At 61.8% G+C, this 56,967-nt stretch carries 50 protein-coding genes (1 of these 50 only partly in view); 15 read left to right on the top strand and 35 right to left on the bottom strand.

Features of this window, described 5'->3' with window-relative positions; translation table 11 throughout:
* The 6 genes in view from LDZ28_RS14335 to LDZ28_RS14310 are tightly spaced (at most 36 nt apart) and all read right to left on the bottom strand, a layout consistent with a single transcriptional unit that may run on beyond the window.
* Positions 1–1,104: the 5' portion of an electron transfer flavoprotein subunit alpha/FixB family protein gene (locus LDZ28_RS14335; protein WP_244829043.1), read on the bottom strand. The gene continues 57 nt to the left of window position 1, outside the view; the window shows 1,104 of its 1,161 coding nt (coding positions 1–1,104); its start codon is at positions 1,102–1,104; its stop codon lies off the left edge, out of view.
* Between the two features lie 4 nt (positions 1,105–1,108).
* Entirely contained in the window at positions 1,109–3,022 is a 1,914-nt protein-coding gene (locus LDZ28_RS14330) for a (Fe-S)-binding protein (RefSeq protein WP_244829042.1), read from the bottom strand.
* A gap of 15 nt (positions 3,023–3,037) precedes the next feature.
* Positions 3,038–5,101 (bottom strand): NADH:flavin oxidoreductase, encoded by a 2,064-nt coding sequence (locus tag LDZ28_RS14325; RefSeq protein ID WP_244829041.1) that lies wholly within the window; start codon positions 5,099–5,101, stop codon positions 3,038–3,040.
* Positions 5,102–5,137: 36 nt separating this feature from the next.
* Complete coding sequence (locus tag LDZ28_RS14320; RefSeq protein WP_244829040.1) at positions 5,138–5,677, bottom strand: DUF5943 domain-containing protein; 540 nt, start codon at positions 5,675–5,677, stop codon at positions 5,138–5,140.
* Between the two features lie 25 nt (positions 5,678–5,702).
* Positions 5,703–6,674 carry a dipeptidase gene (locus LDZ28_RS14315; RefSeq protein ID WP_244829039.1) on the bottom strand — a complete coding sequence of 324 codons (972 nt, stop codon included), beginning with the start codon at positions 6,672–6,674 and terminating at the stop codon, positions 5,703–5,705.
* A 19-nt stretch (positions 6,675–6,693) separates the two neighbouring features.
* On the bottom strand, positions 6,694–7,968 hold the full coding sequence (locus LDZ28_RS14310) for a serine hydroxymethyltransferase (RefSeq protein ID WP_244829038.1): 1,275 nt from the start codon (positions 7,966–7,968) through the stop codon (positions 6,694–6,696).
* Positions 7,969–8,415: 447 nt separating this feature from the next.
* Here LDZ28_RS14310 and LDZ28_RS14305 point away from each other — a divergent pair, with 447 nt between their 5' ends.
* Positions 8,416–9,417, top strand: coding sequence for a GlxA family transcriptional regulator (locus LDZ28_RS14305; protein WP_244829037.1), 1,002 nt, complete (start codon positions 8,416–8,418; stop codon positions 9,415–9,417).
* 65 nt (positions 9,418–9,482) lie between these two features.
* On the opposite strand, the gene fdhA is transcribed toward LDZ28_RS14305, so the two are convergent.
* Positions 9,483–10,679, bottom strand: coding sequence for a formaldehyde dehydrogenase, glutathione-independent (fdhA, locus tag LDZ28_RS14300; RefSeq protein ID WP_244829036.1), 1,197 nt, complete (start codon positions 10,677–10,679; stop codon positions 9,483–9,485).
* A gap of 216 nt (positions 10,680–10,895) precedes the next feature.
* Here fdhA and betI point away from each other — a divergent pair, with 216 nt between their 5' ends.
* The 5 genes from betI to LDZ28_RS14275 all read left to right on the top strand — a co-directional run bounded on the left by betI (position 10,896) and on the right by LDZ28_RS14275 (position 16,358).
* Entirely contained in the window at positions 10,896–11,483 is a 588-nt protein-coding gene (gene betI, locus LDZ28_RS14295) for a transcriptional regulator BetI (RefSeq protein WP_244829035.1), read from the top strand.
* Between the two features lie 27 nt (positions 11,484–11,510).
* Positions 11,511–12,971 carry a betaine-aldehyde dehydrogenase gene (gene betB, locus LDZ28_RS14290; protein ID WP_244829034.1) on the top strand — a complete coding sequence of 487 codons (1,461 nt, stop codon included), beginning with the start codon at positions 11,511–11,513 and terminating at the stop codon, positions 12,969–12,971.
* Between the two features lie 10 nt (positions 12,972–12,981).
* Positions 12,982–14,724, top strand: coding sequence for a choline dehydrogenase (gene betA / locus LDZ28_RS14285; protein ID WP_244829033.1), 1,743 nt, complete (start codon positions 12,982–12,984; stop codon positions 14,722–14,724).
* Between the two features lie 275 nt (positions 14,725–14,999).
* Complete coding sequence (locus LDZ28_RS14280) at positions 15,000–15,137, top strand: hypothetical protein (protein WP_244829032.1); 138 nt, start codon at positions 15,000–15,002, stop codon at positions 15,135–15,137.
* 33 nt (positions 15,138–15,170) lie between these two features.
* Complete coding sequence (locus tag LDZ28_RS14275; protein WP_244829031.1) at positions 15,171–16,358, top strand: porin; 1,188 nt, start codon at positions 15,171–15,173, stop codon at positions 16,356–16,358.
* A gap of 16 nt (positions 16,359–16,374) precedes the next feature.
* Here the strand turns inward: LDZ28_RS14275 and LDZ28_RS14270 are convergent, their stop codons facing one another.
* From LDZ28_RS14270 to LDZ28_RS14230, 9 genes are all read right to left on the bottom strand, one after another.
* On the bottom strand, positions 16,375–17,964 hold the full coding sequence (locus tag LDZ28_RS14270; RefSeq protein ID WP_244829030.1) for a glycerol-3-phosphate dehydrogenase/oxidase: 1,590 nt from the start codon (positions 17,962–17,964) through the stop codon (positions 16,375–16,377).
* 198 nt (positions 17,965–18,162) lie between these two features.
* Complete coding sequence (locus LDZ28_RS14265; protein ID WP_244829029.1) at positions 18,163–19,581, bottom strand: MFS transporter; 1,419 nt, start codon at positions 19,579–19,581, stop codon at positions 18,163–18,165.
* 126 nt (positions 19,582–19,707) lie between these two features.
* Positions 19,708–19,971 carry a hypothetical protein gene (locus LDZ28_RS14260; RefSeq protein ID WP_244829028.1) on the bottom strand — a complete coding sequence of 88 codons (264 nt, stop codon included), beginning with the start codon at positions 19,969–19,971 and terminating at the stop codon, positions 19,708–19,710.
* A gap of 11 nt (positions 19,972–19,982) precedes the next feature.
* Entirely contained in the window at positions 19,983–20,417 is a 435-nt protein-coding gene (locus tag LDZ28_RS14255; protein ID WP_244829027.1) for a dihydroneopterin aldolase, read from the bottom strand.
* Positions 20,414–21,067, bottom strand: coding sequence for a sarcosine oxidase subunit gamma (locus LDZ28_RS14250; RefSeq protein ID WP_244829026.1), 654 nt, complete (start codon positions 21,065–21,067; stop codon positions 20,414–20,416). Before LDZ28_RS14250 ends, LDZ28_RS14255 begins: the two co-directional genes overlap by 4 nt.
* Positions 21,057–24,059, bottom strand: a complete 3,003-nt coding sequence (locus LDZ28_RS14245; RefSeq protein ID WP_244829025.1) for a sarcosine oxidase subunit alpha family protein — start codon at positions 24,057–24,059, stop codon at positions 21,057–21,059. Before LDZ28_RS14245 ends, LDZ28_RS14250 begins: the two co-directional genes overlap by 11 nt.
* Positions 24,056–24,358: a sarcosine oxidase subunit delta gene (locus tag LDZ28_RS14240; protein WP_244829024.1), complete on the bottom strand. Its 303-nt coding sequence runs from the start codon at positions 24,356–24,358 to the stop codon at positions 24,056–24,058. Before LDZ28_RS14240 ends, LDZ28_RS14245 begins: the two co-directional genes overlap by 4 nt.
* A 23-nt stretch (positions 24,359–24,381) precedes the next feature.
* On the bottom strand, positions 24,382–25,626 hold the full coding sequence (locus LDZ28_RS14235) for a sarcosine oxidase subunit beta family protein (RefSeq protein ID WP_244829023.1): 1,245 nt from the start codon (positions 25,624–25,626) through the stop codon (positions 24,382–24,384).
* Positions 25,627–25,657: 31 nt separating this feature from the next.
* Positions 25,658–27,052, bottom strand: coding sequence for an L-serine ammonia-lyase (locus tag LDZ28_RS14230; protein WP_244829022.1), 1,395 nt, complete (start codon positions 27,050–27,052; stop codon positions 25,658–25,660).
* Positions 27,053–27,446: 394 nt separating this feature from the next.
* On the opposite strand from LDZ28_RS14230, the gene LDZ28_RS14225 reads away from it, so the two are divergent.
* The 3 genes from LDZ28_RS14225 (at position 27,447) to LDZ28_RS14215 (ending at position 29,776) form a co-directional block, all read left to right on the top strand.
* The gene (locus LDZ28_RS14225) at positions 27,447–27,761 is read left to right on the top strand and encodes a hypothetical protein (RefSeq protein ID WP_244829021.1); all 315 of its coding nucleotides are present in this window, start codon (positions 27,447–27,449) and stop codon (positions 27,759–27,761) included.
* 113 nt (positions 27,762–27,874) lie between these two features.
* Entirely contained in the window at positions 27,875–28,963 is a 1,089-nt protein-coding gene (locus LDZ28_RS14220; protein WP_244829020.1) for a GlxA family transcriptional regulator, read from the top strand.
* A gap of 48 nt (positions 28,964–29,011) precedes the next feature.
* Positions 29,012–29,776: a class II aldolase/adducin family protein gene (locus LDZ28_RS14215; RefSeq protein ID WP_244829019.1), complete on the top strand. Its 765-nt coding sequence runs from the start codon at positions 29,012–29,014 to the stop codon at positions 29,774–29,776.
* Between the two features lie 3 nt (positions 29,777–29,779).
* Here the strand turns inward: LDZ28_RS14215 and LDZ28_RS14210 are convergent, their stop codons facing one another.
* The 7 genes from LDZ28_RS14210 to LDZ28_RS14180 form a co-directional block, all read right to left on the bottom strand.
* Positions 29,780–30,715, bottom strand: coding sequence for a choline ABC transporter substrate-binding protein (locus LDZ28_RS14210; protein WP_244829018.1), 936 nt, complete (start codon positions 30,713–30,715; stop codon positions 29,780–29,782).
* 91 nt (positions 30,716–30,806) lie between these two features.
* A complete protein-coding gene (locus tag LDZ28_RS14205; protein ID WP_244829017.1) occupies positions 30,807–31,799 on the bottom strand; it encodes a GlxA family transcriptional regulator in 993 nt (330 codons plus the stop codon).
* A 7-nt stretch (positions 31,800–31,806) separates the two neighbouring features.
* Complete coding sequence (choW, locus tag LDZ28_RS14200; protein ID WP_244829016.1) at positions 31,807–32,709, bottom strand: choline ABC transporter permease subunit; 903 nt, start codon at positions 32,707–32,709, stop codon at positions 31,807–31,809.
* A complete protein-coding gene (locus tag LDZ28_RS14195) occupies positions 32,702–33,880 on the bottom strand; it encodes a glycine betaine/L-proline ABC transporter ATP-binding protein (RefSeq protein WP_244829015.1) in 1,179 nt (392 codons plus the stop codon). Before LDZ28_RS14195 ends, choW begins: the two co-directional genes overlap by 8 nt.
* A gap of 424 nt (positions 33,881–34,304) precedes the next feature.
* A complete protein-coding gene (locus LDZ28_RS14190) occupies positions 34,305–34,457 on the bottom strand; it encodes a hypothetical protein (protein ID WP_244829014.1) in 153 nt (50 codons plus the stop codon).
* Between the two features lie 262 nt (positions 34,458–34,719).
* Positions 34,720–35,646, bottom strand: coding sequence for a hypothetical protein (locus LDZ28_RS14185; protein WP_244829013.1), 927 nt, complete (start codon positions 35,644–35,646; stop codon positions 34,720–34,722).
* Between the two features lie 146 nt (positions 35,647–35,792).
* Positions 35,793–36,476 carry an MgtC/SapB family protein gene (locus LDZ28_RS14180; protein ID WP_244829012.1) on the bottom strand — a complete coding sequence of 228 codons (684 nt, stop codon included), beginning with the start codon at positions 36,474–36,476 and terminating at the stop codon, positions 35,793–35,795.
* Between the two features lie 122 nt (positions 36,477–36,598).
* Here LDZ28_RS14180 and LDZ28_RS14175 point away from each other — a divergent pair, with 122 nt between their 5' ends.
* Positions 36,599–37,678 carry an AGE family epimerase/isomerase gene (locus tag LDZ28_RS14175; protein ID WP_244829011.1) on the top strand — a complete coding sequence of 360 codons (1,080 nt, stop codon included), beginning with the start codon at positions 36,599–36,601 and terminating at the stop codon, positions 37,676–37,678.
* 131 nt (positions 37,679–37,809) lie between these two features.
* Here the strand turns inward: LDZ28_RS14175 and LDZ28_RS14170 are convergent, their stop codons facing one another.
* The gene (locus LDZ28_RS14170) at positions 37,810–39,351 is read right to left on the bottom strand and encodes a methyl-accepting chemotaxis protein (RefSeq protein WP_244829010.1); all 1,542 of its coding nucleotides are present in this window, start codon (positions 39,349–39,351) and stop codon (positions 37,810–37,812) included.
* Positions 39,352–39,607: 256 nt separating this feature from the next.
* Between LDZ28_RS14170 and LDZ28_RS14165 the strand changes: the two genes are divergently transcribed.
* Entirely contained in the window at positions 39,608–40,045 is a 438-nt protein-coding gene (locus tag LDZ28_RS14165) for a PaaI family thioesterase (RefSeq protein WP_244829009.1), read from the top strand.
* 72 nt (positions 40,046–40,117) lie between these two features.
* Here LDZ28_RS14165 and LDZ28_RS14160 read toward each other — a convergent pair whose 3' ends face one another.
* The 9 genes from LDZ28_RS14160 to LDZ28_RS14120 form a co-directional block, all read right to left on the bottom strand.
* The gene (locus LDZ28_RS14160) at positions 40,118–40,963 is read right to left on the bottom strand and encodes an ureidoglycolate lyase (protein ID WP_244829008.1); all 846 of its coding nucleotides are present in this window, start codon (positions 40,961–40,963) and stop codon (positions 40,118–40,120) included.
* 53 nt (positions 40,964–41,016) lie between these two features.
* The gene (locus LDZ28_RS14155) at positions 41,017–41,760 is read right to left on the bottom strand and encodes an SDR family oxidoreductase (RefSeq protein WP_244829007.1); all 744 of its coding nucleotides are present in this window, start codon (positions 41,758–41,760) and stop codon (positions 41,017–41,019) included.
* Positions 41,761–41,812: 52 nt separating this feature from the next.
* The gene (locus LDZ28_RS14150; RefSeq protein ID WP_244829006.1) at positions 41,813–42,646 is read right to left on the bottom strand and encodes an amidohydrolase; all 834 of its coding nucleotides are present in this window, start codon (positions 42,644–42,646) and stop codon (positions 41,813–41,815) included.
* A complete protein-coding gene (locus tag LDZ28_RS14145; protein WP_244829005.1) occupies positions 42,643–43,692 on the bottom strand; it encodes an aldo/keto reductase in 1,050 nt (349 codons plus the stop codon). Before LDZ28_RS14145 ends, LDZ28_RS14150 begins: the two co-directional genes overlap by 4 nt.
* A 22-nt stretch (positions 43,693–43,714) precedes the next feature.
* On the bottom strand, positions 43,715–45,007 hold the full coding sequence (locus LDZ28_RS14140) for a UxaA family hydrolase (RefSeq protein WP_244829004.1): 1,293 nt from the start codon (positions 45,005–45,007) through the stop codon (positions 43,715–43,717).
* 5 nt (positions 45,008–45,012) lie between these two features.
* On the bottom strand, positions 45,013–45,342 hold the full coding sequence (locus LDZ28_RS14135; RefSeq protein WP_244829003.1) for a UxaA family hydrolase: 330 nt from the start codon (positions 45,340–45,342) through the stop codon (positions 45,013–45,015).
* A 142-nt stretch (positions 45,343–45,484) separates the two neighbouring features.
* The gene (locus LDZ28_RS14130) at positions 45,485–46,507 is read right to left on the bottom strand and encodes an ABC transporter permease (RefSeq protein ID WP_244829002.1); all 1,023 of its coding nucleotides are present in this window, start codon (positions 46,505–46,507) and stop codon (positions 45,485–45,487) included.
* Positions 46,497–48,002: a sugar ABC transporter ATP-binding protein gene (locus tag LDZ28_RS14125; RefSeq protein ID WP_244829001.1), complete on the bottom strand. Its 1,506-nt coding sequence runs from the start codon at positions 48,000–48,002 to the stop codon at positions 46,497–46,499. Before LDZ28_RS14125 ends, LDZ28_RS14130 begins: the two co-directional genes overlap by 11 nt.
* Positions 47,999–49,030 carry a sugar ABC transporter substrate-binding protein gene (locus tag LDZ28_RS14120; RefSeq protein WP_244829000.1) on the bottom strand — a complete coding sequence of 344 codons (1,032 nt, stop codon included), beginning with the start codon at positions 49,028–49,030 and terminating at the stop codon, positions 47,999–48,001. Before LDZ28_RS14120 ends, LDZ28_RS14125 begins: the two co-directional genes overlap by 4 nt.
* A 203-nt stretch (positions 49,031–49,233) precedes the next feature.
* Between LDZ28_RS14120 and LDZ28_RS14115 the strand changes: the two genes are divergently transcribed.
* Positions 49,234–50,022 carry an IclR family transcriptional regulator gene (locus LDZ28_RS14115; protein WP_244828999.1) on the top strand — a complete coding sequence of 263 codons (789 nt, stop codon included), beginning with the start codon at positions 49,234–49,236 and terminating at the stop codon, positions 50,020–50,022.
* Between the two features lie 88 nt (positions 50,023–50,110).
* Positions 50,111–50,656, top strand: a complete 546-nt coding sequence (locus LDZ28_RS14110; RefSeq protein ID WP_244828998.1) for a hypothetical protein — start codon at positions 50,111–50,113, stop codon at positions 50,654–50,656.
* Here the strand turns inward: LDZ28_RS14110 and LDZ28_RS14105 are convergent.
* A complete protein-coding gene (locus LDZ28_RS14105) occupies positions 50,653–53,070 on the bottom strand; it encodes a bifunctional acetate--CoA ligase family protein/GNAT family N-acetyltransferase (RefSeq protein ID WP_244828997.1) in 2,418 nt (805 codons plus the stop codon). The two genes, LDZ28_RS14110 and LDZ28_RS14105, sit on opposite strands and share 4 nt — an antisense overlap.
* A 757-nt stretch (positions 53,071–53,827) precedes the next feature.
* On the opposite strand from LDZ28_RS14105, the gene parA reads away from it, so the two are divergent.
* Positions 53,828–54,490 (top strand): ParA family partition ATPase, encoded by a 663-nt coding sequence (gene parA / locus LDZ28_RS14100; RefSeq protein WP_244828996.1) that lies wholly within the window; start codon positions 53,828–53,830, stop codon positions 54,488–54,490.
* A 24-nt stretch (positions 54,491–54,514) separates the two neighbouring features.
* The gene (locus tag LDZ28_RS14095) at positions 54,515–55,576 is read left to right on the top strand and encodes a ParB/RepB/Spo0J family partition protein (RefSeq protein WP_244828995.1); all 1,062 of its coding nucleotides are present in this window, start codon (positions 54,515–54,517) and stop codon (positions 55,574–55,576) included.
* 26 nt (positions 55,577–55,602) lie between these two features.
* Here the strand turns inward: LDZ28_RS14095 and LDZ28_RS14090 are convergent, their stop codons facing one another.
* Entirely contained in the window at positions 55,603–56,967 is a 1,365-nt protein-coding gene (locus LDZ28_RS14090; RefSeq protein WP_244828994.1) for a replication initiation protein, read from the bottom strand.

Genomic DNA, 56,967 nt, shown 5'->3' with positions numbered 1-56,967 from the left:
ACGCGATGCACGCGCGGCCGACGCCGCGTCCGTCAGCGCCTTGATGGTCTCTTGCGTATCCGCGACGATGGTCAAATTCGCACGCTTGGCAATGGGCGCGCTCGCATCGAGATTGACCGCGATGACATGCCGGCAATCCTTGATGCCTTGCAGGTGCTGCACCGCGCCCGAGATGCCGAACGCGATATACACGCTAGCTTCCACCGTCTTGCCCGTGGCGCCGATCTGCTTGTCGCGCGAGAACTTGCCGTCGTCGACGGCCACCCGGCTCGCGCCGATAGCCGCGCCCAAGGTGCTTGCCAACGCTTCGAATGCGGGCACGTCCGTCACGCCGTTGCCCGCCGAGATGATGAAGTCCGCTTCTTCGAGCGCGACTTGGGCCGCGTCCATTTCCTCGATGCCGAGATCGACATACGCGCTCGGCATCGTCGCGGGCACGACGTCTTCGCTATTCACGCGCGCGCCTGCGCCGACGTAAGGCAGCTTGGCATCGACCGCATTCGGTGCGAGCAAGATCACATCGGGTAGCGCACGCAATGCCACCGCGCGGCCAGCATGTGCATACGCAGCGACGTGCTGAAGGTCGAGTTCCACCACGTGTGTGGCGATACTCGCACCGGCGCGCGCCGCGTAACGCCGGCCGAGATCGCCGTCGCCGGTTGCGTTGTCGGGCATGAAGACATGCACGGGCGTGAAGGCCGCGACGCAGGCAGCGAGCGCGCGCAGTTCTTCATCCGGTGCGAAATGGCGGCGATCGAAGCCGGGCAGCTCGATATAACGATCCGCGCCGAGCGACGCCGCATCGTCACTGAACGCGCCGAACGCGATCAACACGACTTCGGTTTCATCGTCCGCGAGCAAGGCGGCGGCGGCCAGTGCCTGACGGCCGTGATCGTCGAGCGCGCCGCGATCCGTATGCGCCGCCACCAGCACCGCGCGACGCGACACTTTCGCCGTGCGGCGCGGCTTCGCTGCATCATGGTGTGTTGCAACGAAGTCATGCAGCGCGCCGCTGCCAATCTCGCCGAGCGTGATGCGCTTGAGCCCCGCGCTCGTGACGATAAACGGCCTGCGCGGATCGATTCGTTTGATGTTGTCGTTCATCGTGTTACTCCAGCGCCGCAGCGACCAGCTCCGCCACGTCGAGCACTTCGGGACGCGCGCCGACCACGCCTTCGAGCATCGCGGTGCAATTCGGGCAACCCACGGCGACCACTTCCGCGCCTATCGTGCGGGCATCGGCAATGCGGATATCGGGAATGCGCTGCTTGCCGGGAATGTCGGTCAGGGGCGCGCCGCCGCCACCGCCGCAGCACCGTCCGCGCATGCCGTTACGCTCCATTTCCACCACCTTGACGCCGATGGACTTCAGCAGCTTGCGCGGCGCTTCGGTCTCGCCGTTATAGCGGCCGAGATAGCACGGATCGTGATACGTGATCTTCTTGTCGGCGAGCACGGTCGCGGCCTTCGGCGAGAGCTTGCCGTTCGCGACGAGTTCAGCCATCAACGCCGTGTGATGCTGCACTTCATAGAAGCCGCCAAGCGCGCGATACTCGTTGCGCAAGCTATGCAGCACATGCGGGTCCGCCGTCACGATGCGCCGGAACGAATACTGCGAAAGTGTGCCTATGAGCTTCTTCGCACATGCCTGAAAGGTGGCTTCGTCGCCGAGACGACGCGCCGTATCGCCGGTGTCCGTTTCAACGCCGCCGAGCACCGCGTAATCCAAGCCTGCCTTGTTCAGCACCTTCGCCAACGCACGCAGCGTGCGTTGATAACGCATGTCGAACGCGCCTTCGCCCGCGATCAACAAGACATCGACGGGACGACCCGGTTGCGCGACCTGCACTTGCAGATCCACCGACCAGTCGTAACGCGCGCCGATGTCAAACCCGTTCGCGCTGCCCGTTTCACGCAGATTCGCAAGCGTGATCGGACCTTTCCCCGGGACGTTGCCTTCCACGAGCGTCTGATTGCGGCGCATATCGACGATGGCATCGACGTGTTCGATCAGCATCGGGCACTCTTGCACGCAGGCGCGGCACGTGGTGCAGGACCAGATGGTATCGGCTTCGATCATCGTGGAGATGAGCGGCTTGCCCGGTGCGCCCGAATGCCTGCCGACCGGAATGCCGGGGGTCGGGCTGCCGGCGTAGAGCGCATCCGAACCGCCGACCATGCCGACGACGAGATCCTGAATCAGCTTCTTCGGATTGAGCGGTTGTCCCGATGCGAACGCGGGGCACGCCGCTTCGCATTTGCCGCATTGCACGCAGGCATCGAAACTCAGCAACTGGTTCCAGCGAAACTGGATGGGCTTGCTCACGCCATATTCCTGCGCATCGAGTACGGGCACTTTGAGCGCGGTGGGCGGCACGATATCGTGCTCGTTTTTCGCTGCAAAGCGCTCCTGACGCGGATGAAACGCGAGATGCAGCAAGCCCGCCATCGCATGCTTCATCGGGCCGCCTTGCGCCGCGCCGAAGGTCATCGTGTATGCGCCCGCCGCGATCAGCAATGCAACGATGATCGCGAGTGCACCCGACATCCACGAAGCCGGCAACAGCATGAACAATGCAAGACCAAGCGCGAATGAACCGAGCAGCAAAGGCAGGCTGTCCCACGGTCCGCGTGACAAACGCGCGGGCACTTCCTTCGCGCCGTGTCTGCGACGGTACACGAACACCGCGCCCACCAGCATGACGATAGCCGCGAGGAAGATCAGCTTGTCGAGCCACGGCGAATAGATGGCGAGGCCGTAGTTGAGGAATACGAGCGCCATCGCGAGAATGGCGCCGCCAGCGGTTGCAACGTGCGTCTTCGCGATATACGGATCACGCGCGACCACATGATGCAAGTCCACGAAGTAACGCTTCGGGATGGTCAGCAGGTTAGCCCAGCCATAAGCACCGGCAGTCGTGGCGCGTCCTTCTCGCCAATAGGCCGCGCGCTTCACCACGGCGAAGGCGAGACCCGCCACCGATACCCACAGCAAGACGGTGATGACAAACACGGGGTTCATCGTCTAAAGCCCTCGTCAGAAGTCTTTGCAAAGACGCAGCGCGTCGTAGATCGCGCCGTGGATGTTGTGCATGGAGATGCAGTCGCCGACGCGGAACAAGAGGAAACGCCCGTTTCCAAGCTCTTCCGAAAGACACGGCTGCGCTTCCGATGCAAAGAGCTTGTGCACATCCACCTGCCCGCGATTGAGCGATTCGGGTTTCAGCTTCCAGTACAGGGAATCGTTGGGCGTGCTGCCGTTCTCGATCACGACCTGATCCACCGCGCGCTCTTCCTGCTCTTCCGTGTACTCGTTGCGGAGCACGGCAATCTTCTTCCCGTCTTCCTCGTACACCTCGTCGAGCCAGTAGTTCGGCGTATGGATCACTCCTTGCGCGTAGAGCCTTCTATAAAAGATGGGGAACGTGGTGCCGCCGACGTCATCGGCGACCTTCACGTCCGGCGTCACGATCTCGACATTGCCGCCACGGCTCGAGATGAAGTCCGCGACGCCCGCGCCCGCATGCGTGCTCACGCCGTCATAAACGAGCACGTTCTTGCCCGGCTCGACCTTGCCCGAGAGAATGTCCCAGGCGCTCACCGCGAGACCTCGTTCGACGCCCCATGCAGGCACTTGATCCGTGAACGACGAGCCGCCCGTCGCGAGCACGACGATGTCCGGCTTTTCGGCCGTGATGGCCTTGTCGTCGGCGGCGACACCCAGACGACGATCCACGCCGAGCCGCTTCGTTTCCATGTCGAACCAGCGCACGATGCCCGCCATCTGCTCGCGCTGCGGCGCCTTCGCGGCAAGCATGATCTGGCCGCCGACGTAATCGTTCTTCTCGAACAGCACGACATCGTGACCGCGCGACTTCGCCACGCGCGCCGCTTCGAGTCCTGCAGGCCCTGCGCCGACCACCACGACTTTGCGCTTCGGCCCGCGCGTCTTTTCGATGACATGCGGCATGGTCGCTTCACGCGATGTCGCCGCGTTCTGCACGCACAACACATCGAGTCCGTTGTACTGCCGGTCGATGCAGTAGTTCGCGCCGACGCACTGCTTGATCTCGTCCTCGCGGCCATCGCGAATCTTGATCACCATATGCGGGTCCGCAATCTGCGCACGCGTCATGCCGACCAGATCGACCATGCCGTTGGCGAGCAGACGTTCCGCCTGACCCGCATCGCGAATGCTTTGCGCATGCATGATCGGCAGCTTCACGACCGACTTGATGCCCGCCGCGAGATGCACGAAAGGCTCGGGCGGCAGCGCCATCGGCGGCATGCAGTTGGCGAGCGTGTTATGCGTATCCGCGCCCGAACCGATCACGCCGATGTAATCGATGAGGCCCGTTTCAGCCATCGCTTGAGCGATCTCTTTCAATTGTTCGTGATCGAGACCGTCTTCATGGAATTCGTCGCCGCACATGCGCAAGCCAATTGCGAAGTCGGCGCCCACGGCTTCGCGCACGGCCTGCAGCACTTCCTTACCGAAGCGCAGACGGTTTTCGAGCGAACCGCCCCATTCGTCCGTGCGAAAGTTGGTGCGCGGACTCCAGAACTGATCGATCAGGTGCTGATGCGCCGCCGAGATCTCGACGCCATCCATGCCCGCATCCTTCACGCGCTTCGCGGCCGCCGCGAAATCCTGAATGATGCGCTTGATCTCTTCCACTTCGATGATCTTCGCGTTGCCGCGATGCACCGGCTCCCGCACGCCCGAAGGCGACATCAGATGCGGCCAGCTCTCGCCGTGCCACGCCGAACGTCGGCCCATGTGCGTTGCCTGGATCATGATCTTCGCGCCATGCCGATGCATCGCTTCGGCCAGCCGCGAGAGCGGGTCGATGACCTTGTCGGTCGACAGGTTCACCGACTTCCACCAGCCTTGCGGGCTGTCGATCGACACCGGGCTCGAACCTCCGCAAACGGCTAGCGCCACGCCGCCCTTCGCCTTCTCTTCGTAATAGCGGATATACCGGTCGCCGGGCAGACCGCCGGGCTCGGCATAGACCTCGGCATGCGCGGTACTGACGATACGGTTACGCAAGGTCAGCTTGTTCAGCGTGAGTGGCTTGAAAAGGTTCGGGTAACGCATTGCGGGCGACCTCGGAAAGGTTTTGCTTTGAAGCCTTTATTTCGATGCGAGCGGCGACACTTCGAACACACAATGCTCGCAGCCTTCCGCGGCGCATTGCGTTTCGACCGAGTGCGAACGCGGCCCCTTCTTCGTGCTGTCGGGTGCGGTGTCGTTGACCCAGTCCAGCGCGCCGGCGAACCATCCGGCGAACATGTAGCAAAGCTTGCCGTGCTTGCCCGGTTGCGCGAGCACGAAGGACGAGTGACTCAGATGCACGCGCGCCATGGCGCTCTGCGGGTCGGATTCGACGATATCGAAGAGACCCCAGCCGCGTTGCGACAGGCGCTTCAGGTAATGCTCGAACACCGCCATGCCCGCTATGCCGTGCTTTTCCGCCTCCTTGTCGCACCAGTGATAAGCGGACTTGTAGCCCGCCTTGTAGAGAATCGCGGCGTACGCTTCGCGGCCGAGCGCTTCTTCCACGGCCACGTGGTTGTTGGTGAAGAAGTGGCGCGGCACATACAGCATGGGCAGCGCGTCGGTAGTCCAGACGCCCGTCTCTTGGTCGACGTCGATAGGCAGTTGCGGTTGCATCGCGGGTTCCCTGTTCTTGTTGGAGTCAGACGTTCCAGACTTCGCCGAAGAAGCGCATCCAGTTCTCGCCCATCACCTTCTTGATACGCGTCTCGCCCCAGCCCGCTTTTTCCATCGCGGCCGTGAGGTTCGGGAACTCGCCGATCGTGCGAATGCCTTCCGGATTCACGACCTTGCCGAAGTTCGTCAGACGGCGATAACGGCCCTTGTCGTGCGTGATCCAGTCGAAGAACTCGGTGCTGTAGCCTTGCGTGAAGTCCGTGCCGATGCCCACCTTGTCTTCGCCGATCACGTTGATCACGTAGTCGATGGCTTCGAGATAATCGTCGACGGTCGCGTCCGGGCCTTTCTTCAGGAACGGCGAGAACATGGTCACGCCGACGAAGCCGTTGGCATCCGCGATCTCTCTCAGCTGATCGTCGGTCTTGTTGCGCGGATGGTCCTTGAGTCCCGAGGGACAGCAGTGCGAGTACGTGACAGGCTTCTTCGAGCAGGCGATGGCATCGGAAGAAGTCTTCGCGCCCACGTGGGAAAGATCGACCATGATGCCGACGCGATTCATCTCGTGGATCACTTCCTTGCCATAACCCGAGAGACCGCCGTCCGGTTCATAGCAACCCGTGCCAACCAGGTTCTGCGTGTTGTAGCAGAGCTGCACCACGTTCACGCCGAGCTCCTTGAACACTTCGATATAGCCGAGGTTGTCCTCGAACGCATACGAGTTCTGGAAGCCGAAGATGATGCCTGTCTTGTTTTCCTTCTTCGCGCGCAGAATGTCGTCGGTCGTGCGCACGAGCGTGAGAATCTCGCTGTACTCGCGAATCTGTTGCTTCATCTCGGCGATGTTGTCGATCGTCTTCTGGAAGTCTTCCCAGACCGAAACCGTGCAGTTCACCGCGGTGACGTTACCTTTGCGCATGTCCTCGAACACGGAGCGCTCGAACTTGGAGATGTTCAGGCCGTCGATGATGATGCTGTTGTCGTGCAGAGTGCTCATCGTTGATAACTCCGTGTGCTTAGTAGATGGGGAAGCGTTCGCACAGCGCGAAGATCTCGCGGCGCACGCGTTGTTCGGTTTGCGGATCGCCTTCCGGATGCTCGCGCAGCGATTCGAAGACTTCGAGAATCAGGCGGCCGGTTTCGCGGAACTCGTTGACGCCGAAGCCGCGCGTCGTGCCTGCCGGCGTGCCCAAGCGAATGCCCGAGGTGACGGTCGGCTTTTCGGTATCGAAGGGAATGCCGTTCTTGTTGCAGGTGATGCCCGCGCGTTCCAGCGCGTGCTCGACCTGATTGCCCTTGAGGCCTTTCGGGCGCAGATCGACGAGCAGCAGATGGTTGTCCGTGCCGCCGGTGACGAGATCGACGCCGCCTTCCTTGAGCACTTCGCCGAGCGCTTGCGCATTTGCGAGCACGTTGTCGATATACGTCTTGAAGTCCGGCCGCAGCGCTTCGCCGAAGGCCACCGCCTTGCCTGCTATCACATGCATCAGCGGGCCGCCTTGCAGGCCGGGGAACACGGCCGAGTTGATCTTCTTGGCGATGTCTTCGTCGTTCGTGAGGATGAAACCGCCGCGCGGACCGCGCAAGGTCTTGTGCGTGGTGGACGTGACTACGTGCGCATGATCCACGGGGTTATCGTGACGCCCCGCCGCGATGATGCCCGCGATATGCGCCATATCGACCATGAGCTTCGCATCGACGCTATCGGCGATCTTGCGCAGACGCGCGAAGTCCAGCTTGCGCGGATACGCCGAGAATCCCGCGATCAGCAATGACGGCTTGTGTTGCTTCGCGAGTTCCTCGATCTGCTCGTAATCGATCAGCATGGTGTCGCGGTTCACACCGTATTGCACCGCGTTGAACCACTTGCCCGAAAGCGCGGGCTTCGCGCCATGCGTGAGGTGACCGCCCGCATCGAGCGACATGCCGAGAATGGTGTCGCCGGGTTTGGCGAGCGCAAGCATCACGGCGCCGTTGGCCTGCGCGCCCGAATGCGGCTGCACGTTGGCGAACTTCGCGTTGAAGAGTTGCTTGATGCGATCGATGGCGAGCGCCTCGACTTCATCGACGAATTCACAGCCGCCGTAATAGCGCTTGCCCGGATACCCTTCCGCGTACTTGTTCGTGAGCACCGAGCCTTGCGCTTCCAGTACGGCGCGCGACACGATGTTTTCCGACGCGATCAGTTCGATTTGCGATTGCTGGCGCTCCAGTTCTTTCAGGATCGCGCCGCGCACCGAAGCGTCGCTGGATGCAAGCGGGGCTTCGAAGAAGGGATTCGAGTTCGACATTGGCAGGTCCGTGGGTCAAGTGTGACGGTCGTTCGACGGCGGTGCGGGTGGCTCTTCGGATACTTTTCCGTTTGCCGTCGCGGCCGTAATCGTTGCGTCTATTCTTGACTTTCGTCCTGCCGGTCAATTTACGAATTTAGACGTGTTCTTGGCCTTTTCCGACATGCGCGTCTTTTTTCGACAAGTGGCGCGATGGATTTCGGTGTAGCGATTTATTCGGTGCGCCGCTGCACTGCCGCGGAACGCCCGTGCGCTTCGAAGGTGCGCGCCCTTGCTTGTGAAGGGTCGGCGAGGAAATCGCGTCTATATGAAGCATGCACGATGCCTCGCGAGGCTCAGGGTTTAGCCTGATGGCATGGTAGTTGCAAACGAAACCAAAATGCAAAAAGTGGCAAAGCGCCGCATCTGACGGCGTCAAACAATAGATTCGAAGGAATCATTCCTCACATGTCCCCCGATCGCACGGCGTCGCTGTCGCACTTCGCTTTCATGCCGCTTCCCAACTTCACCATGATCGCTTTCACCAACGCGATCGAAGTCCTGCGCATGGCGAACTATCTGACGGGGCAGCCGTTGTATCGCTGGTCGATCGTGAGTCCCGATGGCGGTCCCGTCACCGCGAGCAACGGCTTGTCCGTCGATACAGGTCCGGTGGAATGCGTGGGACAACCCGATATCGTGTTCGTGGTCGGCGGCATCGATGTGCAGCGCGCGACCACGCCCGCACATCTCGCCGCGCTGCGCCGCTTCGCCCGCATGGGCAGCGTGCTCGGCAGCCTCTGCACCGGCACTTATGCACTGGCTCGTGCGGGCTTACTCGCGGGCTATGCGTGCGCCATCCACTGGGAGAACATGTCGGCGCTCAAGGAAGAGTTTCCCGACACGCGCTTCCTGAAGGAACTGTTCGTGATCGACCGCGATCGCGTCACGTGTACCGGTGGCGTCGCGCCGCTCGACATGATGCTTAATCTCATCGCATCCCGCGTGGGTACGGCGCGCGTGACGCAGATCGCCGAGCAATTCATCGTCGAACATGTACGCGATACGAGCGCGCAGCAGCGCATGCCGCTCGTTGCACGACTCGGATCGGCCAACAAGTCGCTCTTCGAAGTGATCTCGCTCATGGAGAACAACATCGAGGAGCCGCTGTCGCGCGAGGAACTGGCGCGCCTTGCCGGCATGTCGCAACGGCAATTGCAGCGGCTCTTTCGCGAGCATCTCGGCATGACGCCGACGCACTACTATCTCACGCTGCGTCTGCGGCGCGCGCGCGAACTGCTGCTGCAAACCGATATGTCGATCATGCATATCACCATGGCTTGCGGCTTCCAGTCGGCGTGCCACTTCTCGAAGAGTTATCGCGATGCCTTCGGAACCGCGCCCACGCGCGAACGCCGCAAGCAAGCGCCTTCACTTGCGGCGGTTGCACCTTCGGCGCTGGTTGCCTGATACCGGTTCGAACAAAAAGAGCCGTTGGCTTGCAACAGCCAACGGCTCTCTTCATTCCCGGCTGATTACGCCGCTTTCAACAATCCGTGCGGATCGAGCACGAACTTCCTCGGCGCGCCGCCATCGAACTTTCTGTAGCCTTCGGGCGCTTCATCGAGCGAAATCACGGACACGTTGACGATATCCGCAATCGGCAAACGATCCCACAAGATGGCCTGCATCAGATTGCGGTTGTACTTCATCACGGGCGTCTGTCCCGTGTGGAACGAATGCGACTTCGCCCAGCCAAGGCCGAAGCGAATGCTGAGACTGCCCTTGCGCGCGGCGGCATCGGCGGCGCCGGGGTCATCGGTGACATAGAGGCCGGGAATGCCGATCGCGCCCGCTGCCTTCGTGATCTCCATCAGCGAATTGAGCACGGTGGCCGGTGCTTCCTCGCCGCTGCCGCTGCCGTGACCGTGTGCCTCGAAGCCCACGCAATCGACCGCGCAATCCACTTCCGGCTTGCCGAGAATCTGCTCGATCTGCTCGCCGAGCGTCGCGTCCTTCGAGAGATCGATGGTCTCGAAACCCATCTTGCGCGCGTGCGCCAAGCGCTCTTCGTTCATGTCGCCGACGATGGTGCACGCCGCGCCCAAGATGCGCGCCGATGCCGCCGCCGCCATTCCAACCGGTCCCGCGCCCGCGATATAAACCGTCGCGCCCGGTTTCACGCCCGCCATCACCGCGCCGTGATAACCCGTCGGCAAGATGTCGGAGAGACACGTGAGGTCGCGTATCTTCGACATGGCCTGTGCCTTGTCCGGAAACTTCAGCAGATTGAAATCGGCATACGGCACCATCACGTATTCCGCCTGGCCGCCTATCCAGCCGCCCATATCGACATAACCATACGCGCCGCCAGCACGCGACGGGTTCACGTTCAGACACACGCCCGTATGTTGCGCCTTGCAGGTCGGGCAGCGCCCGCATGCCACGTTGAACGGCACCGAAACGAGATCGCCAATGGCAAGCGTCTCCACATCGCGGCCGATTTCGATCACTTCGCCCGTGATCTCGTGCCCGAGCACGAGGCCGACTTCCGCCGTCGTGCGGCCGCGCACCATATGCTGATCCGAGCCGCAGATATTGGTACTGACTACGCGAAGAATGACGCCGTGGCCGATGTCGCGCCCGCGTGGATCGACCATCTTCGGATAGTCGATGGACTGCACTTCCACCTTGCCCTGCCCCAGATATACGACGCCGCGATTGCTGCTCATTGATCGTCTCCATGTCTCGTGGACGGCTCGCGCGATGCACCGTCACGGTTCATCGCGCCCGTTCGTCGAGCGTAGCGCCGCTAGTCGCGCACGACCGATCTCCAATGCGACGCGGGTTTGACTCAAACCGACATGACGTTCCTCGGCGGTTTTTATTGATTGACCGTTCAATATAAAACCGCCTAACATCGAATCGAACTGACAGCCGAAGCGACCATGCCCAAACTCGGAATGCGCGAGATTCGTCGCGCGCAACTCATCGACGCGACCTTGCAGACCATCGACGAAGCGGGCCTCGGCGGTGCGACGCTCGCCTCGGTGGCGCAGCGCGCGAGTACATCGACGGGAATCGTCAGTCACTATTTCGGCGACAAGGACGGGCTGCTCGAAGCCACCATGCGTCATGTGCTGCGCAATCTCTGGCAGGCCACGTCGCGTCGCCGCAAGGCCGCGAAAGCCGAGCCGCGTGCGAAGTTGCGCGCAGTGGTCGCCGCGAATTTCGATGTCGAACAGGTGAACGGCCCCGCCATGAAGACATGGCTCGCGTTCTGGTCCGAGAGCATGCACAAGCCCGAGTTGCGGCGTTTGCAGCGTGTCAACACGCGGCGACTCTATTCGAATCTATGCGCGGACTTCTCGCGCGCCTTGACGAAGCCTGCCGCGCGCCGTGCGGCCAGCGGTCTTGCCGCGCTTATCGACGGTCTCTGGCTGCGCGGCGCGCTTGCAGGCGAACCGTTCGATACGAAGTCGGCGTTGCGCCTCGCATACGACTACATCGACCTGGTGCTCGAAGCGCGCGGCTAAAACCCTCCATCCTCAAAGGAGCACGACATGGAAGAGCAACGCCTTTACATCGGCGGCGCATACGTCGATGCCACGAGCGGCGAAACCTTCGTCACGCTCGATCCCGCCACCGGTGAATCCATCGCGCACGTGCAGCAGGCGTCGCAAGCGGATGTCGATCGCGCCGTGCACGCAGCACACGAAGGGCAACGCGAATGGGCCGCGATGACCGCGATGCAGCGCTCTCGCATCCTGCGACGCACCGTCGACCTGCTACGCGCGCACAACGACGAACTCGCCGCGCTCGAAACGCGCGACACCGGCAAGCCGATTGCGGAGACGCGCGCCGTGGATATCGTCACCGGCGCGGATGTGATCGAGTATTACGCGGGACTCGCGACGGCCATCGAAGGCACGCAAATACCGCTGCGCGAATCGTCGTTCGTCTATACGCGACGCGAGCCGCTTGGCGTGTGCGCGGGCATCGGCGCATGGAATTATCCGATACAGATAGCTTGCTGGAAGTCTGCGCCCGCGCTCGCGGCCGGCAACGCGATGATCTTCAAGCCAAGCGAGATCACGCCACTCACCGCGCTGAAGCTCGCGGAGATTTATACCGAAGCGGGCGTGCCCGCCGGAGTCTTCAATGTGGTTCAAGGCGATGGCCGCGTGGGCGCCATGCTCGCGGAACATGCGGGTATCGAGAAGATATCGTTCACGGGCGGGGTGCAAACCGGCAAGAAGGTCATGGCGCATGCGGGCGGCTCGACGCTCAAGGAAGTGACGATGGAACTGGGTGGCAAGTCGCCGCTCATCGTATTTCACGACGCCAATCTCGAACGCGCCGCCGACATTGCCATGAGCGCGAACTTCTTTAGCTCGGGACAGGTATGCACGAACGGCACGCGCGTGTTCGTCGAGCGCGGCGTGATCGAACGCTTCGAAGCGCTGGTGCTGGAGCGCGTAAAGCGTATTCGCATTGGCGCGCCGGATGATCCGCGCACCAACTTCGGCCCGCTTGCAAGCGCGGCGCAACTGCATAAAGTGCTCGGCTTTATCGAAAGCGGCAAGCGCGAAGGCGCGCGACTCATCGCCGGCGGCGCGCGCATGAGCGATGGTGCATTCGCGCGCGGCCAGTATGTCGCACCGACCGTGTTTGCCGATTGCCGCGACGACATGCGTATCGTGCGCGAGGAAATCTTCGGACCGGTGATGAGCATTCTTGCCTTCGACGACGAAGACGAAGTCATCGCGCGCGCGAACGATACCGAATACGGGCTTGCGGCGGGCGTGGTCACGGAGAACATATCGCGTGCGCATCGCGTGATTCATCGGTTGCAAGCGGGTATCTGCTGGATCAACACATGGGGCGAATCGCCCGCGGAAATGCCCGTGGGCGGCTACAAGCAATCGGGCGTGGGGCGCGAAAACGGCATCGTGACGCTCAATGCCTACACGCGCATCAAGTCCGTGCAGGTCGAGCTCGGGCCTTATCAGCCCGTGTTTTAAGGAGCTTTCGATGAGCGCGATGGAATACGACTACATCATCGTGGGCGCGGGATCGGCGGGCAACGTGCTTGCCTCGCGTCTCACCGAAGACGAGGACGTGACGGTGCTGCTGCTCGAAGCGGGCGGCCCGGATTATCGCTTCGACTTTCGCACGCAGATGCCGGCGGCGCTTGCTTATCCGCTGCAAGGGCGGCGCTACAACTGGGCGTATGAAACCGAGCCCGAACCGCATATGAACGATCGTCGCATGGAATGCGGACGCGGCAAGGGACTCGGCGGATCGTCGCTCATCAACGGCATGTGCTACATACGCGGCAATGCGCTCGACTACGACAACTGGGCCACGCGGCCGGGTCTTGCAAACTGGAGCTATCTCGACTGTCTGCCGTATTTCCGCAAAGCGGAGACACGCGATATCGGTGCGAACGAGTATCACGGTGGCGACGGTCCCGTTCATGTCACGACCAGCAAACCCGGCAACAATCCACTCTTCGCGGCGATGGTCGAAGCAGGCGTGCAGGCGGGTTATCCGCGTACGGACGATCTCAACGGCTATCGGCAAGAAGGCTTTGGACCGATGGATCGTACCGTCACGCCGAACGGAAGGCGCGCGAGCACGGCGCGTGGTTATCTGGATCACGCGAAGCATCGCGGCAATCTCACGATAGTTACGCATGCAACTACTGACCGTGTGTTGTTCGCGGGCAAGCGCGCGACTGGCGTGGCTTTTCTGCATGGCGCGCAACGCGTGCGCGCGCATGCGCGGCGTGAAGTGCTCATATGCAGCGGCGCCATTGCTTCGCCGCAATTGCTGCAGCGTTCCGGGGTCGGACGTTCGAGTTGGCTCAGGGAACTCGAGATTCCCGTGGTGCACGATCTGCCGGGAGTCGGTGAGAATCTGCAGGATCACCTCGAGATGTACATGCAATACGAATGCAAGGAGCCGGTCTCGCTTTATCCCGCGCTGCAACTGCGTAATCAGCCTGCTATCGGGCTCGAATGGCTTCTGAAGGGCACGGGCATAGGCGCGAGCAATCAGTTCGAGGCGGGCGGTTTCATCCGCACGCGCGATGACGATCCGTGGCCGAACATCCAGTATCACTTTCTGCCGGTGGCGATCAATTACAACGGTTCGAACGCCATCGAGATGCATGGGTTTCAGGCGCATGTCGGGTCGATGCGATCGCCCAGCCGTGGACGCGTCAAGCTCACGTCACGCGACCCGCACGCGCATCCGGGCATCCTCTTCAACTACATGGCCGATCCGCTCGACTGGCGCGAGTTCCGCGATGCGCTTCGCATCACGCGCGAAATCATGCAGCAGCCGGCGCTCAGCAAGTATCGCGGACGCGAGTTGAATCCCGGCGCAGAGCGCATGAGCGACCGGGATCTGGATGCCTTCATCCGCGCGAAAGCGGAGACCGCATATCACCCGTCGTGCTCGTGCAAGATGGGTTACGACGATATGGCCGTGGTCGATGCCGAAGGACGCGTGCACGGCATGGAAGGCTTGCGCGTAGTGGATGCGTCGATCATGCCGCAGATCACGACGGGCAATCTCAACGCGCCGACCATCATGCTCGCGGAAAAGATCGCGGATCGCATTCGCGGGCGCGAAGCCTTGCCACGCGTCGAGACGCCGTACTTCGTGGCGAACGGCAAGCGCGCGCGTGACAGCGGCTGGTTGCAGAAGGAACTGGTCGAGCGTGCGAAAAGTGACGTGACGAGCGACTCCGCCACCTCGCGCATCTGAGCATTTCCAGAGAAACCTCCTCCGAGCCGAACTCTTCGGCTCGATAACCGGCGGCGACCTTTGCATCCGACGCATGGTTTTCCCTAGTGCCTCGTCTTCATCTCAATTATTACGATCGCAGCCCATTCGTATTCCGAAGCGTTCCCGTCGCCGTACCGAATGGAAATAAATGTGACGGCTAAAGCGAAGGGCGTCGCGGCGAACAAGGCCGCTGGCGCGTGCGAATACACAGCGACCACGAAACGTTGCGAATCGCCGTCGAACGAGCAGGTAACATGCCGCGCTCGCAGAACGAAGTGCGCATCAGCGTGCCCGCTTCCGACGCGCGCCGTGCTTCATGCACGAATGGCACGGTGATCAGTGAGCGCACCGAACAGGGTTGGCTACATCTGACCTTGAACATCAACATTTGATCAACACTTTTAAACTGAAGGACCGAAGTAGCAATGCAAGTCTCAAAGCTTCAATCCACGCGCGCGCTTGCCATCGCGTGTCTGCCGCTCGCAGCGGCGGTCGTGTCCGCATCGGCGGCAGCGCAGAGCAGCGTCACGTTGTACGGCGTAGTCGATAACGCCTTCGCCTATGCCAGCAATCAGCGCGGCTCGTCGAACGTGTATATGTCGCAAGGCAGTTTGCAGGCGAGCAAGTTTGGCCTGCTGGGCGCGGAAGATCTCGGCGGCGGCACAAAAGCGGTGTTTCGTCTGGAGAGCGGCTTCAATTCCCTGAACGGCGCAGCGGCAAGCTCCGCGGGCATGTTCAATCGACAAGCCTATGCCGGTCTCTCCAACGACCGTTACGGCACGCTGACGCTCGGGCGGCAATACACGCCCTACTTCAATCTCGTCGGCGCGCTCGGCCCGACCAGCGCGCTCACGGGCGCGACCGGCGCACATCCCGGCGATGTCGATGCGCTCGACACCACACTGCGCTTCAATAACTCGGTCTCGTATGTCTCGCCGAACATCGCGGGTCTGACGCTCGCCGCACAAGCCGGGCTCGGCGGCGAAGCCGGCAGCATTGCGAGCGGCTCCAACCTCAGCGCGGCGTTGCGCTACGACTTCAAGCCCGTCTCGATCGCAGCGGGTTATGTGCACCTTAAAGACGTCGCGACGAGCAGCGCCATCGGCAGCTTCGCCAACAATTCGCCGGTCAACAACGGCTACGCCACGTCGGGCGGCGTGCAGATGATCGCCGCTGCCGCGCGCTACACGCTCAAGGACCTGATGGTGGGTCTGAACTATTCGAACGTGCAATACGCACCGGGCGCGCACTCATTGTTCTCGGACGAAGCCGTGTTCAACTCGTACGGCGCGATTGCGTCGTATCGTTTCACGCCTGCTTTCGCCGCAGCGGCGGGCTACAGCTACACACGGGCCAGCAAGTCGAACGGCGTGAATGACCCGGCGCGTTATCAACAGATTTCGCTGGAGCAGACTTATGCTTTGTCCGCGCGCACCACGTTCTACGCGTTGCAGGCTTATCAGCACGCAAGCGGTCAGTCTTTGATCGCGAATGGCGCGGGCCGTGTGAGAATTTCGGATGCAGTCGCGGTGGTCGGCGATTCGCAGAACACCACGCCGTCGTCCGGGCCGTCGCAGTTCATCGCGATGATCGGCATGCGGCACGCGTTCTGACGCTTACTTCAGCGCATCAACGCAAGGTCCAGTTTCGGGCGAAGGCTTCGAAACTGGCGACTTGCGCGGACTCCCAGGCAGCGTCGCGGCCGAGTTCCTGAGCCATGATGCGCGCCACTTCGGGCGCCGCCGCACGTGCTGCGGCGGCATCCAGAAAGAGCGCGCGATTACGGCGCGCAAGCACGTCTTCGACCGAACGCGCCAGCTCCGCGCGCACCGCGAAACGCGCTTGCGCTTCGGTCAGGCCGCCTGCTTCGACGAGCAACGTGTCCGCGCCCGGCAATCGTTCGATGATCCCCGCATCCGAACCGTAGTACCCGCTTTGCACGCCCGTTGCGCCATGCAAGGGCAACGAGCGCGTGCGGCATGGCGCAGCCGCCAACAGACCGTTTGCAATGGCCAGATCGACCACTTGTTCCGCCATCAGTCGATACGTCGTCCACTTGCCGCCCGTCACCGTGATCATTCCGGTGGAACTCGATTCGATCGTATGCTCGCGCGACAGCGCCGCCGTCGACGCGCCGCTATCGCCCTTCACGAGCGGACGCAGGCCGGCCCACACGCTCAAGACATCGTCGCGCGTCGGTTTGAGGGAGAGATAATCTGCCGCCGAACTCAGGATGAAGTCGATCTCCGCGTCGCTTGCACGCGGTTCGAGCGGCACGTCGCTCTGCGGTGTATCCGTCGTGCCGACGATAGTCTGCCCATGCCACGGCACCACGAACAGCACACGGCCGTCTTTCGTCTTCGGCACAAGAATGGCGTTATCGCTTTTGAGGAAGCGGCCAGGCAACGTGAGATGCACGCCCTGACTCGGCGCCACGATGGGACGCGCGCGGGGATCGTCCATCGCGCGAATGGCATCCACCCAGACGCCGGTTGCGTTGACCACGCAGCGGGCGCGCACGGAGAAGGCATCGCCCGTTTCGGTGTCTTCGAAGGCAATCCGATGCGTCTTGTCCGCGCGATCCACCTCGATACCGCGCACTGCCGCATTGTTCAGTGCGATGCCGCCGAGATCGAAAACCGTGCGCGCGAGTGCAATGGCGAGGCGCGCGTCGTCGAACTGGCCGTCATAGTAGAGCGTGCCGCCACGGAGCGCGCGGCCCTGCAGATTGCCGGCGAGCATGGGCGCCTTGTCGTGCGTTTCGCGCAGACCGAGACCACGACTCGGCGCGAGATTCAATGCGCCCGCAAGCCAGTCGTAGACCTTCAGGCCGGCGCCGTAGAACAGCTTGTCGGTTAAGCGGTAAGCGGGCACGACGAAACCCAGCGCGTTCACCAGATGCGGCGCATTGCGTGCAAGCAGGCCTCGTTCATGCAAAGCCTCGCGCACGAGCGGGATGTTGCCTTGCGCGAGATAACGCACGCCGCCGTGCACGAGCTTGGTCGCCTTACTCGACGTGCCCTTCGCGAAGTCCCGCGCTTCGAGCAGCAAGGTGCGATAGCCGCGCGACGCGGCATCGACAGCCGTGCCTAGACCGCTCGCGCCGCCGCCGATCACCACGATATCCCAGCACGCGGTCCGGTCGATTTCGCGCAGGAGCGTCGCGCGATCGGGCGGCGTGATCGCCTGCATGTCAGGCTGCGCGGGATGCTTGTTCATCGGGGAAATCCCGCGCGCGAGGTCGATCGAACAACATGGCGCGGGACTGATTGCCGCTTGGTTTCGGGCAAGAATAAACGTGTCATACGCTGGCTTTGTCCCGTCTCTCGCCGATTTTCGTTTTGAAGTGAGATGTTCGTTTTTTTACATCGTACCATCGGCCTTCGGGATCATCGGTGTGGGCCGCGCCGCGATCCCTTACTCCCGAGCCGAAACCAGCACCCCGCTCCCTTCCACCACCTCCGCCTCCGAAACCAGCGTCTCCAGCGCGAGCCCGCGCGTCTCGATCCCAAGAATCCAAACCGCCGACGCCGCCACCACAAAACAGGCGGCGCCCAGCGAAAAGACTCCGCCTTGTCCGAATACCGGCAACACGACGCCAACGACATAAGGCCCGATCAACGACCCGACACGCCCGATCGCCGATGCAAACCCCGACCCCGTCGCGCGCGCGCCGGTCCCATACAACTCGGGCGTATAGGTATAAAGCACGGCCCACATCGCGAAGAGGAAGAACTGCATGGCAAGTCCCGCGCAGATCAGGAGCGTCGGCGTTTCGGCATGCAACGCGGTCTGGCCATACAAGTACGCCATCAACCCGCTACCCAAAAGCGATGCAATGCAAGTCGGCTTGCGTCCCCACCGTTCCACGAGCCACGCCGCACACAAGAAACCCGGCACGCCGCCAAGCGAGATCAGCACCGTATAAAGCACGGACTTCGTCACGGCAAAACCGGCCTGTTGCATCAACGCGCCGAGCCACGACGTCAATCCATAGAAGCCAAGCAACGCAAAGAACCAAAGCGCCCAAACCATGATCGTGCGACGCCTGTATGCCGCACTCCAGATCTCACGAAACGCTCCAGAGCCCTTCCTGACAGGCGGTTCCGCCAGCATCGAAGGCGCAGGCAACGCACGCAAGCCGCTAGCCCTCATGACCTTCGCCTCGACTTCATCGAGCACGCGATCCGCTTCTTCGATACGTCCGTGATGTTCGAGCCATCGCGGCGACTCGGGCACCACGCGCCGCACGATCAGCACGAACACCGCGGGTATCGCGAGCAACGCAAACTCGGTGCGCCAGCCAAACTGCGGCAACACGAAGTACGACACCACGCCCGACGCGATGAATCCCAGCGGCCAGAAGCCATCCATCAACGCAATCAGTCTGCCGCGTGAAGCCGTCGGCACGAACTCGGAGAGCAACGTCTGCGCGATAGGAAACTCCATTCCCATGCCGATACCAAGCAGCACGCGATAGAAGATCAACGCATCGACGGAATGCGCCGTCGAGCACAGGTACGACGCCAGTCCCCACAGCACCATGCTCCACTGGAACACGGGCCGGCGTCCGAAGCGGTCCGCAAGCAAGCCCGCGACGGCCGCGCCGAGCACCATGCCGAAGAAGCTTGCGCTTGCAACGAGGCCCGCAGTCGCGGTCGACAAACCGAACTCCGTCTTGATCGAACCGAGCACGAAGGTCATCGTGCCGAGGTCCACCGAATCGAAGAAAAACGCAACGGCAATGATGATGAAAATGGTGCGGTGATACCCGGAGAACGGCAGGCGTTCTAGCCGTGCAGCAGCGCTCGCGCGCGATTGCGTGGCGGTGGACATGTCATCCCTCTCTCGAAGCGGCGCTAACCGCGTGGACGTGGCGTACGGAAGTCAAAGCGTTTTCAGTAGACGCCGACATAAATCCGCAACATAGAAGATTCGCGTCATCGGGATGGAACGTACGCGTCATGCGTCATAGCGTGCGCGCGCCGCCGCGGCAATACGCATGAGCGCATCCACGCTGAGCCTTGCAGCGATGGCCTTCACGTACTCGTGGTGACGCGCATCGAGCGGCGCGTCGAGATACTGCGCATGCAGATAGCGAATCAACGCAATCCGCCGATGCTTCAACGCAATGCTGCGTTCGAGAAGCGCGAGGGCCGCGTTCGCATCGCGCTCCTTGACCGCGCGCTCGGAAAGCAACGCCGCCGTGTCGCGCGATGAAGTCATCGTCGTGAAGGTCAGGAAGCTTGAAGCGCGGCTGCGTTCTGTGCGCGCCACGCGTCGAAATCGGCACGACGCCAGTCGAGTTCCAACGCAAGACGGCGCGTGCCGTCGCGAATCTTGGGCTTATGCAACGCGAGCGTGAGACCGTCGAGCGCGGGCCATTCATCGAAGGAGAACGCGGCGATTTCCATCGCGAGCGTTTCGAGCAAACGCGTATGCGGCTTCGTTTCGAGAAACGCACTCACGCGATCGCACCACGCTTCGTAATCGATAAGACCATCCGTCGATTCATGCGGCGTGCTTCGATAGCGCAGGCTTGCATCGATAGCAACCGGCTGCGGCGCACGATGCTCATGTTCGTACAAGCCGACGCGCGTCGTCACCATCAGTTCATCGACGACGACGCGCCAGCCCTGTCCGCCCATGGCAAGCGGTTCGAACGGCTTCATGCGAGCAAGGGCTCGGCGGCATCGAGCATGATCTTCACGAAGTAGTCCGCGAAGCTGCGGCGGATGATCAGTTCGAAGCGGTCACCGCCCAACGGCACGAGCGTGAGCGAAGCCTTGAAGTAATGACTCTGCGCGCACTGCCCTTCGCCGAATACTTTCGGATGCAGGTCGAGCGGGCATCCGCGTGAAAGGACATCGCGCGTGCGCGGGCCATCGATTTCGAGCACCGTATAGCCACTGCCGATATCCACAGCTGCCGCGAACGCGCCCTTGAACGCGTCGCGCAACTTCGCTTCGAGCGGCGCGGGGCGTGCGGCATCGTGCGCGGTCAGTGAGCGCACGAGCCATTCATCGGGGCCGAGCCACAGCATGTCGTAGCCATTGCCGCGCGCGGTGGTGTTCGGTTTGTCGGGTGGCGCGCAGCCAATCACGCTTTGCACGGCCTGCACGAAGGCCGCATCGCGCGTATCGCCACGCATGTTGACGAGTTGGAGAAACGGCCGCTCGGAAAGACGAAACGCTTTCTGCGAGCCCGCCTGATGCGCCTTCAGCAACGCATCCGCGCCGACGAGCGGTGACTCCTGCCACACCCCTTGTCCAACCGTGACGCGATCGACGACCGTCGAGGAACCTCTGGTTTCATTCCACATGCTGACGTGCTCCTTCGCTATCGTAGAACACCGAACTGGTGATTTTTGCGTTGATCTGCTTGCCGCTCGAAAGCGGAATGGTGACCGCCTCGCCGATCTTGTCGAGACCGCCCTTCACCACGGCAAGCGCAATCGAGCGCTTCAAAATAGGGCTGAAATAGCTCGATGTGACATGACCGAGCATTGGCGCCGAGTCGCCCTGGAACGGACCCGCGACGATCTGCGAGCCTTCCGGAATGACAAACGAAGGATCGTCCGAGAGCAGACCGACGAACTGCTTGCGTCCCGGCTTGGCGGTGTCCGAACGCGTGAGCGAACGCTTGCCGATGAAGTCCTTCGACTTCGCGACTAGCCCGCCCATGCCGAGGTCGTAAGGCGTCATCGAGCCATCCGTATCCTGGCCCACGATGATGTAGCCCTTCTCCGCGCGCAACACGTGCATGGTTTCGGTGCCGTAGGGCGTGATGTCGAATTCCGCGCCCGCTTCCATGATGGCTTCCCACACCGCGCGTCCGACATTGGCCGGCACGTTCACTTCATACGCGAGTTCGCCCGAGAAGCTGATGCGCATCACGCGCGCCGATGCACCCGCCACCGTGCCCTCGCGATAGCTCATGAACGGGAACGCGGCGTTCGCGAAGTCGATGTCGTGACACACCTTCTGCAGCACCTTGCGGCTGTTCGGTCCGACGACCGCGAACGTGGCCCAGTGATCCGTCACGGAGGCAAGCCGCACGCGCATGTCGGGCCATTCGGTTTGCAGCCAGCGTTCGAGCCACGTGAGTACGCGCGCCGCGCCGCCCGTGGTGGTCGTCATCATGTAATGCTGGTCGGCCAGGCGCACGGTCACGCCGTCGTCGAAAATCATGCCGTTTTCGTCGAGCATGAGACCGTAGCGGCACTTGCCGACTTCGAGCTTGCTCCACGGATTCGTATAGACCCAGTTCAGCAACTGAGCCGCATCCGGGCCTTGAATGTCGATCTTGCCGAGCGTCGATGCATCGAGAATGCCGACGCTTTCGCGCACTGCGAGCGATTCGCGCGCGACTGCCGCGTGCATGTCCTCGCCCGCCTTCGGGTAGTACCAGGGACGCTTCCAGTTGCCGACATCCTCGAACGCGGCGCCGTTCTGAACGTGCCATTCGTGAACCGCCGTCTTGCGCACCGGATCGAGAAACTCGCCCAGTTCGCGGCCCGCGAACGTGCCGAAGGAAACCGGCGTGTAGTTCGGGCGGAAGGTCGTCGTGCCGGTCTCGGGAATCGTCTTGTTCAGAGCTTGCGCGAGAATCGCCATGCCGTTGATGTTGCCGAGCTTGCCTTGATCGGTGCCGAAACCCATCGCCGTATAACGCTTCACGTGCTCGACCGATTCGAAGCCTTCACGCGCCGCGAGAAAGATGTCGGCGGCGGAGACGTCGTTTTGGAAGTCGATGAACTGCTTGGGGCCGCGCGTCGCGAGTTCGCGTCCACCGACGAGCCACAACGGCAACAACGGCGCTTCCGTGATCTCGGCCACTTGCACCGGATTCGGCCGCGCGACGATAAGCCCTGCCGCGCGCGCTGCGTCGGCGCCCGCATCGAGTGCGAAGCGGATGCCGCGCGCCAGCGAGAACTCGCCCGCGCACGCGCCCACGCTGCTTTCCAGTTGCATGGCCTTGCCGGGGACGAAGCAGGCTTTATCCTCGTGCCAGTGCGCCTTGCCGCCCGATTGCGCGAAGAGATGCAACACGGGACTCCAGCCGCCCGACATCGCCACGAGTTCGCATTGCAGGTCGGACTGCTTCGCGCCGACTTGCCCCTTCGCATAAGCTGCGACTTCTACTGACGACACGCGCAGCTTGCCGTGCGCCGCCGTGATGACCGCATTGTTGATGACGCGCACGCCATAGCGACGCGCGGCAGCAGGCAACGCGCCTTTCGTTTCCGCCGGGCGCGGATCGACGACCGTGACGTCCGCGCCGGCCGCCTTCAGATCGAGCGCGCATTGATACGCGTCATCGTTGTTGGTGAACACGACCGCGCGACGTCCCGGCAACACCGCATAGCGATGCAGATACGTCGATATGGCGGAGGCCATCATCACGCCCGGCAAATCGTTGTTGCCGAACACGATAGGCCGCTCGTGCGCGCCCGTCGCGAGAATCACGCGCTTGGCGCGCACCTTCCACAGCAGTTCACGCGTGCCCTTGCGCAACGACACCGGCAGATGCTCGGTCAGACGCTGCGTGATGGTCACGAGGTTGTGATCCTGATAGCCGAACGCCGTGCTGCGCGAAAGTACCTTCACGTCGGGCATTTTGCGCAGTTCGGCTTCGATCTTCTGCACCCATTGCAGCGCGGGCTTGCCATCGATCTCCGCGCGGCACGAGAGCAACGAGCCGCCGAGTTCGCTTTGATCGTCGACGAGAATCACGCGCGCGCCCGACAAACCCGCCGCATGCGCCGCCGCGAGTCCCGAAGGACCGCCGCCGACCACGAGCACGTCGCAATGCGCGAAGCACTTGTCGTAACGATCCGCGTCGCGTTGCTCGGGCGCCTTGCCGAGACCCGCTGCATCGCGAATCACTTCTTCGTACTTCGGCCAGAATTTGCGCGGCCACATGAAGGTCTTGTAGTAGAAGCCCGCTGGAATGAAGCGCGCGATCTTCTGATTCACGGCCATGCGATCGTTCTCGATGCTCGGCTTCGCATTCACACTCGTCGCGACGAGTCCCTGATACAGCTCGATTTCGGTGGCACGCGCATTGGGCACCGTGTACGCGCCGGTTTCCAACTGCACGACGGCATTCGGCTCTTCCACACCTGCCGTGACGATGCCGCGGGGCCGGTGATACTTCCAGCTACGCGCAACGAAATGCTGGCCGTTGGCGAGCAGCGCGGAGGCGAGCGTATCGCCTTGAAAACCCTGATACGTCTTGCCGTTGAAGGTGAACGTCAACGCAATCGCGCGGTTGATGCGTCCACCCGCGTCGAGTCGGTCTTTCTGGCTCATTTCGACGTGCCTCCGTTATTCGTGTCCATCACGGCAAGCGGACGGTCGAACGTCTCGTAGCCCTGAATCTCGTATGAAACCGTATCGCGTTGCGCCTTGAACCAGCGGCGGCAGCCTTGCGCATGCATCCATTGCTCGCGATGCTTGCCGCGCGAGTTCTTGCGCATGAAGAGGTAATCGCCCCATTCCTTGTCGGTGAGCTTGTCCGTTTCGAGCGGGCGCGCGATATCCGCTTCGCCGCCGCAGGAAAATTCGCTTTCGGCGCGCGGGCCGCACCAGGGGCATTCGATCAGCAACATGTTCCTAACTCCCTAAAGTGCGATTAGTGCGCCACGGCAGCCGCGCCGTGTTCGTCGATCAGATGACCCGTATAGAAGCGCTCCAGCGAGAACGGCGCATTCAGCGCATGCGGCTCGTCTTTCGCGATGGTGTGCGCGTACGCCCAGCCCGAGCCCGGCGTCGCCTTGAAGCCGCCCGTGCCCCAGCCGCAATTGAAATAGAGGCCCTTTACATCCGTCTTGCTGATGATCGGGCAAGCATCCGGCGAGACATCGACAATGCCGCCCCACTGGCGATTCATGCGCACACGCGAGAACACCGGGAACATTTCGACGATAGCCTCCAGCGTGCCTTCGATAATCTGAAAACTGCCGCGCTGCCCGAAGCCCGTGTATTGATCGACGCCCGCGCCGATCACGAGATCGCCCTTGTCGGACTGGCTGATGTAAGCGTGCACCGCGTTCGACATGACGACCGTGTTGACTACCGGCTTGATGGGCTCGGACACGAGCGCCTGCAGCGGATGGCTTTCGAGCGGCAGACGCACGCCGGCCATATCCGCAAGCGATGTCGTATTGCCCGCCGCGACCACCGCGACCTTCTTCGCCTTGATGAAACCCTTGGTGGTATCGACGCCTGTGACTTGGCTGCCGTCGCGCCGAATTCCCGTGACCTGACAGTTCTGGATGATGTCCACGCCCGCCTGATCCGCGCCGCGCGCAAAGCCCCACGCCACGGCATCGTGACGCGCGACGCCGCCGCGCCGTTGAATCGACGCACCCAGCACCGGATAGCGGCTATTGAGATTGATAGTCGGCTCGATTTCCTTGATCTGCGCGGGCGTGAGGAACTCGGCATCGACGCCATTGAGACGGTTGGCGTTCACGCGGCGTTCGGTATCGCGCACGTCCTGCAGCGTATGCGCGAGATTCATCACGCCGCGCTGGCTGAACATGACGTTGTAGTTGAGGTCTTGCGAAAGGCCTTCCCACAGCTTCATTGCCTTTTCGTATAAAGCCGCAGATTCGTCCCACAGATAGTTCGAGCGCACGATCGTCGTGTTGCGCGCGGTATTGCCGCCGCCTATCCATCCCTTCTCCAGGATCGCGACATTCGTGATGCCGTGTTCCTTCGCCAGGTAATACGCCGTCGCAAGACCATGCCCGCCGCCGCCGACGATCACCACGTCGTATTCGCGCTTGGGCTCGGGGCTTCGCCACTGGCGCTCCCAGTTCTCGTGATACGACATGCCGTTGCGCAAGAGGCTGAAGATCGAATAGCGGGTCATGGTGTTTCCTTTCCTTCGTGACGTACTGAATTCAGCATTCGATGACGTTGACGGCCAGTCCGCCGCGCGACGTCTCCTTGTATTTCGTTTTCATATCGGCGCCGGTTTCGCGCATGGTCTTGATGACCGAATCGAGCGAGACGTAATGCTGGCCGTCGCCCTTCATCGCCATGCGCGCGGCGTTGATGGCCTTGATCGCGCCCATCGCGTTGCGCTCGATGCAGGGAATCTGCACGAGGCCGCCCACCGGGTCGCAGGTCATGCCAAGGTTATGTTCCATGCCGATTTCGGCGGCGTTTTCGACTTGCGCGGGCGTGCCGCCCATGACCGATGCCAGCGCGGCAGCGGCCATCGAGCAGGCCACGCCCACTTCGCCCTGGCAGCCCACTTCGGCACCCGAGATCGAAGCCGTTTCCTTGTAGATGATGCCGATGGCGGCTGCCGTAAGAAGAAAGCGCACGATGCCATCGTCGTTCGAGCCGTGCATGAACCTCACGTAGTAGTGCAGCACGGCGGGGATCACGCCCGCTGCGCCATTGGTCGGCGCGGTGACGACGCGGCCGCCCGCCGCGTTCTCTTCGTTGACGGCCATTGCATAGAGGTTGACCCAGTCGAGCATCGAAAGCGGATCGCGCAACGACTCTTCGGAACGAAAGCGCAGTTGCGACGAAAGATCCGCCGCGCGACGCTTGACGTGCATCGGTCCCGGCAACTCGCCGCGCTCTTTGCAGCCGCGCTCGACGCATGCCGCCATCACGCGCCACACGGCGAGCATGCCCTCGCGCACTTCCTGTTCGCTGCGATTCGCGCATTCGTTTTGCAACGTGATCTCGGCGATAGACAGACCTGTCTCCTTGCACACGCGCATGAGATCGTCGCCGGTGCGAAACGGATACGGCACGCTGCCGCCCGCGCGCAGTCCGTTGACGCGATCGCCTTCGCGATTCACGACGAAACCGCCGCCGACCGAGAAGTATTCTTTCTCGACGAGCAGCTGGCCGTTCTCGTCGAACGCCTGAAAGCGCATGCCGTTCGGATGCACGATGCTCGATCCCGGCGCACCCGGCATCAGCTTGCGATAAAAGCCGATGTGTTCGCGCTCTTCGAATGCGACCGCATGCTTGCCGAGCAACATCAGGCGCTTCGTCTCGCGAATTTCTCTGAGGCGCGGCGCGATCAGGTCGGGATCGATAAGATCGGGCAGATTGCCTTCCAGGCCGAGCAGCACGGCCTTGTCGGTGCCGTGGCCCTTGCCGGTGGCGCCGAGCGAGCCGAACAGTTCAGCGCGCACCCGCGTGACGAAGCCAAGCAGACTCGCGTCCTCGATATGCGAGGCGAAGCGGCACGCCGCGATCATCGGCCCGACGGTATGCGAGCTGGAAGGACCGATGCCGATCTTGAACAGATCGAAAACGCTGACGTTCATGTGCATTCCTGGTTGGATCATGGGCCGCTTGCCCACCTTTCGCGACTGTGCTCATTGCACCAAACCGCAAATCCGTCCGATAGAACAAAAGCGGCATCGAAATGGGATGGCGGCGTCAGCGCGCGGGAACGCTCGCCCCAATGACGGATTTACCAAGGTTCATGACGTTTGATCGAAAGTCGCCGCATGAGTCCGCCACTCGAACGCGGCGGTAGCAGAGCATTTCGAGGTTGGCGCGTTTTTGCGCAGCTTCGTTGCAGATCGCGGGATTTTTGAGACTGATCCTACGGGCCGAAAGAGGACGTCTCGGTATATTCCCTAAGTCCGTGAGCGGCCACCCTTCAAGGCTTGACGCGTCGCTCGTTTCTCTGTTGTTCCTTCGTCTTCTGTATCCATGCAAAGCTCTGCTCTTCCCGATCAGTTCTTCAAATCCTGGACTCTTGCTTTCATTGTCGGCGCCGCGGTGGTCGGCTTGCTTCAGGCCATCGACATCATTTCTCCCGAACACGTTCTCACGCGCGAAGCGCCCACCTGGGCCGCGTTGATGGTCGCGTGTTGCGTCGATCCCGCCTTGCGTTACTTCGGCGTATTGAAGGCCGAAGTCGAACAGCGCTGGGCCGACTACACCGTCGCAAGCCTACTCGGTCGAACCACCGGCGCGCTCGTCGGCTCGGCGTTCGCCTGGGCCATCGCCGTGCTGGGCAACTAGTTTTCTTTCAGGGCCGCCGTATCGCGGCCCTTCTCATTTCTGACCATGCGCCCGTGCTCCACGCACGAGTGATATGCTCGCGGCATACTTCCAGGCCGCCGCACTTCACGCGCATGAACCCCGCAGAATCGCTTCCGCCGCTTTCCATCGACGGTCAATCCAAATCGCGTATTCGCTTCGGCATCGTGCTGTTGCCGAACTTCACGCTGACCGCGTTCTCCGGTTTCGTCGATCTCTTGCGCCTTTCCGCCGATGAAGGCGATTTCAGCCGCCCCGTGCGCTGTTCGTGGAGCGTGATCGGCGAGACGCTCGCACCCGTGCGCGCAAGCTGCGGCATCCAGATCACGCCGTGGGAGACTTTCGACCAGGCCGAGCACTTCGATTACGTCGTCGTGGTCGGCGGTCTCTTGCACTCGGGGCCCTCCGCAAGCGATGCCACCTTGCAGTTCATCCGCCGCGCCGCCGCACTCGATGCAACCATCGTCGGCATGTGCACGGGCGTTTTCTCGCTCATGCGTGCGGGCGTGCTGGAAGGGCATCGAATCTGCGTAAGCTGGTTTCACTACTGGGATTTCGTCGAACGCTTTCCGCACGTGGATGAGCAGGCGCTCGTGGCGGACCGGCTCTTCGTGATCGACAGGCGGCGCATTACGTGTTCGGGCGGACGCGCATCCATCGATGTCGCGGCCGCCATCCTGCTGCGTCACTTCGAGACCGCGACGGTGCAAAAGGCATTGCGCATTCTCCTCGTCGACGACATGCAGAAGGGCAACGCGCCGCAGCCGCATCCGCCGGGACTTGCGCCGGCGACGCATCCCAAGGTCAAGCGCGCCATTCTGCTGATGGAACAGCACGTGGGACGCTCGCTCACGCTCGACGAACTCGCGCACAAGCTTGACCTTTCCACGCGTCAACTCGAACGTCTGTTCAAGGCGGAAACCGGCAAGGCGCCGCAAGCCTACGCAAAGCAAGTGCGTTTGCGCACGGCGGCGTGGCTGCTCACGAGTTCGGACAAGACGGTAGCGGATATTGCATCGAGTTGCGGCTTTTCCGATGCCTCGCATCTCGGCCGCGAATTCCGCAAGCAATACGGTCTTCCGCCGATGATGTATCGTGAACAAGGCGGCTCTGGCAACGCCGAAGAAGAGAATCAGACGCTAGACTACGACGAGACTTTCCCGGGCCGCGCACAGGCGATCTAACACGATCTATCCACGTTATCCGCGGCTTACAACCCAAGGAGGAACGGCATGGAGAACCACGGTTATTCGAAGGAAGAATGGGCGCTGCGTTGCGATCTGGCGGCGCTCTACCGCGTGATTGCGCATTTTCGCTGGACCGACATGATCTTCACGCACATCAGTGCGCGCGTGCCGGGGCCGGACCATCACTTCCTCATCAACAAATACGGCGTGCTCTTCGACGAGATGCGCGCGTCGGACCTCGTGTTGATCGATAGCGAAGGACGCGCGGTGGATCCGGCGGCGCGGGATTATCCGGAGCGGTTTCTCGTCAATCCGGCGGGCTTCACCATTCACTCGGCCATTCATATGGCGCGTCACGATGTCGTGTGCGTCGTGCATACGCATACGGCGGCGGGCGCGGCGGTATCGGCGCAAAAACAGGGGCTTTTGCCGATCAGCCAGCATGCGCTCAAGTACTACGGGCACATTGCTTACCATGACTATGAAGGCATTGCGCTCGATCTCGCGGAACGTGACCGGCTCGTCAACGATCTCGGCCTGCATAACGCGATGATCTTGCGCAATCACGGGCTGCTCACTTGCGGCCCGTCGATTCCCTCGGCGTTTCAAGAGATGTATTTCCTCGAACGCGCCTGCGAGATTCAACTGCGTGCGCTCGCGGGCGGCGGCGAGCTGAATCTGCCTTCGCAGAAGGTTTGCGAAACGACTGCCGCGCAGTATCGCAGGGACGAGTCGGAAGGGATCATCGCGCTGCAATGGCAAGCCGCCTTGCGCATGATCGAGGGCGGCAAGACGGACTATCGCACCTGACCTTCAGTTGCCGGCGACATAAGCCTTCACCGCCGGCAACCCGTCCTTGCCATCGAAGGTTTTGACACCTGCGAGCCATTTATCGAGCACCGCGGGATTCCGCTTCAACCAGTCGCGCGCGGCCTTGTTGGCGTCGGTTTTGTTCACGATCGGCAGCATGACGTGATTCTCAATGTCCGTCGTGAACCGCAGGTTCGATACGAACTTCGCGACATTCGGGCAACGTGTGTCGTAATCGGTCGGCGTCACGGTCAGCACGCGCGCTTCACCGTAGTTGGGGCCGAAGACATCGTCGCCGCCCGAGAGATAATCGATCTTCATCTGCACGTTCATGGGATGCGGTTCCCACCCAAGAAACACTATCGGCTTCTTGTCGCGAATGGCGCGATTCACTTCGACAAGCATCCCCGCCTCGCTCGATTCAACCAGCTTGAACTTTCCGAGCCCGTACTGATTGCTGTCGATCATCTTCTTGATGAGCGCGTTACCGTCGTTGCCCGGCTCGATACCATAGATCTTGCCGTCGAGCTTGTCGTAGTTCTTCGCGATATCGCTGAACGTCTTGATGCCGCCGTTGTACGCGTATTCCGGCACCGCCAGCGTGTACTTTGCACCGATGAGATTCGGCGTCGGCAGCACTTTCACCTGATTCGCTTTCTTGAACGAATCGATCATCGGATCCATGGTCGGCGACCAGTAGCCGAGGAACACGTCGATCTGCTTGCTCTTCACGCCGGCGAAGGTGATCGGCACCGATGCGATCGTTTTCGTCGGGCTATAACCAAGTCCCTGCATGACCGTCGATGCAAGCCCGGTGGTCGCGGCAATGTCGGTCCATCCGACATCGGCGAAACGCACGTTCTTACATGCAGCGGGTTCTGCCGCATTCGCAGCGCAAGTTACCGCGAAAGCAAACGATGCGATCCACGAACGATTCATGCCTTATCTCCCGTTGCTGTTTTCAATTGACGATGAGAGGCTCACGCGCGGTCCATGAAGAACGCGCGAAGCCAGAACGATGTCGATTAGGTCAAGCAGACAGACGCCGCTCCACACTCGGTGCGTGCCCGAATTGCGCGCGATACGCCTTGCTGAAATGACAAGGCGAGTGGAATCCGCAGATGTTGGTGACGCGTGCAATCGATGCATCCGTGTTGCGCAACAACTCGCGTGCGCGCCGCAAGCGAAGCGTCAAGTAGTAATGCGTCGGCGATACGTTGAGGAACATCTTGAACATGCGTTGCAAGTGTCGTTGCGACAGATGCACGAGCCGCGCGAGTTCTTCGAGCGAAAGCGGCTCTTCGATATTCGCTTCCATCAGGCGCACCACTTCGACGAGTTCGGCACGCGAAAAGCCGACGCGCGCATCGACGGGAATGTGCTGATAGTCCGTCGAAGAGCGAATGCGTTCGACGATGAACTGCTCCGACACTTGCGCCGCATGCGCCTGGCCAAGCCGCAAGCTCACGAGATTGAGCATGAGATCGAGCGGCGCCGTGCCACCCGTGCAAGTCATGCGGTCGCGGTCGATCACGAAGAGCTCATCGGCAAAACGCACATGCGGGAAGCGCTTGTTGAGCGGCGACATGTCTTCCCAGTGCACGGTGCAGCGATAGCCGTCGAGCAGCTTCGCCGCGAGCAACGCATAGGGCCCGGTGCAAATGCCGCCGAGCGGAACGCCCGCTTCGTGCACGCGCTGCAATAGCTCGATGATCGTATCGTCCACGTGATCCGTCACGTGCCAGCCCGCGCAGACGATGAGCACATCGGGCATGCCGGCTTCGTCGAGCGTCGTGGTCGGCTTCACGGTGATGCCATTGCTTGCTCGAGCAGGCTCGCCATCCGGTGTGATGACCGACCACGTGTAGTGCTGCGCGCGGCCGACGTAGTTGGCCATGCGCAGCACTTCGACCGCGCTCGTGAACGCGATCATCGAGAAATTCGGCAGCGTGAGGAAGCCGAAGTGCGCGAGGTTGGACAACGGCGATTCCGAGGCAGCCGGAACGAGCGCGTCGCGTTTCATGAGCGCATCAGCCTTGTTGCGCGGCCGGTGCGCGGCGCACCTTCATGACGCTGCGAATGCCCGAAAGAAGCGGGGCGCGCGCCATGCCGGGCGAACGGCCGAAGCTCTCGGTGATACGGTCCAGAATGATCGCCAGCAACACGACGGACAAGCCGCTCTCGAAGCCGAGGCCGATATCCAGACGCTGAATGCTCGCAAGCACGTCGTTGCCGAGACCGCCCGCACCCACCATCGACGCGATGATGACCATCGACAGCGCCATCATGATCGTCTGGTTCACGCCGGTCATGATCGAAGGCAGCGCGTTGGGGATCTGCACCTTGTAGAGCAGTTGCCACGGCGTGCAGCCGAACGCCTGACCCGCTTCCACGATCTCGCGGTTCACGTGCTTGATACCGAGCGACGTAAGACGCACGGCGGGCGGCATCGCGAAGATCACGGTCGAAAGAATGCCGGGCACGCGGCCGAGGCCGAACAGCATCGCGGCGGGAATCAGATACACGAAGGCGGGCATCGTCTGCATCAAGTCGAGCACGGGACGAACGGCCATCTCCACGACCTTGCTCTTCGCCGTCCAGATACCGAGCGGTATCCCGAGCAACAGGCTGATGAAGGTCGACGAGAGCGTGAGACCGAGCGTGATGACCATCTGATCCCAGAAGCCGGTCGCGTAGATCAGCAAGAGCGAGAGCAACGTGAAGGCGGCAAAGCGCCAGCCTACGCGCCACAAGCCGATGCCGACGAAGATGGCCATGAGCGCCCACATCGGGACGGCCTGCAGGCTGTGTTCGATGAAAGCGGCGAAGCTCTCGATGACCTTGCCGATTGAATCGAACGTCTTGGCGTCGTGGTCGAGCAGGTAATGGACGCCGTGATCGACCCAGCTACCGAGCGGAATGATTTCAGACATGGGAACCTCGATGGCGGGTTAAGACCTTCAGGACGTTCGACTTGTTGACCGAACCGCAATAGAAACCCTCGGCGTCGACCACCGGCAGCGGCGCGGGACTCGCGACCACGCGATGCACGACGTCATCGAGCGTCATGTTGCGCTCGATACACTCGATGTGATTGATCTGCGGCACCGGATTGCCGTTCGAATCGCGCCCGACGAAACCGCGAATGCGCCGCTCGCCGTCGAGCACGAACGCATAGTCCGCGCTGCCGTTGAGCGTCTCCGCCACGCTCGATGCGTCGATCTTCGGCGAGTGCTTCATGAGCGGCACGACATCGGTCTGCATGAGGTCGCCGGCGGTCAGATAGCGGCTGGTATCGATGCCGTCGAAGAACGCTTGCACGTAGTCGTCGGCAGGGTTCTGGATGATTTCCTGCGGCGTGCCGATCTGCACCACGCGGCCGCCTTCCATGATCGCGATGCGCGTGCCGATACGCATGGCTTCTTCGAGATCGTGCGAGACAAAGAGAATCGTGCGCTGCTGCTCACGTTGCAAGTCGAGCAGAACGTTCTGCATTTCCTTGCGTTTGAGCGGATCGAGCGCGGAGAACGCTTCGTCCATGATCATCAGCGAGGGATTCACCGCCAGCGCCCGCGCAAGCCCCACGCGCTGCTGCATCCCGCCCGATAGTTGCGCTGGCAACTTCTGCGCGAACGATGCAAGGCCGACTTGTTCGAGCACGGTCATCGCGCGCTTCTCGCGTTCCTTCTTGCCGACGCCCGCGACTTCCAGACCGAACGCGGCGTTCGAAAGCACGGTGCGCTGCGGCATCAACGCAAAGGACTGAAACACCATGCTCATGTCCTTGCGGCGCAGCGCCGTGAGTTCCGAGCGCGGCACGGCCGCCACGTCGCGGCCATCGATCAGCACCTTGCCGGCGGTGGGATCGACGAGACGGTTGATCAAACGGATCAGCGTCGATTTGCCGGAACCGGAAAGGCCCATGAGCACGAAGATCTCGCCTTCCTTGACGTCGAAGGAAACGTTATGTACGCCGACGATCTGCCCGGTGCGCGCAAAGACTTCTTCTTTCGTCGCGCCGCCGGCGAGCATGTCGATCGCCTGCTTGGGGCTGTTGCCGAACACCTTGCATAGCCCTTCGACTACTACCTTTGGGGAATTCATCGAAATCTCCATAGCGTGGCGGACGTGCGTCCGCGCTGTGCATACATAGTTGCCAGAAAAAAGTATCGCTAGCCGACTATTTGCGACAACTGCATGTCGAAATACGACAATGGAATAAGGAGGATTCTGGACAGGCGCGGGTAAGCCCTTGTGACGCAAGGATTTTTTGGCGTCGAATGGCCAAGATTCGGCGAATTGCGCGTGTCGCGCAAGAACAAGTGTTCGCGCGTTTGCGATGCAGATGCGGGGAAGAAGGATGATCGTGCGGCCGAATTGCTCGGTCGGGGCGATCTTAAAGGCGGAAAGTCAGCGAGAATCCGCTAGAAAAACTACAAACTTAAGACTAATCGGCGGGCGGGGTCTACGGCGTCAGGCCGTCTCGCATTGCTATTTGTGGTTGTCCCGCACCGCCATTAGTTACGCATTACAGACGAACGCCGAAAGCGGTACCGCGTGACTTGCGTTGACGCTCAGATTCACGGAAACGCGCTTGATACGAGTAGTCGCTGTCCATCGGCAGGTGCGGCGATTCGAACAGCGAAGCTAATTTTTGCAGCAAGGCGAAGAGGTAGCTCATGTCAAACTCCGGTTGGTGATAAGAGGGTTTTCCCTTAGGACCGATTATAGGGTTTGCCCTTAGCTATTCCTAGTGCAATGCAACATTTACGGCCGAGCAATTTGGTAGTTTTTCTACATTTTTCCGTATGACTCTTTCTCACAAAAACGGGGACAGCTCGGGGACGGCCTTCCAGCAAGCATGCAGAGAGTGGCGGAAAAAATTACGCGACAGTCCGTCTTGAGACGGAATGTCGCGTCAAAGTAACAGTTTTTGGCGGGAATCAGCGCGTGTGATGTTGCGAATGGAGCGCACGCGCCGTCTCTCGATTCGCAGCGCCGTTACTGGCGGCGGTTTCGGAATCCGCATCGAAGAGAGAAGCAAGTGTCGCCTGCTGATTGAGCATGAGTTGCTCCATGCGCTCCTGCTGCAACGTGGTGTCGCGACCCATGCGCATCAGCACGACCGTTTGCACGACGCCGGTCGCCACCGTCAGCAGCGTGACGCACACGATGATCGTCAGCAGCGTCTTCATGCGGCGGGCGTGCGCGGCAGTCGATCCGCGCTGCTCGGAGATCACGGCGCGTAACGCGTCGATGGTGTCGGTGAACGCCGTCACGCGTGCGCGATCCAGCACCGGGTCGAAGGACGCGTCCTCGTGCGCAATGCGTGCATCAACGAGCGCGGCGCTCAATGAGCCTGCGACGATATCCGCGGAATGGGAGTCGATCGATGCAACAAGTTCGCCTGGCGCATGAGTTGGCGGCGCAGCGTCGATTTCATCGCCTTCGGCCGCCACGAGCAACTCGTCCTGAACCGATGCCGGATGCGGCGCGGCTTCCGAACGCGGCGCCGTCCGCTTGTTCACGGCCGATGCGCCATTCGATTGCACCGCCGCCAAAAACACGTCCGGCAGTTCGAAGCCTTCGAACGTGCCCTGGCGAATGTCGGTGTTCAGCGCCTGAAGGTTGGCGCGCTCGGCGTCTTCGGCGAAGAGATCGAGCGTCTCGCCCGCGCAGCGCTGCGTCGCGCTCAACTGGGCAAGACGCTGCGCCGAACGCACGGCGCGCGCGAGTTTCTTTTCGGTGTCGGCGCTGTCGGCCGATGACGCCTCGGCGGTGCGGCCACGGCGCGGTCGCGTGAGAGGAGCGACGGCGTCGGCGGATGTATCGAAGGTATTGCGGTGACGCTTAACAGCAGGATCTGGCATAGGTCGAAAGGCGGTGACCGGGACAACCGGCGCGAAACGCGCACATGCGGTTCGGCAATGATTTTCGAGAGGCGGCATTGTCGCACGGCGCGGCGGCTTATCCCACATCGTGTTCGTGCATCTCTTGCGTCGCGCGGGCGATGCCGTCAGCTTCCATCCTCTTCGTGGAATTCCCGCACCACGCTCAGATGCTTGAGCCGCTCGCAAATCGACCGATATTCCTGCGTCGAAAGCCGCGAAAGCACGACCTGCACTTCATCGAGTTCCGGCGATTCGTCGCTTTGCTGCACGACGAACTGCTTCACGCGCACGCTGCCTGGCCCGAGCGCTTCGTGCAGGCCGTGAAAGGACAGCGAGCCGCGATCGACCAGCATCGTCAATTGCCGCTGCTGCTTGACGCTGATGAAGCGCCGCTCCAGCGGTTTGAGTCCCGCCAGAATGACGAGGATGATGGCCGTCGCCGCGATCGATGCCGTGTACAGCCCGCCGCCTACCGCCAGCCCGATCGCCGCGACCGACCACAAGCTCGCGGCGGTGGTCAGCCCGCGCACGATCTCGCCGCGCAGCAGAATGGATCCCGCGCCGAGAAAGCCGATGCCGGACACGACCTGCGCCGCGATCCGCGATGGATCGAGCACGACGTGGTCCGCCTTGAGCGCCTCTTCGAAACCGTAGGCAGACACGATCATGATGAGCGCGGAGCCAACGCACACCAGCATGTGCGTGCGCAAGCCCGCCGCCCATGAAAGCCGTTCGCGCTCAAAACCGATCACGCTGCCGAGCGCCGCGGCCATGATGAGTCGTGAAACGAGTTCTACGTTGCCCAACATCTTTGACCTCCTGTCGTCGTGGCCGGTCTCCTGCCGGAGCGCTTTTGCTATGCTTATCCGGCTGTGCCGAGCCGTTTTCAAAGGGCTCATCTCTTCCGAACCATCAGGCTGGAACTTGTCTTATGCAGCAACAGCACTCAAACGGCACTTCATTGCGCGAACACTACACGAGCATCGTGCTGCCCATTTGGCGCGGTCCCGGCTTCAACACAGCGCTTCACCTGCCATTCGAAGCCGTTACGCCCGACGATCACGCGCCGTTGCCACCCAAGCGTTATCGCGCGATGGCATGCGCCCGTCAGTTGTTCGCTTTCACGGATGCGGGCGATCTCGCGCACGCGTCGGTGCTGTTCGATTCGTTGCGACACTATTTTCAGGACAAGCAAAACGGCGGATGGTTCTATAGCGTCGATGCAAACGGCGCGCCCCACGAGCGCCAGAAGGACCTTTATACGCACGCGTTCGTGGTTTATGCGTGCGCGCATTTCGCGCAAAAGAGCGGATCGGCGGACGCATTCGCCTTGCTCGATGAAACCGCGCGGCTTATCGAAACGAAGTTCGCGGGTAGCGATGGCGGCTTGCTAAACGCCGCGTACAGCGAAGACTTCGGCGCGATGCTCGAAGGTCCGCTGCAAAATCCGCTCATGCATTTGAGCGAAGCGTGGCTCGCCGCGCGCGATGCCACGGGCAACATCGCTTTCGACGAGCGGCTCGCCGTGCTGGCGCAATGGGTCGCGCGCACGTTCGTGCACGAGGCGACCGGCAGTATCGCCGAATTGCCGATTGGCGCGCCGGGCAATCGCCTAGAGCCGGGACATCAATTCGAGTGGTATTTCCTGGCAATCGGCAGCGGCCATCCCGCATTCGAGGCGGCGGGACTGAACGCGCGGCTCGAACAGGCGTTCGACTTCGCGCGGAAACATGGCGTCGACAAGTCGACTGGCGGCGTGAGCGCCGCGCTGGACGAAGCGGGACGCGTGATCGATGGCACGCAGCGCATCTGGGCGCAAACCGAATATCTACGCGCGCTGGCAACGCGCGGCGAAGCCGTCGGCGAACAGATCGAACGCTTCGGCGCACGGTTCCTACATGCGCGCGGGTGGATCGAGTGCCGCTCTGCTGACGGCGCGATCACAAGGTCGGAGATGCCTTCGACCACGCCGTATCATTTGGCGACGGCATACGCGGCGTTGCCGGATTGAGCGGTTGGATCGCCATCGCATCACGGCATTGCTTACGGCTGCAATCGATAGCCGCCCTGCGCATTCGACGAGCGAAAGCGTCAGGGCCGTGAAAATTCAGGCGCCCGACAGACGCCGAAGTCATCCACTCGTCAAGCCACCTGAAACACCGAAACCGCATCCTTCAACTGCCGCGTCTGTTCATGGAGCGACTGCGCGGCAGCCGCGGCCTGCTCCACGAGCGCGGCGTTCTGCTGAGTCATCTCGTCCATTTGCGTCACGGCCTGGTTCACCTGCTCGATTCCCACGCTCTGCTCCAGCGACGACGCGCTGATCTCCGCCATCATCTGCGTGACGCGTGAAATCGAGGTCGATACCTCGCGCATCGCCGTGCCCGCGCGTTCGACCAGCGTCGAGCCGTCGCTGACCTGCGCGACCGATTCGCCGATCAGTTCCTTGATTTCCTTCGCCGATTGCGCCGAGCGTTGCGCGAGGCCGCGCACTTCGCCCGCGACGACTGCAAACCCGCGCCCTTGCTCACCGGCGCGCGCCGCTTCGACGGCCGCGTTCAGCGCGAGGATGTTGGTCTGAAACGCGATGCCGTCGATGACCGAGATGATTTCCGCGATCTTGTCCGAGCTCTTCGCGATGCCGCGCATCTTCTCCACGACGTCATCCACCACGCCGGAACCGCGTGAAGTCGCTTCGAGCGCCACGCCCGCCAGCGTGTTGGCCTCGCGCGCGTGCTCGGCGTTCTGACGCACCGTCGCCGTCAATTCTTCCATGCTCGACGCCGTTTCCTCGAGCGATGCCGCCTGATTCTCCGTGCGCGCGGACAGATCGGCGTTGCCGCTCGCGATTTCATCGGCGCCCAAGTTGATCGAATCGGACGTCTCGCGCACGGTCTTTACCGTCGTGGCGACGCTTGCCTGCATCGTCGCGAGTCCCGCGAAGAGCCTGCCGATTTCATTGCTGCCGCGATCCGCGATACGTTCGTCGAGGCGGCCTTGCGCAATGCGCTCGAAATGGCGTCCCGCTTCTTCCAGCGGCGCGATCACGCCACGGCGCAGCGCAAAATGCACCGCCGCGACACCCGCGACCAGCGCCACGAAAATGGCGATGCCGACCGCGCGGAACCAGGCGTAGCGCGTATCGATCGATTCGAGATACGCACTGCTCGCCGCATTGCCGAAGTTGACGAAGTTCTGCTGTTCGGCGAGATAGCGATCCTGAAAGCCCTGTGTCGGCTGATCGAGGAACGCCTGAATGTTGCCTGCATCCAGATACTGGACGAGCTCGCCGAGCGCCTTCGAATACTCCGCGTATTTGGCCTGAAGCGCAGCCATGCGCGCCTTGTTCTCATCGCCGGTCTTCGGCGCGTCGAGGAAGGCCGCGAACGACTTGTCCGCCTGCGCGATCTGCTCGCGCGCGTGCTGCACGATCTCGACCGGCTCCGTACCGCCGCGCACCATGCGCGTGCCGGCGCGAGACAGGTTGATGCGCGCATCCATCAGATGCTGCGTGGTCTTGTTGACCGCGTTGACTTGCTTGAGCGCGATATCGGACAGGTTGCCCACATCGTCATGCGTGCGCGAAAGCGACCAGAAGCCAAGCCCTTCGGTGACCAGTTGGAATAGGCAAAACACCACCAGCACGGCGAGCAAACCGGATGAAACCTTGATCTTTGCAAACATTTCTCAAGAACCCGAACTAACGAATGAGCCGTATGACTACGGCGGAAGTCCGGGTTTACGGCAATGAAGCGCGCCAGCTTGAATTGTTTTGCGTCGATGCCGCTTTGCGCGAGCGGGATGACCGGCGCGCTTGCCGAAACGGCGGGCGCGCGCATGCTGCGTTCGCACGATTTTTGTCGAACGTCCTTGCAGTGCGAAGAAACCCTACCTATTGTCTTTGCAGGACGGCGCCGAACCCACCCCAAGGAGTGTCCGAATGGCCGAATTAGTCGATATCGCGCGCGGTGCGCTGAATGCGCAACCGTTTAGCGCCTTGCTCGGAACGAAACTGATGCAGGTCGATGCAGCGAGTCTCACGCTGTGTCTGCCGATCCGCGATGAGCTGAGGCAACAACACGGTTTCGTGCACGGCGGGGTGGTGAGTTATCTCGTGGACAACGCGCTGACGTTCGCGGGCGCGCTGAGGCTCGGTCCGAAGGTCGTCACCGGCGAATACAAGATCAACTATCTGCGCCCGGCGGTTTCCGGCACGCTGATGGCGCGGGCGCGCGTGGTGCATGCCGGCATGACGCAGGCAACCTGCCAGTGCGATGTCTTCGTCACCGACGGCAATGCCGAAACGCTCGTCGCGGTGGCGCAAGGCACGATCACGCGCATCAGCGAAAGCGCGGCCGAAGCGCTCTATAACGCCTGAACCTCAACCTTCCGTCCTGAAGACGAAAAACCTCGCCGCAGCGAGGTTTTTTGCTTTCACGGCGCGAAGCAATTACGCGTCGACCGTCTTCTGCTGCTGCTCGCCGAGACCTTCGATACCAAGGCGAATGGTCTGCCCGGACTTCAGGTACACCGCGCTGGGCTTCACGCCCATGCCGACGCCCGGCGGCGTGCCGGTCGAGATGACATCGCCGGGCTGCAGGCTCATCGTCTTCGACAGATACGCGACCAGTTGCGCGACGGTGAAGACCATGGTCTTCGTGTTGCCGTTCTGGTAACGGTGACCGTCCACTTCGAGCCAGAGATCGAGCTTCTGCGGATCGGCGACTTCGTCCTTCGTCACGAGCCACGGGCCGAGCGGGCCGAACGTGTCGAAGCCCTTGCCCTTGTCCCATTGCGTGCCGTGTTCGAGCTGCCATTCGCGCTCGGAGACGTCGTTGATCACGCAGTAACCGGCCACGTAGTCGAGCGCGTTGGCTTCATCGACATACTTGGCTTCCTTGCCGATCACCACGCCGAGTTCGACTTCCCAGTCGGTTTTCTTCGAATTGCGCGGAATTTCCACGTCGTCGTTCGGGCCGCAAATGGCGCTCGTCCACTTGCCGAAAATGACCGGCTCGGTCGGCACGGGCAGATTCGATTCGGCGGCGTGATCCGCGTAGTTGAGGCCAATACACACGAACTTGCCCACACGTCCGACACACGGCCCGATACGCGGATTGCCATCCACCACCGGCAGCGACGCGGGGTCGGTCGCGCGCAGCTTGGCCAGGCCCGCATCGGTCAGCGTAGCGCCGGAGATGTCGTCCACGACCTTCGACAGATCGCGAATCTTGCCTTCGGCATCCAGCAAACCCGGTTTTTCCTGACCCTTGGGGCCGTAACGAAGCAGCTTCATCTGAATAGATCCTCGTGTTTCGAAATGCAAAGGTTGAAAACGCAGCGGCCGTCCTAGTTGGACCAGCCGCCATCGATGACGTGAGCCTGACCCGTCGTGAACGACGACTCGTCCGAGGCGAGATACAGCGCGAGCGCCGCGATTTCTTCCGTGCGGCCGACGCGGCCCATTGGTTGACGCGAAACGAAAGCCGCCTGAATCTGGTCGATCGTCGCGCCCTGCGCCTTGGCTTGCTCGGCGATGCGGTCCTTCAGCGACGGCGACTCCACCGTGCCCGGACAAATCGCGTTGCAGCGGATGCCGCGCGTGACGAAATCCGCCGCGACGGATTTCGTGAGCCCGATGACCGCCGCCTTCGACGCACCATACACGAAGCGATTCGGCACGCCCTTCACGCTCGACGCCGCCGACGACATATTGACGATCGAGCCGCCGCCCTTTTCCAGCATCTTCGGCAGGAACGCGCGGATCGTCCGATACATGGCCTTCGCGTTCAGATTGAAGGCGAGATCCCAGTCCGCTTCGCTCGCTTCGAGAATCGAACCGGGATGCACATAGCCCGCGCAGTTGAAGAGCACGTCGATGGCGCCGACTTCCTTCGCGAGCGCCTCGATGGCTTGGGGGTCGAGCACGTCGAGCTTGTGGGCTTCGACCGGCTTGCCTTCGAGCCCTTCGATACGAATGTCGGTTGCGATCACGCGCGCGCCTTCCGCCGCGAAAAGCTCGGCCGTCGCGAGCCCGATCCCTTGTCCCGCTGCGGTGATCAGCGCCGTCTTGCCTGCCAGTCTTTGTACCATCTACTGCTCCAGTGGAAGTTGATTTTAAGACATGCCGGGTATATCAGCGGCTTCAGAGGCGATAGAACGCACGGGCGTTTCCGCCGAAAATCGCGTCTTCCTCGGCTTTTTCGAGATGCGAGACCAAGCGCCTCGCGGCGGCGTGCCAATCAGTGTAGCAACCGTTTAAGTTCAGTACCGGCCAATCGCTGCCCCACATGAGGCGCTCGTGTCCGAATTGTTCGATGAGATGCGCGACGTAAGGCGCGAGCGTGTCGGCGGTCCAGCTAGGCGACGCTTCTGTCGCGAGCCCCGAGAGCTTGCAATGGAGGCGCTGCGGCAAGGCAGCGAGTTGCGCGATGCCATCGGCCCACGGTTGCCAGCCCGCTTCGCCATCGCGGATGGGCGGCTTCGCACCGTGATCCACGACGATACGCAACGCCGGATAACGCCCGGCGAACTCGACGAGCGATGGCACGTGGCGCGCGAAGATGAGCGCGTCGAAAGCAAGATCGAGCTCGATCAGACGCTGGATGGCTTCCGGGCGCGGCGCGTGGTCTATCCACGTATCGTCGGGCAGGTCTTGCAGCATCGGCCGCACGGCTTTGAATTTTTTGTCGCGCGCAAATTCATCGATGATTTCTACCGCGTCGACGGAATCGAGCGGAACCCAGCCGACGACGCCCGCAATGGATTCGTCATCGCGCGCTAGATCGAGCAGATGACGCGTTTCATCGACGGTCGCCGCCGCTTGCACGACGACCGTTTGCTTGACATTCGTGATCTTGCGGAGCGGCGCCAGATCATCGGAACCGAAGACGCGATAGAGCGGCTTGAGATCGGGCGTGAGCCAACCGTAATCGCCACGCGCCGGGTCCCAATAATGTTGGTGAGCGTCGATGTTCATTGCGGTGTTGGCGCCTTCTCATGCAGCAAGCCAGCCGCACGCAAAGCGTCCCACAACGCCGAAGGAACCGGTGTAGCGAATGACGCCGCATTCTCACGGACTTCCTCGGGCTTGCGCGCGCCCATCAACACCGTGGCGACGACTTTATGCGCATAAGGAAACTGCAGGGCGGCCGTCGACAGCGCGACGCCATACTCGCGACAGATGCGTTCCAGCCTCGCCACACGATCGACGATCTCTTTGGGCGCATCGCCGTAGTTGAATTTGAGATCGCCTTGCGCGTCGGCATCGAGACCGCGCGCGAGAATGCCCGAATTGAACGCGCCGCCAAGCAGGATGCTCACACCGCGCTGTTCGCACTCGGGCAAGAGATCGTCGAGCGTGTTCTGTTCGAGCAGCGTGTAGCGGCCAGCGAGCAACGCGCAGTCGATGTCGTATTCGGCCATTGCCTCGCGCACCGCCGCGCCTTCGTTCACGCCGAGGCCGACTGCTTTCACGCCGCGCGACTGCTTGAGTTCATCGAGCGCACGAAAGCCGCCTTCATTGGTGAGCTGACGCCAGTAATGCGCGTTTTTTTCGCCGTGCGTGACACGGCCGATGTCGTGTATCAGCACGATATCGATGTCGATCATGCCGAGCCGCTGCTGGCTGTCTTCGAACGAGCGCAGGATGCCGTCGTAGGTGTAGTCGTAGATGGCCTGGAACGGTAGCGGTGCGGCCCAGCCTTCGCTGCCGTCGTCGGGCGCGGTGCGCGGCACGAAGCGGCGGCCCACTTTGGTCGAGAGCACGTAGTCACTTCGCGCGTGGCGTCGCAGGGCATCGCCGAGACGGTGTTCTGCCTTCGTGTGTCCGTAATGCGGTGCGGTATCGAAGAAACGGATGCCCGCTTGCCACGCGGCATCGACTGTAGCGCGCGCCTCGTCTTCCGTCAGTTCGTGATATAGCCCGCCGAGCGGCGCCGTGCCGAGCGAAAGTGCCGTCACCTCCAGATCCGTCCGCCCGATCTTGCGTCGGCGCGTGACGGCATCCTGCGTGTCTCCGTTCATTGTGCAACCCTCAGTCGATTATTCAGTTCGAAACGACTTCTGCGGTGCCGCGAGACGCAACACTAACGCGTTGCGCGCCGCCAGGCAAACACGCGGGGCCGACGGGCTCGAAGGTTTTGTAAGTCAGGATGAATTCCTGATGCCCCAGCGACTCCGATTTCGACGCAGCGCCCGCCGCCACCGCCACGGTGACATCGAACACTTCGCGTCCTACTTCGTCGAGCGTCGCGCGGCCTTCCAGGATGCGGCCGGCATCCACGTCCATGTCGCCGGACAGGTTGCGATACGTCGCCGGATTCGCGCAGACCTTGATGACGGGCGATATCGCCGAGCCGACCACCGAGCCGCGCCCCGTCGTAAAGAGGATTACGTGTGAGCCGCACGCGATAAGTTCGCCGATTTCCGCGTTGTCGCTGATGTTCGGAAAGCCGAAGCGCGGCTCGCCGTCGGGCACGACATCGAGCAGATAAAGGCCGCCGGTCGGCGGGACATCGCCCGGCTTGATGATGCCGACGATAGGCGACGCGCCGCTCTTCGCATACGCGCCGAGCGACTTCTCTTCCTGCGTCGTGAGCCCGCCGTCCGCGTTGCCCACCGCGAAGGAACCGTGGCCCATCGTCGTGTAATAGCGCGCGGCTTTTTCCACGCACGCGACGATTTCATCGCCGAGTTCGGGACGCGCCGCGCGCGTCTTCATATGAAATTCGCAGCCGACGAGTTCGCCGGTTTCCTCGAAGATGCACGCCGCGCCTTCGTCGATGAAGGTGTCGAAGGCGCGGCCCACGGCTGGGTTCGCCGTGATGCCGCTCGTGCCGTCCGAGCCGCCGCAGATCGTGCCGATGACGAGTTCATCGAGCGCCATCGGCACTTTCTCTTGCGCGGCGAGCGTCGCGCGCGCTTCGCGTACCCAGTCGAGACCGTGCTGAATCGTGCTGCGCGTGCCGCCGTTTTCCTGGATCGTCACGACGGCAGCGGGGCGGCCGCTCGCGCGCACGACATCGGCGAGATAGTGCTTGTTCATGCTTTCGCAGCCAAGCGAGACGAACAGCACCGCGCCCACGTTCGGATGCGTGCAGATGCGCTCCAGCATCTTCTCGGCGTAGCTATTCGGATAGCAGCCGGGGAAGCCGATCAGGTGCACGGGCGGCGCTTCGTTTTGCGCGGCGTCGAATGCGTCGAACGATGGGCGGAAGTGCGTGACGATCTCGCGGGCAACGTGATGCGCGCACTCGACCATGTACGCCACCGCGACGATGTTGCGGATGCCCTTGCGGCCATCGGCTCTCGGGAAGCCCTGCAATGTTGATGTGTTCATGGCTCTCAATGCTGCACGTAGGCATGGCCGGCGTCGTGCGTGTAGGTGGGGATGTAGTCGCTCTCCAGATTGTGGGTGTGGAGATGCGCGCCGCGGGGAACGTCTGTGCTCACGTGGCCGATGATCGCGCCGTAGCGCAGGACTTTGTCGTCCTTCTTCAACGCGCGGCGGGCTATTTTGTGAGCCAGTTCTATCGTCGTTTCCAGCTTGACTGGCTCGCCTTCTATCTGAAGCGTTTCGCCTGCGATTAGGCGGGCTGCTGCTATCAGACAGTTGTCTTCTTTGCTCAAGAGGATCAGGCGGGGGTCGGTGGTTTTTGTCTCTGTGTCGGGCATCTCGTTCCTTCTGAAATTCGTGTCGTCGTGGACATTGAGCCGTATGCTCGCGGCATCTTCAGCAGCCGCCTGCTGACGTTCGTCGTCCGGGCGCTGGACGCGTCAGCCGATCTCGCGACACGCGTGCGGCTGCGCTCCCGCTTCAGTTCTGCGCATCTCCACCCGCCAGTCTCGCCACCATCAGCGAACCCAGGATGATCGCGCCGTAAATCGCCTGAATCCAGAACGATGGCACCTGCGCCAAGGTCAGCAAGTTCTGCACGACGCCCAGCAGCAACACGCCCGATAACGCGCCGAGCATCGTGCCCTTGCCGCCATCCAACGAAATGCCGCCGATCACTGCCGCCGCGAACACCGTGAAGATCATTCCATTGCCCTGGTTCGCGTTGATCGCGCCGACGTAGCCTGTGACGATCAAGCCGCCAATCGACGCCAGTACGCTGCCGAGCACGAACACGCCCCACGTGATGCGCTCCACGCGAATGCCTGCCGCGCGTGCCGCTTCGGGATTGCCGCCGATCGCGTAAAGCGCGCGGCCGAGGCGGTGGTAACGCAGCATGAACGCGGCAACGGCGAACGCGGCCGCCGCGAGCCATACCGAGATCGGCAGACCGAGCACGAGTGTCGTGGCCAGCGTGAAGAACGAAGGCGGCATGTCGAATAACGTGCCGCCCTTGGTCGCGCCGACGAGCATGCCGCGCAGCACGATCAGCATTGCGAGCGTGACGATGAACGCGTTCAGCCGCAGTCGCACGACCAGAAAGCCGTTGAAGAAGCCGATCAGCGCGCCGACCACGACGATCGCCGCAAGTCCCGCCGCCGCCGGCCACTCGAAGCCGAAGCCCGCCGACGCCGCCGGCATCACGAGCATCGCGCCGACAGCCGGCGCAATGCCGACCGTCGATTCGAGCGATAAATCGAATTTGCCTGTCAGAACGATCAGCGATTCGGCCAGCACGACAAGCGCAAGCGCCGCCGATGCCCCAAGGATGCTGATGAGATTCGCCTGCGTGAGAAAGCTCGGGCTGACGAACGCGCCGATGGCAAGCAAGAGCGCCAGCGCGGGCAGCAATGCGAGGTCGCGAAAACGCGCCAGTTCGATGCGCGGGCGCGCCACGGCCATGCTCGCGCCGTTCATCGCCGGGTTGGGTACGTCATGCTTCATGGAGATTCACCCCTTCGACGGATGCGATGAGTTCATGGTCCTGCCATCCGGCAGGGAATTCGGCGACGATGGCGCCGCGAAACATCACCAGGACGCGGTCGCACGTGCGCAAGTCGTCCAGCTCGCCCGATACGACGAGCACCGCCTTTCCTTCCTCGCGCACGCGTTCGACGACGCCGAGCAGCGCTTCCTTCGACTTCACATCAACGCCAGCGGTGGGATCGATCAGAACGAGCACGTCCGGATCAGTGGCGAGCGCGCGCGCCATCACCACTTTTTGCTGATTGCCGCCCGACAAGCCCGACACGATATGTTCCGGGCCCTGCGTCTTGATGCCGAGCGCGGCAATCATGCGGCGTCCGAAGGCGTTCTTTTTCGCGGGCGTCGCAATACCGAAGCGGCCGAGCAATCGCGCGATCGTCATGGACGCGTTTTCCGCGACGGATTGCGACAGCACCAAGCCTTCGCGATGCCGGTCTTTCGGCACGCAGCCGACACCATGCGCCAGCGCGGCCGGCACGTCGCCCGGCGGCAGCGCGCGGCCATCGACGCTGATCGTGCCCGCGCGTTGCGCCTTCAATCCGGCGATGGCTTCGGCGACGCTCGTCCGGCCGCTCGTCGTCGCGCCGGTCAAGCCGATCACTTCGCCCTTGCGAACGCTCAACGTGACGTTCTCGTAGTCGTCGCCGCATAACGCTTCGACACGCAGCGCTTGCGGCGCACCAGCGGGCAGGGGCGCGCGCGCGGCGGCATCCGCGACGGCAAGGCCTCCCTGCTCGCCCGTCATCGCTTCGATGAGCCGGTCGCGCGGCAATGCCGAAACCGGCGCGCTGACGATATGCCGAGCGTCGCGCAGAACTGTCACTGCCTGACAGATTTCGTACACCTCTTGCAAGTGATGCGAAATGAACAGGAAAGTGACGCCTTCGCGCTGTAACTCTTCAATACGCTTGAAGAGACGCTTGATCTCCTCGCCGTCCAACTGTGCAGTCGGTTCATCGAGAATGATGAAGCGCGCACCGTACGACAGCGCCCGCGCAATCTCCACCAACTGCCGCGCTTCCACTGTCAGATCGCCCGCGCGTGCGTCTTCGCGCACGTCGATCTTCCAGTGGTCGAGCAGCGCGCGGGCATCACGGCGCATGGCGCGCCAGTCGATCACGCCGCCCTTCTGATGCTGCCGATTGATGTACAGATTTTCGGCCACCGACAACTCGCGGATGATCGTCGAATGCTGATAGACGCAGGCGACGCGCTCGCGCCATGCATCGCGGTCGGCGAGCGGCGGCGCGGTTTCGTCGTTGAAGCGGATCTCGCCAGCGTCCGGCTTCTTCAGGCCGGTGATCATCGACACGAGCGTCGATTTGCCCGCGCCGTTGCGTCCAACGAGCGCATGCGACTCGCCGGGCAGCACGCGCATGCTTACATCTGCGAGTGCGGGCGTCGAGCCATAGCGCTTCGTCAGGCCAACTGTCTCAACGACGGGCGCGCTCATTTGACGGTGTTGCCCCAAAGTGTTTTGTCATCGACATTGGCTTTCGTCACGAGCGGCGCGGGCAATTGATCTTCGAGAATGCCTGGACCGCGCTGCACGATCGTGCTGCCGTGATCCGTCGGGCCCGGTTTGAATGTCTGTCCCGCCAGAGCCGCCTTGATATAGAAGAGGCCGTACTTTGCGTAGAGATCGGCGGGCTGCGAGATGGTCGCGTCGATATCGCCACGGCGGATCGCGTCGTATTCCTGCGGAATGCCGTCATTGCTCACGATCACAATGTGTTTCGGATCGCCCGCCTTCACCAGCAACTGCTTGCGGCGCAAGGTCTGCAACGTCGGCGACAGATAGACGCCGCCCGCCTGCATATAGATCGCCTTCACGTCGGGGTTCGCGGTGAGCAGGCTGTCGAGCGCGGTCGCGGCGGCCTCGCCCTTCCATGCGGCGGGAATCTCGAGCAGGCTCAGCGACGGGAATTTCTTCAGGCACTCGCGAAACGCTTCCGAACGATCGCGGCCATTGACCGATGCCAGATCGCCCATGATCTGCACGACCTTGCCCGACTTCACGTGCTCGCCAATGTACTCGCACGACTTCGAACCATACGCGCGGTTGTCGGCGCGTACGACCATCGCGACCTTGCCTTGCGTCGGCGCGACATCGACGGCGACGACCGGCACGTTCTTCGCCGCCGAGGCGTCGAGCGCGCGGCTGATCGCGGCCGAATCCAGCGGGCCGACCACGATGCCCTTCGCGCCCAGGTTCAGCAGGTTGTTCATGTCGGTGATCTGCTGCGCGGGATCGCCGTTCGAGTTGACGGGCGCAAGGATGTCTATGCCCATGTCCTTCGCGTACTTCGGCAGATAGTTGTTGTACGACTGCCAGAACGGCGAAGTCAGAAGCGGGAGACCGAGGCCGACCTTGCCGGCATCGGCGGCTTGCGCGAGGCCAACTGCACCGGTGGTCGAAAGTACGGCGAGCGCCACGCCGGCTTTTACGGCCAGGCGGCGAAAGGAAGTTGAGGACGTCATGCTTGTCTCCTGATCTTGTGTTTTTTGCGACTACGGCCGTGTGGGTGACTACGGGAAACTGTCGATACGCATATTCATCAGTGAACGTATTATTCATATACGGACAATCAGAAGTCAGTTGGTGCTTTCCCTAGCGCGGGCAACGCTATTGCTGACGAAAGGCTTAAACTCGGCGCCAATTCATGAATCGACGCATACCCAACATGGACGTTGAAGTAACCGACACCGATGGCGACGCGGATCGCTATCGCGCGCCCGCGCTCGACAAGGGACTGGACATTCTCGAGTTACTCTCGGAACAGAAATCGGGACTGACGCGCGCCGAGATCACGAAGATGCTCGGGCGCAATGCAAGCGAGATGTATCGGATGCTGGAACGGCTGGTCGCGCGACAATACGTCGTGCGCTCGCCCGAGGGCGACCGTTATTCGCTGAGCCTGAAGTTGTACGCGCTTGCGCACCGGCATCCACCGATGAACCGGCTGATTGCCGAGGCTCTGCCCGTGATGCAACGTTTCGCCGATACCGCCGAGCAGTCGGTTCACCTGGTCGTCTACGATCGCGGCAACCTGCTGGTGATCGCGCAAGTGGACGGTCCCGGCACGTGGGGGATTTCGGTCCGGCTGGGGTCACGCGTCGGACTTATCGACACCGGCTCCGGTCGCGTGGTGCTCGCGTTTCAAACCGAGGAGCAGCGCGAGCACATGCTGGCGGAACATACAAAGGTGAAAGGCGAACTGGCGCTCGATCGCGCAGTACTCGATGCCGACTACGAAAAGATCGGCGAGCTCGGCTATTCACAAAAGGACAGCCAGCAGACCTTCGGCGTGACAGATGTGACTTTTCCGTTGCTCGGGCCGTCGGGCCAAGCCATCGCGGCGCTGACCTGCCCTTTCATGCGGCGTATCGACGAATACGTCGCGCCTTCCATCGAAGAAGTGACGGCGCTTTTGCGAGGCGCCGCGAGCGAGCTTTCGATGACGCGAGACTGAATCACGGCTGATACACGCGTTAGAATGGCGGCCCTCCTAAAAAGCGGCAGCCGGTTCACGCGCACGCCGCGCTCTATCTTCACGGTTCATGGCAAAACTCCTTTCCGATTCAGAATTCCAGCGTTTTTCCGAACTTCAACAGAAACAGGCGAGCTTTACGATCACGCCTGACGAGGCCGACGAATTGCGCGATATCGTCGCTCGCGCACAGAAGAAGCGCGACGATCGCGCCGCTGCAATGCAAGCGCTCGAAGCGCATATCGCACAGTTCGACATCTCGCCGGACGAGCTTTTTTCCGCCGAGCAGATCGCCGAAGCGGCGCGCAATTTCGGCCTTATTCCGGCCGCGAAGAAGGAACGCACACTGCCGCCGCAACTGACGCATAACGGCAAGCCTTATCAATGGACTTCGCGTGCGCTGCCGGAAGAGATTCGTGTACCGCTCTTCGAAGCATTCTCGGCGGGACATTCCGTGAAGTCGTTCATCGCGACGCCGAAAGACTCGGCGCGCTCGGCGCTGACGATCGCGAGACTCGAAAAGGAAACGGGAAGTTCGTATCCCGATGCTTTGCTCGAAGAGTTGGCGATAACGAGAGCGCAGATCGACGAGGCGTCCGGGCGACTGGCCGGCTAATCGCGAACGGCCGGCTCGGTCGATTTTTCACCGAGCCGCATCCGGAAACCAACGACGCTCGGATCTTCGGTTCTGATCAATTCGAAACCGGCTTTGCGCGCGAGCGCGATCATCCCCGTGTTCTCGCGCAAAGCCTCGCCCACCAGCCAGCGTGTCCCGCGCGCTCGCGCATAGTCGATGATTCGCGTGAGCAGCAGCGAGCCCAAGCCCTTCCCTTTCATGTCCGAGCGCGCAGCGACGGCAAACTCGGCAGTCTCGTTGTCCGGATCGGAGATGGCGCGTGCGACGCCCAGCGTTTCCGTGGCGCCCTCCGCAATGCTCCGCGTCACGATCAACGCCATTTCGCGGTCGTAGTCGATCTGGGTCATCCGCGCGAGTTGCGAATGATCGAAACTGCGCACGGCGCCGAAAAATCGCAAGCGCAAATCTTCGGCCGTGTTCGCCGATACGAACGCGCGATGCGCATCTTCATCCTCGGGACGAATGGGCCGCACGGTGATACGCATGCCGCGCCAGTCGAGCGTCTCATCCATGCATCGCGGATACGGCACGATTGCTAGCTGCTTGCGATGCGCGCCTAAGGTCAGTTGCGGCTCGTGCACCGCAACCGAATCGCGCGTGACACGCAGCGTCAGGCGCAGTGCGACGATCTCCTCTATATAACAAACCATTTGCGACAGCGCGGTCAGCGCGTTCAACAGCATGTCGGTGGGCAACTCGCGCGAGCGAGGCGAACGCATGACGAGATCGCGCGCAAGGACAGGGTTGAGCGGAGGCAACGCAAATTCATGAAGCGCATCGGCAAGTCCGAGCGCGCCTTCGGCCTTGAATTCGAACACCGGTCCAAAGACGCGATGGTTGAGCAGGCGCGTCTGTATCTCGACTGCATCGGCGGAAAAGGAATCGGGCGGTCCCGGCTTCACCGTGATCCCGAAGCGGGCGAGGATGCGCGCCGCACGTTCACCATTCAATTCCGCGATGCCGTTTTCCAACGAGATTCGAATTTCGTTTTGCGCGATATCGATTTCTTCTGGAATTTCCGTTGGAAGTCCGTCGGGTGTTTGCATCAACAATTCGCGTCCCTGACGAAAATCGACGAGGCGTGCAAAGCCACGCGCGAGCCGCTGCGGGGTGGTGTGAACCGGGATGCCATTTGCGTGGAGTGCGTCGCGGGTGGCGGCATCCACGCAACCGAAGAAACACGCGAGCAATCCGCGATGAGCATGACGGCGCGCGGCGATCAATGTGCGAGCGACGTCCGCGACGGGCGCGCTGTGCGTCGGCGCGTGTACGACGAAAATAGTGCCGGTGTCGCGATGCGGAGCCAGCGTTTCCACCGCGATGCCGAAATCGGCGGGCGACGCATCGTCGCCGAGCAAAAGGGGATTACCGGATTCGGCTCGGGGTAACGCGAGCGAGACGGCGTCGCGTGCGGAGAGTGGCCATTGCGCCAGATCATCGCCGGCTTTGCCGAACGCATCTCGTGCCAAAGTGGCGACGCCGCGATCGCTGGTAATGACGGTTGCCACGTCGCCGGCTGCGACGCTTCCTACGCCCAGGGTTTCGATTTCGTCGAGCAGATCGTCGAGCGAATCCACGCGTACAAGTCCGGCACGGCGGAAGGCTGCACCGTATAGGCGATCGAATGGATCGTCGTGTCCGGTTCGTAGAACGAGTACCGGCTTATTTCTCGCGGCGGCGCGCGCGGCGGAGATAAATTTGCGTGCGGCCCGGACGGTTTCGATCGCAAGAAGAATCGCTTTGGTCGATACGTCGGTGGCGAGGAAGTCGAGGATATCGCCGGAATCGACGTCAGCTTCATCGCCCAACGCGACGATGCGTGAGAAGCCGAGGCCCCGCGCGCGGGCCCAGCCGAGCACGCCATTGGTTAGCGCATTCGAGCCTGATACCCAAGCGACGCCGCCCGATTTGACACTGCACGCTGGCGCCCCGAGGCATGCGCCGACGGCGGGAGACACTACGCCGAGACTTGCCGGTCCTACCACGCGCAGCAGGAAGGGACGCGCGGCGGCAAGGGTACGGGCAGTCCATTCGTGGGACTCTGCATTGGAGATGAATTCGGCTCTCGCGGAGTGTCGTCTCGCTGCCTCTCCAATAACGACGACAGCTTTGGTTCCACAGTCTCCGAGTTGTTCAACTAGTTGAGGCCAGGTTTTAGGAGGCGTGCATAGCACCGCAACGCTCGGCGCTTCGGGGAGGTGAGCTATGTCGGCGAAGCTCGGCTGTTCGCCTATGGTTTGGTGCTTTGGATTTACTGGCCAGATTGGGCCTTTGAATCCAGCGCTGTTGGCGCGGGCCCATACCATTTCGCCGATGCTGCCCGGCCGCGTCGATGCGCCGATCACAGCAATTGACTTCGGCGCGAACAGGATGTCCAGGTTGCGAACGGTCATTACGGAGCTCCGGACTCGGTCGGCGATTGGCGGTTGAGGCAGGGTTAGGATAGGCGATTTTGGGGGTGGGGCGTGCGGTGTCGTTACGGGCTGTGGGCTGTGGGCTGTGGGCTGTGGGCTGTGGGCTGTGGGCTGTGGGCTGTGGGCTTCGGGCTGTGGGCTTCGGGCTTCGGGCTTCGGGCTTCGGGCTTCGGGCTTCGGGCTTCGGGCTTCGGGCTTCGGGCTTCGGGCTTCGGGCTGTGGGCTTCGGGCTTCGGGCTTCGGGCTTCGGGCTTCGGGCTTCGGGCTTCGGGTTTCGGGTTTCGGGTTTCGGGCTTTGGGCTTTGGGCTTTGGGCTTTGGGCTTTGGGCTTTGGGCTTTGGGCTTTGGGCTTTGGGCTTTGGGCTTTGGGCTTTGGGGCTTCGGGGCTTCGGGGCTTCGGGGCTTCGGGGCTTCGGGGCTTCGGGGCTTCGGGGCTTCGAGGTTGCCGTGACTTTATGCGCATAAAGCTGGTCTGGCAGCGCGGCACCGCTTAACAATCTCCAAGACGCCTAAAGCCGTGACGGGGAGATATTGGTCTCACGCCTTAGCTTCTTGCTGTCGAGCATGATGTGCGATTTGAAGCTGCATCCATCAGGCCCTTGTCCGCGCTTTCACAAAATCAGCTAAAGCTCACCCCTATGCCAAATGGCTAACGACACATTTAATGTCGAATTAAAGTTGAAATTACTAAACCTCAATGTAAAATTCAACCGCCTGCAAAAACTGGAGCATTAAAGTGGCGGCGGAAATCATAGCGATCACGCAGCAGAAGGGCGGCGTTGGCAAGAGCACGATTGCAATGCACCTCGGCGCAGCTTTTCACGAAAAGAAGAAGCGCGTGCTCGTCGTCGATGCAGACGGTCAAAACACGTTAATCCACTGGTCGAGCGCAGCGTCAGACGAAGCGAGCGGCATCCCCTTTCCTATCGTGAATCTTTCGGAAGCGGGCGGACAAATCCATCGTGAAATCAGGAAGTTCGTGAATGACTACGACATCATCGTGGTGGATTGCCCGCCGTCAATTACAGAGAAGGTGTCAGGCGTCGTTCTGCTAGCCGCGAGCGTGGCAGTGATTCCGACTTCATCATCGCCAGCCGATTATTGGTCGAGCGTCGGCCTCGTCAAACTGGTTCAGCAAGCGCAGGTGATGAACGAAGATCTGCGCGCGGTGTTTCTGCTGAACAAGACGGAAGAGAAGCGAATGCTCACGCGCGAGCTGAAGGTCGCTCTCGAAGAACTGGGCTTTCCGCTGCTAAAAACGCAGATCCCAACCCGAGAGTGCTACAAGCAGGCCATGGCGCTAGGACAAACCGTTTTGCAAATGTCCGACCGCGGCTCGCGTCTCGCTGCTGCCGAGATTCGCGCGTGCGCCGATGAAATCCTCGGCATGCTCTCCTGACTTTATGCGCATAAAGGACCCTGAATGAAACCGTCCCAACTGGCAAAAGGCTTCAAGGCCCGCCCCGATACGACAAGCAGCGAGAAGCGAACCGCTCTGGATCGCCTGAACGCCATCGATGGAATCGTCGATATACAAAGCGTCGGACAGGCCGCGAATGGACGCGCAAGCACTTTCGTATCCGACGAGCAGGCCGACGCAGACGTCAGCACCGAATCCGAGCAGTTTCGCGCCTGGCGACGGGCGAACCGCTACACGGCTGGGCAGGTCATCGAGTTGCCGCTAAAGGCGATCAAAGCGAGCCCGTTTAATCCGCGCCATTTCTACCTCAAGGCATCGATCGCCGAACTAGCCGTCAACCTTGCAAGGCAGGGACAGCAGCAGGCCATCCACGTCATCCCCGACTACGATAACGCTGGGACCTTCTTCGTAAGCGACGGTGGCCGTCGCGTCCGTGCGCTCAAGGAAGCCAACAAGGAAACCGTCAAAGCGATTGTCGTCGATCTGCCTATTGGAATTCAAAGCTACAAGCTTGGCTACGATCTAAACGTTCAGCGGGATTCGCAAACCGTCTTCGATAATGCCGTCGTCTGGCGACGCTTCCTGGACGAGCAACACTTCCAGAGCCAACGAGAGTTGGCCGACCATCTTGGGCTAGACGAATCCACTATCGCAGTCGCGCTATCGGTTGCGAAGCTTCCTGAGAACGTCATGCAGGAAATGGTCGCTCGGCCTGATCGATTCGGGTCGAACATGGCCTATCAAATCACGCGCTACCACTCGGCGCGTGGCAGCGATGCCACGCTGCGCCTCATCAACAAGATCACGTCGGATGATCTGAGTACGCGACAAGTCGCGGATATCGTGAAGGGACGCGCAAGCGGACAAGAAGTGCCCAAGCCGCCCGGCCGTCAACGCTATGCCCAACGAATGGAGATTAAACTGGACGGCGTCGCGGTCGGCGATCTCAAGTCATATGGCGAGGATCGCCTTGAGTTGCGGTTGCGCGGCTTGTCACGGGATCGACGAGATGAACTGCTGCGTCAGATCGAAACCATGCTTCAGTTCAACGAAGAGAAGAAATAACAGCGTCCGCCCTCTGCCAGACGCGTTCAGTTAGCGCGTGTCTGGCTAAGTGTGAAGGCGAGCAAATCCCCATCGGTCGGCTCGCCCCACGTCTTCCTAGCCAGCCAGTCGAAAAATGACGTTTCCGCCAGCTTCGAATCGAGGCCGCGCTTACGCCAATCGTCGCGCATATGCGTGCCGAGTTCCGGCAACACGTCGTCTTCAAAACTTTGCCGCGCCAGCTCCCGTTCCCGCTCACCTTGCTCGTCGTAGAGCGCACGCGCTTCCTTCCTTCTATATGCCGAAAACTCGCCAAGCAGGCGTGCCTTGAGATCATCGGCGCCGGATGCCGATCCCGCTGTCGACCGCGGCGCGCCGTTGGCCGTTGCCGGCGGTAGCGCTTCGAGCGGCGGCGCATAGCCCTTCTTGAGCGCGTCCTTGAACAGCGCTGCCGCGCTTCTGATAGGCGGAAGCGTCGTGCTGCGCAACCGTTGCTCGGTCATCTGCAACGCCGCCCGGATGCGATTTTCCTCGCTGTCGGCGTACAGCGTCTGCGCCTCTTTCAACGGAATGCCGATCTTTACCATCCTGTCGACCAGCGTGCTGTCGAAGACGTTCGGATGTTCGTCGAGCGCCAGCATCGGCTGCTTGCGCTCCGTAACGCGGAATTGAATCTCGGCGACGCGACGCCCCTCTCGATGTTCCACCAGTTCGACGAAAATGTTAGTGACGGCGTTGACCTCCGCGATCGCGGGACGAAGATAGTCGCGCTTGAAATACTTGTACTCTCGCTTGGCCTCGTCTCCAGCCTCGGTATCTGGCGTGCCGGATAGAATCGGCCGCCACCACTCCCACGTTTCGCGCATCGTCAGATGGCTGGGGTTGGTCAGATAACGCACGCATATTTCATAAAGCGCAAGACCCGCGCTGCTGCGCAACTGGCTTTGGAACTGCAGGCTCAGACGCGCATACTGCACCGGATCGAGCAGCTTCTTTTTGATTTTTGGAGCGAAGGAAAATTCGACCCATACGCGGCGCGTCGTCGGGTCCTCGAGAATTTCCGCGTCGGCGATGAGCGTCGAGATGCCCCACTTGCGGCCGGGCTTCTGGCTCGACGTGCCCGTGCTCCACTCGACCTGCACCGACACCATGCGACGCAGATGCTCCTTGACCAGCGCTGTATCGTTTGAATCGAATGCGGAATTCGCGACAATGTCGGACAGCAACGCGCGGTAGGTGTCGCCAGATTCGTCCGCCTGCTGCGCCACAGCGAGCAGAACGTTGAAGAGCTTGCGAGTAAGCAGCGTGATCTTGCCGCTCTTCGGTTGAATCGCGATGGCTTCGACCGCCTTGCGCAACTCAGCCGAGCTCGGGCTGACAACATCGGTTTTCTTTGCGCGTTTGGTTGCCAT

Origin of the sequence: Caballeronia sp. TF1N1, assembly GCF_022878925.1 — a bacterium.
Classification (GTDB): Bacteria; Pseudomonadota; Gammaproteobacteria; order Burkholderiales; family Burkholderiaceae; genus Caballeronia.
This window is presented reverse-complemented; position numbering and strand designations above follow the sequence as displayed.

Excerpts from the sequence above, each read along its gene's own strand:
- LDZ28_RS14330 (WP_244829042.1), bottom strand. The coding sequence starts at position 3,022 with ATGAACCCCGTGTTTGTCATCACCGTCTTGCTGTGGGTATCGGTGGCG.
- LDZ28_RS14325 (WP_244829041.1), bottom strand. The coding sequence starts at position 5,101 with ATGCGTTACCCGAACCTTTTCAAGCCACTCACGCTGAACAAGCTGACC.
- LDZ28_RS14320 (WP_244829040.1), bottom strand. The coding sequence starts at position 5,677 with ATGCAACCGCAACTGCCTATCGACGTCGACCAAGAGACGGGCGTCTGG.
- LDZ28_RS14315 (WP_244829039.1), bottom strand. The coding sequence starts at position 6,674 with ATGAGCACTCTGCACGACAACAGCATCATCATCGACGGCCTGAACATC.
- LDZ28_RS14310 (WP_244829038.1), bottom strand. The coding sequence starts at position 7,968 with ATGTCGAACTCGAATCCCTTCTTCGAAGCCCCGCTTGCATCCAGCGAC.
- LDZ28_RS14305 (WP_244829037.1), top strand. The coding sequence starts at position 8,416 with ATGTCCCCCGATCGCACGGCGTCGCTGTCGCACTTCGCTTTCATGCCG.
- fdhA (WP_244829036.1), bottom strand. The coding sequence starts at position 10,679 with ATGAGCAGCAATCGCGGCGTCGTATATCTGGGGCAGGGCAAGGTGGAA.
- betI (WP_244829035.1), top strand. The coding sequence starts at position 10,896 with ATGCCCAAACTCGGAATGCGCGAGATTCGTCGCGCGCAACTCATCGAC.
- betB (WP_244829034.1), top strand. The coding sequence starts at position 11,511 with ATGGAAGAGCAACGCCTTTACATCGGCGGCGCATACGTCGATGCCACG.
- betA (WP_244829033.1), top strand. The coding sequence starts at position 12,982 with ATGAGCGCGATGGAATACGACTACATCATCGTGGGCGCGGGATCGGCG.
- LDZ28_RS14280 (WP_244829032.1), top strand. The coding sequence starts at position 15,000 with ATGCCGCGCTCGCAGAACGAAGTGCGCATCAGCGTGCCCGCTTCCGAC.
- LDZ28_RS14275 (WP_244829031.1), top strand. The coding sequence starts at position 15,171 with ATGCAAGTCTCAAAGCTTCAATCCACGCGCGCGCTTGCCATCGCGTGT.
- LDZ28_RS14270 (WP_244829030.1), bottom strand. The coding sequence starts at position 17,964 with ATGAACAAGCATCCCGCGCAGCCTGACATGCAGGCGATCACGCCGCCC.
- LDZ28_RS14265 (WP_244829029.1), bottom strand. The coding sequence starts at position 19,581 with ATGTCCACCGCCACGCAATCGCGCGCGAGCGCTGCTGCACGGCTAGAA.
- LDZ28_RS14260 (WP_244829028.1), bottom strand. The coding sequence starts at position 19,971 with ATGACTTCATCGCGCGACACGGCGGCGTTGCTTTCCGAGCGCGCGGTC.
- LDZ28_RS14255 (WP_244829027.1), bottom strand. The coding sequence starts at position 20,417 with ATGAAGCCGTTCGAACCGCTTGCCATGGGCGGACAGGGCTGGCGCGTC.
- LDZ28_RS14250 (WP_244829026.1), bottom strand. The coding sequence starts at position 21,067 with ATGTGGAATGAAACCAGAGGTTCCTCGACGGTCGTCGATCGCGTCACG.
- LDZ28_RS14245 (WP_244829025.1), bottom strand. The coding sequence starts at position 24,059 with ATGAGCCAGAAAGACCGACTCGACGCGGGTGGACGCATCAACCGCGCG.
- LDZ28_RS14240 (WP_244829024.1), bottom strand. The coding sequence starts at position 24,358 with ATGTTGCTGATCGAATGCCCCTGGTGCGGCCCGCGCGCCGAAAGCGAA.
- LDZ28_RS14235 (WP_244829023.1), bottom strand. The coding sequence starts at position 25,626 with ATGACCCGCTATTCGATCTTCAGCCTCTTGCGCAACGGCATGTCGTAT.
- LDZ28_RS14230 (WP_244829022.1), bottom strand. The coding sequence starts at position 27,052 with ATGAACGTCAGCGTTTTCGATCTGTTCAAGATCGGCATCGGTCCTTCC.
- LDZ28_RS14225 (WP_244829021.1), top strand. The coding sequence starts at position 27,447 with ATGCAAAGCTCTGCTCTTCCCGATCAGTTCTTCAAATCCTGGACTCTT.
- LDZ28_RS14220 (WP_244829020.1), top strand. The coding sequence starts at position 27,875 with ATGAACCCCGCAGAATCGCTTCCGCCGCTTTCCATCGACGGTCAATCC.
- LDZ28_RS14215 (WP_244829019.1), top strand. The coding sequence starts at position 29,012 with ATGGAGAACCACGGTTATTCGAAGGAAGAATGGGCGCTGCGTTGCGAT.
- LDZ28_RS14210 (WP_244829018.1), bottom strand. The coding sequence starts at position 30,715 with ATGAATCGTTCGTGGATCGCATCGTTTGCTTTCGCGGTAACTTGCGCT.
- LDZ28_RS14205 (WP_244829017.1), bottom strand. The coding sequence starts at position 31,799 with ATGAAACGCGACGCGCTCGTTCCGGCTGCCTCGGAATCGCCGTTGTCC.
- choW (WP_244829016.1), bottom strand. The coding sequence starts at position 32,709 with ATGTCTGAAATCATTCCGCTCGGTAGCTGGGTCGATCACGGCGTCCAT.
- LDZ28_RS14195 (WP_244829015.1), bottom strand. The coding sequence starts at position 33,880 with ATGAATTCCCCAAAGGTAGTAGTCGAAGGGCTATGCAAGGTGTTCGGC.
- LDZ28_RS14190 (WP_244829014.1), bottom strand. The coding sequence starts at position 34,457 with ATGAGCTACCTCTTCGCCTTGCTGCAAAAATTAGCTTCGCTGTTCGAA.
- LDZ28_RS14185 (WP_244829013.1), bottom strand. The coding sequence starts at position 35,646 with ATGCCAGATCCTGCTGTTAAGCGTCACCGCAATACCTTCGATACATCC.
- LDZ28_RS14180 (WP_244829012.1), bottom strand. The coding sequence starts at position 36,476 with ATGTTGGGCAACGTAGAACTCGTTTCACGACTCATCATGGCCGCGGCG.
- LDZ28_RS14175 (WP_244829011.1), top strand. The coding sequence starts at position 36,599 with ATGCAGCAACAGCACTCAAACGGCACTTCATTGCGCGAACACTACACG.
- LDZ28_RS14170 (WP_244829010.1), bottom strand. The coding sequence starts at position 39,351 with ATGTTTGCAAAGATCAAGGTTTCATCCGGTTTGCTCGCCGTGCTGGTG.
- LDZ28_RS14165 (WP_244829009.1), top strand. The coding sequence starts at position 39,608 with ATGGCCGAATTAGTCGATATCGCGCGCGGTGCGCTGAATGCGCAACCG.
- LDZ28_RS14160 (WP_244829008.1), bottom strand. The coding sequence starts at position 40,963 with ATGAAGCTGCTTCGTTACGGCCCCAAGGGTCAGGAAAAACCGGGTTTG.
- LDZ28_RS14155 (WP_244829007.1), bottom strand. The coding sequence starts at position 41,760 with ATGGTACAAAGACTGGCAGGCAAGACGGCGCTGATCACCGCAGCGGGA.
- LDZ28_RS14150 (WP_244829006.1), bottom strand. The coding sequence starts at position 42,646 with ATGAACATCGACGCTCACCAACATTATTGGGACCCGGCGCGTGGCGAT.
- LDZ28_RS14145 (WP_244829005.1), bottom strand. The coding sequence starts at position 43,692 with ATGAACGGAGACACGCAGGATGCCGTCACGCGCCGACGCAAGATCGGG.
- LDZ28_RS14140 (WP_244829004.1), bottom strand. The coding sequence starts at position 45,007 with ATGAACACATCAACATTGCAGGGCTTCCCGAGAGCCGATGGCCGCAAG.
- LDZ28_RS14135 (WP_244829003.1), bottom strand. The coding sequence starts at position 45,342 with ATGCCCGACACAGAGACAAAAACCACCGACCCCCGCCTGATCCTCTTG.
- LDZ28_RS14130 (WP_244829002.1), bottom strand. The coding sequence starts at position 46,507 with ATGAAGCATGACGTACCCAACCCGGCGATGAACGGCGCGAGCATGGCC.
- LDZ28_RS14125 (WP_244829001.1), bottom strand. The coding sequence starts at position 48,002 with ATGAGCGCGCCCGTCGTTGAGACAGTTGGCCTGACGAAGCGCTATGGC.
- LDZ28_RS14120 (WP_244829000.1), bottom strand. The coding sequence starts at position 49,030 with ATGACGTCCTCAACTTCCTTTCGCCGCCTGGCCGTAAAAGCCGGCGTG.
- LDZ28_RS14115 (WP_244828999.1), top strand. The coding sequence starts at position 49,234 with ATGGACGTTGAAGTAACCGACACCGATGGCGACGCGGATCGCTATCGC.
- LDZ28_RS14110 (WP_244828998.1), top strand. The coding sequence starts at position 50,111 with ATGGCAAAACTCCTTTCCGATTCAGAATTCCAGCGTTTTTCCGAACTT.
- LDZ28_RS14105 (WP_244828997.1), bottom strand. The coding sequence starts at position 53,070 with ATGACCGTTCGCAACCTGGACATCCTGTTCGCGCCGAAGTCAATTGCT.
- LDZ28_RS14095 (WP_244828995.1), top strand. The coding sequence starts at position 54,515 with ATGAAACCGTCCCAACTGGCAAAAGGCTTCAAGGCCCGCCCCGATACG.
- LDZ28_RS14090 (WP_244828994.1), bottom strand. The coding sequence starts at position 56,967 with ATGGCAACCAAACGCGCAAAGAAAACCGATGTTGTCAGCCCGAGCTCG.